This is a genomic window from Acidiphilium sp. 34-64-41, assembly GCF_002282635.1.
In the GTDB taxonomy this organism is placed as follows: domain Bacteria; phylum Pseudomonadota; class Alphaproteobacteria; order Acetobacterales; family Acetobacteraceae; genus Acidiphilium; species Acidiphilium rubrum.
The window spans coordinates 1-43,353 of record NZ_NCJX01000034.1; the positions used below are offsets into that span (position 1 = coordinate 1).

At 65.2% G+C, this 43,353-nt stretch carries 38 protein-coding genes; 26 read left to right on the top strand and 12 right to left on the bottom strand.

What is annotated here, in order from left to right; translation table 11 throughout:
* The first annotated feature begins 559 nt into the window (after positions 1 to 559).
* On the top strand, positions 560 to 1,510 hold the full coding sequence (gene lpxC, locus B7X49_RS09170; RefSeq protein ID WP_286839099.1) for a UDP-3-O-acyl-N-acetylglucosamine deacetylase: 951 nt from the start codon (positions 560 to 562) through the stop codon (positions 1,508 to 1,510).
* 31 nt (positions 1,511 to 1,541) lie between these two features.
* On the opposite strand, the gene B7X49_RS09175 is transcribed toward lpxC, so the two are convergent.
* Both B7X49_RS09175 and crtD read right to left on the bottom strand, forming a co-directional pair.
* A complete protein-coding gene (locus tag B7X49_RS09175) occupies positions 1,542 to 2,477 on the bottom strand; it encodes a carotenoid 1,2-hydratase (RefSeq protein WP_286703219.1) in 936 nt (311 codons plus the stop codon).
* On the bottom strand, positions 2,474 to 4,024 hold the full coding sequence (crtD, locus tag B7X49_RS09180; RefSeq protein ID WP_286703218.1) for a 1-hydroxycarotenoid 3,4-desaturase CrtD: 1,551 nt from the start codon (positions 4,022 to 4,024) through the stop codon (positions 2,474 to 2,476). The genes B7X49_RS09175 and crtD overlap by 4 nt, the downstream gene beginning before the upstream one ends.
* A gap of 113 nt (positions 4,025 to 4,137) precedes the next feature.
* Here crtD and B7X49_RS09185 point away from each other — a divergent pair, with 113 nt between their 5' ends.
* From B7X49_RS09185 to pufC, 11 genes are all read left to right on the top strand, one after another.
* Positions 4,138 to 4,965 carry a polyprenyl synthetase family protein gene (locus tag B7X49_RS09185; RefSeq protein WP_353744416.1) on the top strand — a complete coding sequence of 276 codons (828 nt, stop codon included), beginning with the start codon at positions 4,138 to 4,140 and terminating at the stop codon, positions 4,963 to 4,965.
* Positions 4,962 to 6,083: a methyltransferase gene (locus tag B7X49_RS09190; RefSeq protein WP_286703216.1), complete on the top strand. Its 1,122-nt coding sequence runs from the start codon at positions 4,962 to 4,964 to the stop codon at positions 6,081 to 6,083. The genes B7X49_RS09185 and B7X49_RS09190 overlap by 4 nt, the downstream gene beginning before the upstream one ends.
* 120 nt (positions 6,084 to 6,203) lie before the next feature.
* Positions 6,204 to 7,142, top strand: coding sequence for a chlorophyll synthesis pathway protein BchC (bchC, locus tag B7X49_RS09195; RefSeq protein ID WP_286703215.1), 939 nt, complete (start codon positions 6,204 to 6,206; stop codon positions 7,140 to 7,142).
* Positions 7,139 to 8,107, top strand: coding sequence for a chlorophyllide a reductase iron protein subunit X (locus tag B7X49_RS09200; protein WP_029312393.1), 969 nt, complete (start codon positions 7,139 to 7,141; stop codon positions 8,105 to 8,107). Before bchC ends, B7X49_RS09200 begins: the two co-directional genes overlap by 4 nt.
* A gap of 2 nt (positions 8,108 to 8,109) precedes the next feature.
* Positions 8,110 to 9,537 carry a chlorophyllide a reductase subunit Y gene (gene bchY, locus B7X49_RS09205; RefSeq protein WP_286703214.1) on the top strand — a complete coding sequence of 476 codons (1,428 nt, stop codon included), beginning with the start codon at positions 8,110 to 8,112 and terminating at the stop codon, positions 9,535 to 9,537.
* Positions 9,537 to 10,973 carry a chlorophyllide a reductase subunit Z gene (gene bchZ / locus B7X49_RS09210; protein WP_286703213.1) on the top strand — a complete coding sequence of 479 codons (1,437 nt, stop codon included), beginning with the start codon at positions 9,537 to 9,539 and terminating at the stop codon, positions 10,971 to 10,973. Before bchY ends, bchZ begins: the two co-directional genes overlap by 1 nt.
* A 148-nt stretch (positions 10,974 to 11,121) precedes the next feature.
* Positions 11,122 to 11,358, top strand: a complete 237-nt coding sequence (pufB, locus tag B7X49_RS09215) for a light-harvesting antenna LH1, beta subunit (protein ID WP_029312396.1) — start codon at positions 11,122 to 11,124, stop codon at positions 11,356 to 11,358.
* A gap of 13 nt (positions 11,359 to 11,371) precedes the next feature.
* Positions 11,372 to 11,551, top strand: coding sequence for a light-harvesting antenna LH1, alpha subunit (gene pufA / locus B7X49_RS09220; protein WP_029312397.1), 180 nt, complete (start codon positions 11,372 to 11,374; stop codon positions 11,549 to 11,551).
* A gap of 104 nt (positions 11,552 to 11,655) precedes the next feature.
* Positions 11,656 to 12,492, top strand: a complete 837-nt coding sequence (pufL, locus tag B7X49_RS09225) for a photosynthetic reaction center subunit L (protein ID WP_029312398.1) — start codon at positions 11,656 to 11,658, stop codon at positions 12,490 to 12,492.
* A 55-nt stretch (positions 12,493 to 12,547) separates the two neighbouring features.
* A complete protein-coding gene (gene pufM, locus B7X49_RS09230) occupies positions 12,548 to 13,528 on the top strand; it encodes a photosynthetic reaction center subunit M (protein ID WP_286703212.1) in 981 nt (326 codons plus the stop codon).
* Positions 13,525 to 14,694, top strand: a complete 1,170-nt coding sequence (gene pufC / locus B7X49_RS09235; protein ID WP_286703211.1) for a photosynthetic reaction center cytochrome PufC — start codon at positions 13,525 to 13,527, stop codon at positions 14,692 to 14,694. The genes pufM and pufC overlap by 4 nt, the downstream gene beginning before the upstream one ends.
* Positions 14,695 to 15,046: 352 nt before the next feature.
* Here pufC and rfaE1 read toward each other — a convergent pair whose 3' ends face one another.
* Complete coding sequence (gene rfaE1, locus B7X49_RS09240) at positions 15,047 to 16,453, bottom strand: D-glycero-beta-D-manno-heptose-7-phosphate kinase (RefSeq protein ID WP_286839085.1); 1,407 nt, start codon at positions 16,451 to 16,453, stop codon at positions 15,047 to 15,049.
* A gap of 292 nt (positions 16,454 to 16,745) precedes the next feature.
* Between rfaE1 and B7X49_RS09245 the strand changes: the two genes are divergently transcribed.
* Together B7X49_RS09245 and B7X49_RS09250 are read left to right on the top strand one after the other, a co-directional pair.
* Positions 16,746 to 17,708, top strand: a complete 963-nt coding sequence (locus tag B7X49_RS09245) for an Hsp33 family molecular chaperone HslO (RefSeq protein ID WP_286703210.1) — start codon at positions 16,746 to 16,748, stop codon at positions 17,706 to 17,708.
* A complete protein-coding gene (locus tag B7X49_RS09250; RefSeq protein ID WP_286703209.1) occupies positions 17,705 to 18,442 on the top strand; it encodes a hypothetical protein in 738 nt (245 codons plus the stop codon). Before B7X49_RS09245 ends, B7X49_RS09250 begins: the two co-directional genes overlap by 4 nt.
* A 35-nt stretch (positions 18,443 to 18,477) precedes the next feature.
* Here B7X49_RS09250 and B7X49_RS09255 read toward each other — a convergent pair whose 3' ends face one another.
* From B7X49_RS09255 to B7X49_RS09270, 4 genes are read right to left on the bottom strand one after another with little or no spacing between them, the layout of a single operon-like run.
* Positions 18,478 to 19,359: an ADP-polyphosphate phosphotransferase gene (locus B7X49_RS09255; protein WP_286703208.1), complete on the bottom strand. Its 882-nt coding sequence runs from the start codon at positions 19,357 to 19,359 to the stop codon at positions 18,478 to 18,480.
* A gap of 14 nt (positions 19,360 to 19,373) precedes the next feature.
* Positions 19,374 to 20,189, bottom strand: coding sequence for a phosphate/phosphite/phosphonate ABC transporter substrate-binding protein (locus B7X49_RS09260; protein WP_286703207.1), 816 nt, complete (start codon positions 20,187 to 20,189; stop codon positions 19,374 to 19,376).
* Complete coding sequence (locus B7X49_RS09265) at positions 20,186 to 21,628, bottom strand: aromatic amino acid lyase (protein ID WP_286839087.1); 1,443 nt, start codon at positions 21,626 to 21,628, stop codon at positions 20,186 to 20,188. Before B7X49_RS09265 ends, B7X49_RS09260 begins: the two co-directional genes overlap by 4 nt.
* Positions 21,625 to 22,476 carry a helix-turn-helix domain-containing protein gene (locus B7X49_RS09270; RefSeq protein WP_029312407.1) on the bottom strand — a complete coding sequence of 284 codons (852 nt, stop codon included), beginning with the start codon at positions 22,474 to 22,476 and terminating at the stop codon, positions 21,625 to 21,627. Before B7X49_RS09270 ends, B7X49_RS09265 begins: the two co-directional genes overlap by 4 nt.
* A gap of 102 nt (positions 22,477 to 22,578) precedes the next feature.
* Between B7X49_RS09270 and B7X49_RS09275 the strand changes: the two genes are divergently transcribed.
* Positions 22,579 to 23,529 (top strand): fatty acid desaturase, encoded by a 951-nt coding sequence (locus B7X49_RS09275; protein ID WP_286703205.1) that lies wholly within the window; start codon positions 22,579 to 22,581, stop codon positions 23,527 to 23,529.
* On the opposite strand, the gene B7X49_RS09280 is transcribed toward B7X49_RS09275, so the two are convergent.
* Positions 23,530 to 24,483, bottom strand: coding sequence for an aldo/keto reductase family protein (locus tag B7X49_RS09280; RefSeq protein WP_286703204.1), 954 nt, complete (start codon positions 24,481 to 24,483; stop codon positions 23,530 to 23,532). It abuts the gene before it with no gap.
* A gap of 94 nt (positions 24,484 to 24,577) precedes the next feature.
* Here B7X49_RS09280 and B7X49_RS09285 point away from each other — a divergent pair, with 94 nt between their 5' ends.
* The 4 genes from B7X49_RS09285 to B7X49_RS09300 all read left to right on the top strand — a co-directional run bounded on the left by B7X49_RS09285 (position 24,578) and on the right by B7X49_RS09300 (position 30,573).
* On the top strand, positions 24,578 to 26,011 hold the full coding sequence (locus tag B7X49_RS09285) for a pyridoxal-dependent decarboxylase (RefSeq protein WP_286703221.1): 1,434 nt from the start codon (positions 24,578 to 24,580) through the stop codon (positions 26,009 to 26,011).
* 73 nt (positions 26,012 to 26,084) lie between these two features.
* Positions 26,085 to 28,892 (top strand): molybdopterin oxidoreductase family protein, encoded by a 2,808-nt coding sequence (locus B7X49_RS09290; RefSeq protein WP_286703203.1) that lies wholly within the window; start codon positions 26,085 to 26,087, stop codon positions 28,890 to 28,892.
* Positions 28,889 to 29,638: a 4Fe-4S dicluster domain-containing protein gene (locus tag B7X49_RS09295; protein WP_029312412.1), complete on the top strand. Its 750-nt coding sequence runs from the start codon at positions 28,889 to 28,891 to the stop codon at positions 29,636 to 29,638. Before B7X49_RS09290 ends, B7X49_RS09295 begins: the two co-directional genes overlap by 4 nt.
* Positions 29,635 to 30,573, top strand: coding sequence for a DmsC/YnfH family molybdoenzyme membrane anchor subunit (locus B7X49_RS09300; RefSeq protein ID WP_286703202.1), 939 nt, complete (start codon positions 29,635 to 29,637; stop codon positions 30,571 to 30,573). The genes B7X49_RS09295 and B7X49_RS09300 overlap by 4 nt, the downstream gene beginning before the upstream one ends.
* On the opposite strand, the gene B7X49_RS09305 is transcribed toward B7X49_RS09300, so the two are convergent.
* From B7X49_RS09305 to B7X49_RS09315, 3 genes are read right to left on the bottom strand one after another with little or no spacing between them, the layout of a single operon-like run.
* Positions 30,555 to 31,322 carry a metal-sulfur cluster assembly factor gene (locus tag B7X49_RS09305; protein WP_286703201.1) on the bottom strand — a complete coding sequence of 256 codons (768 nt, stop codon included), beginning with the start codon at positions 31,320 to 31,322 and terminating at the stop codon, positions 30,555 to 30,557. The two genes, B7X49_RS09300 and B7X49_RS09305, sit on opposite strands and share 19 nt — an antisense overlap.
* Complete coding sequence (locus B7X49_RS09310; protein ID WP_286703200.1) at positions 31,319 to 32,335, bottom strand: amidohydrolase family protein; 1,017 nt, start codon at positions 32,333 to 32,335, stop codon at positions 31,319 to 31,321. The genes B7X49_RS09305 and B7X49_RS09310 overlap by 4 nt, the downstream gene beginning before the upstream one ends.
* Positions 32,336 to 32,368: 33 nt before the next feature.
* Entirely contained in the window at positions 32,369 to 33,412 is a 1,044-nt protein-coding gene (locus tag B7X49_RS09315) for an NAD(P)-dependent alcohol dehydrogenase (RefSeq protein ID WP_286703199.1), read from the bottom strand.
* Positions 33,413 to 33,783: 371 nt separating this feature from the next.
* On the opposite strand from B7X49_RS09315, the gene B7X49_RS09320 reads away from it, so the two are divergent.
* The 3 genes from B7X49_RS09320 (at position 33,784) to B7X49_RS09330 (ending at position 38,649) form a co-directional block, all read left to right on the top strand.
* Positions 33,784 to 34,383, top strand: a complete 600-nt coding sequence (locus B7X49_RS09320; RefSeq protein ID WP_286703198.1) for a hypothetical protein — start codon at positions 33,784 to 33,786, stop codon at positions 34,381 to 34,383.
* Between the two features lie 413 nt (positions 34,384 to 34,796).
* The gene (locus tag B7X49_RS09325) at positions 34,797 to 38,231 is read left to right on the top strand and encodes an indolepyruvate ferredoxin oxidoreductase family protein (protein ID WP_286703197.1); all 3,435 of its coding nucleotides are present in this window, start codon (positions 34,797 to 34,799) and stop codon (positions 38,229 to 38,231) included.
* A gap of 112 nt (positions 38,232 to 38,343) precedes the next feature.
* Positions 38,344 to 38,649 (top strand): hypothetical protein, encoded by a 306-nt coding sequence (locus B7X49_RS09330; RefSeq protein ID WP_051657424.1) that lies wholly within the window; start codon positions 38,344 to 38,346, stop codon positions 38,647 to 38,649.
* Here the strand turns inward: B7X49_RS09330 and serB are convergent, their stop codons facing one another.
* A complete protein-coding gene (serB, locus tag B7X49_RS09335) occupies positions 38,650 to 39,522 on the bottom strand; it encodes a phosphoserine phosphatase SerB (RefSeq protein WP_286703196.1) in 873 nt (290 codons plus the stop codon).
* Here serB and miaA point away from each other — a divergent pair.
* The 4 genes from miaA to B7X49_RS09355 form a co-directional block, all read left to right on the top strand.
* Complete coding sequence (gene miaA / locus B7X49_RS09340) at positions 39,521 to 40,513, top strand: tRNA (adenosine(37)-N6)-dimethylallyltransferase MiaA (protein WP_286839094.1); 993 nt, start codon at positions 39,521 to 39,523, stop codon at positions 40,511 to 40,513. The genes serB and miaA overlap by 2 nt on opposite strands.
* A gap of 53 nt (positions 40,514 to 40,566) precedes the next feature.
* Positions 40,567 to 42,348: an acetolactate synthase 3 large subunit gene (locus B7X49_RS09345; protein ID WP_286703194.1), complete on the top strand. Its 1,782-nt coding sequence runs from the start codon at positions 40,567 to 40,569 to the stop codon at positions 42,346 to 42,348.
* Between the two features lie 152 nt (positions 42,349 to 42,500).
* The gene (ilvN, locus tag B7X49_RS09350; RefSeq protein WP_286703193.1) at positions 42,501 to 43,019 is read left to right on the top strand and encodes an acetolactate synthase small subunit; all 519 of its coding nucleotides are present in this window, start codon (positions 42,501 to 42,503) and stop codon (positions 43,017 to 43,019) included.
* Positions 43,016 to 43,353, top strand: a 338-nt coding sequence (locus B7X49_RS09355; RefSeq protein ID WP_286703192.1) for a hypothetical protein, incomplete at its 3' end; no start/stop codon positions are given. The genes ilvN and B7X49_RS09355, both read left to right, overlap by 4 nt.

Consider the following 43,353-nt stretch of genomic DNA (forward strand, 5'->3'; position numbering starts at 1 on the left):
AGCGCCAGCCCAGCTTCATGGACCAATACAAAATCAACCCCGACGGCAGCATCGACTTCACGCAAGAACAACTCCGCGATATCCTCGGCCCACCCCCACCGCCCGTGCCACCCTGGCACCAACCCTTCGTCCCCTCCTTCAACGTCAAAAAACTCTGGCGGAAGGGGCCATGATTTCGCACGCCTAAATCGTTACGATAACGCAACAACAATACCGAAAAGCCAGGGAAGTCCCTCTTTTTTAAAAAAGAACGGTGTCTTTCTTGGCTTATTTGGTGACGGCATCGGATGCGCTTGCGTCCAATCGGGCTGCTTCGAGGCTGCATGCGCGCACCTTCGCTCACGGGATATCGGCGTGTTACGGAGCGATACATAAAAATGCCGCAATTCCAGTTGGTTATGGCGAAACAATCAGAAATATTGATTGATTTCTTAACCAAAGCTTCACGGTATAGTGTGCGCTGCAACGAAAGATAGGTTTGGGCTCGGGTTTATGCGGGTCGGTGGTTGGTTTGGCATTTTTTGGAAGCTGGTTGGGTATGGATGGTGGTTTGAGCGGCATGATGGGGCGGTCGGCTGGTCCGTGGGATGGCGGGGCGGCTTGGTCCGGGCGGGGGGTGCGGCGCGGGTTGCGTTCGGCGATCGCTTGTCATGGCGTGGGGCTGCATAGCGGGGCGGCGGTGAGTTTGCGGCTGGTGCCGGTGGCGCCGGGCGCGGGGATTGCGGTGCGGCGGGTCGATTTGCCTGGGGCGCCGGTGGTGCCGGCCTTGTGGAATCATGTCGCGGATACGCGGATGTGTACGGTGCTGGCCGATCCGGCGCGGCCGGAGGTGCGGGTTGGCACGGTCGAGCATGTGATGGCGGCGCTGGCGGGGCTGGGCATCGATGATGCGATGATCGAGGTGGATGGGCCGGAGTGCCCGATTCTCGATGGGTCGGCGGCGGAGTTTGCGTTTCTGATCGGGTGTGCGGGGATTGCGGAGAGCGCGGTGGCGCGCGAGGCAATCGAAATTCTGCGGCCGGTGCGGGTGGTGGATGGTGCGGCGTATGCGGCGCTGGAGCCGGCGGGGCCGCGCGCGGGGGCGTTTGCGATGGCGCTGGAGATCGAGTTCGCCGCCGCGGCGATCGGGCGGCAGCGTTATGCGTGCGATCTGACGCCGGGCGGGTTTATCGCGGAATTGTCGCGGGCGCGGACGTTCACGTTTGCCGATGAGGTCGAGGCGTTGCAGGCGGCCGGGCTGGCGCGGGGCGGGAGCCTGGCGAATGCGGTGGTGGTGGATGGCGCGCGGGTGATGAACCCGGAGGGTCTGCGGTTCGGCGATGAATTCGTGCGCCACAAGCTGCTCGATGTGGTGGGTGATCTGGCGTTGGCCGGGGCGCCGATGCTGGGGCGGTTCGAGGGCGCGCGGACGGGGCACCGGATCAATAACATGGTGCTGCGGGCGTTGTTCGCCGATGCGGCGAATTATCGGATGGTCGGGGCGGTGAGTGAGCTGGCGGCGGTGGCTTAGGCGTTTGCGCCGGGTCAGATGAACCGCGGGGTCAGATAAATCGCCGGGGCATGCGGAAGGGTAGCATCGCCTGGACGACTGGCATTGTGAAACGATCGAGATCGAGGGTTTCGTGCACGCCATCGAGGCGTTCGCCGTCGATGGTCGTGGCGATGCGGGCGCGGGCGTAGAAGGGCGTATCCTCGAAGGCGCGCAGCAGGCGGGGTTCGGCATCGGCGTCGCAGCGGGTTTCGCGGGTGATGCGCCACCAGGTGATGGGCAGCGGGGCTTCGGGCGGGGCGTGCAGCGGTGCGGCGCCGCCGGCGGCGGTGAAGCCGAGGGAGAGTGCGGTGGTGCCGCCATCGCGGCGGTTGGCGTGGTAGAACACGCGCGCACCCTGGCGGCTTGGCGCGCGGGACCAGTTCCAGGTGGAGAACGCGGTGTGCATCGGGGCGTCGCCCTCGTTGCGGTCGAAATAGGCGTCGCCTTCCCAGGACAGCGCGGGTTTTTCGAAGGTGACGCTGATGCGCGCGCAGGGCGCGATCGGCTGCCAGCGGTGGGCGGCTGCGGCATCGAGTGGGTAGATGGTGGGTTCCAGCGCCTTGGGGTGCAGGGTGATGGTGCCGCGCATGGGTTGCGGGATGGGGGTGGTGAGTTCGGTGATGCGGGCGGTGAGGCGGTTGCCGTTCCAATCGAGCCGGCTGGGGCCGATGCCGAGCGTGCCGGGTTCGCGGATCAGGCTGCGGCGGCGGCGTTCGGTCATCGCCCAGAGGGTGCGGCGCGGGGCGTAGAGGGCGAGGTTGATCGCGACGTAATCCTCGGGGTCGGCGCCGCCCGGGGTGCGGCGGTTGGCGGCGGCGTAATAGGGCGAGAAGACCGAGCCGATGAAGGCGATCAGGGTGAGGGCGTGCAGGCCGTCATCGCTCAGGGCATCGACGTACCACCACGCGTAGCCGCCGCGGGGGATGGGGTGGTCGAACCGGATCATCGGCGGTCCGCGGCGAGGGCGGCGGCGGCGAAATGGCCCGATAGGGCGGCCATCGGCAGGCCGGGTCCGGGATGGGCGGAGCCGCCGGCGAGATAGAGGCCGGGCAGGGATGTGCGGGCGGCGGGGCGTTGGAACGGGTCACGCCAGCCCGCGAGGTCGCGGCCGTAGAGCGCGCCGCCGGCGCCGGGGAATTTTTCGTGGAACTCGACCGGGCCGGTCACGGCGGCATCGACCTCGGTGAGGGTGAGGCCGGCGGCGGCGAGGCGGGCGGTGACGCGCTGCCAGAGGGCAGCGATGGCGGCGGCATCCGGCGTGCCGCGATCGCCGGTGGCGGGGGCGTTGACCAGGATGAGCAGGCGTTCGGGCGTGGTGGGCGGCGATTCGGTGAGCGCGCCGGTGCGGTCTTGCGCGCAGAGATAGATGGTGGGGTCGGTGGGCAGGCGGGCGCGGGCGATTTCGGCGAATTCGGCGGCGTAGTCGGTCGAGAAGAAGACGTTGTGATGGCTGAGCGGAAAGCCGCTGACCCGGGCGGTGACCTGCCAGGTGACGGCGGAGAGCGACCGTTTGCCGTCGCGCAGCCTGGGCGGGATGGCGGCGCGTGCGGCAGCGCCGAGGGCGCCTGCGCTGATCGCGCCGAGTTCGGTGTTCGCGATGACGGCGGAGGCGGCGAGGGTGGTGCCGTCTTGCAGGCGGATGCCGCTGGCGCGGCTGTGTTCGACCAGAATTTCAGCCACCTTGGTGTTGTAGTGGAAGACCGCGCCAAGGCTGGTGGCGCGGCCGGTGATCGCCTCGGCGAGGCGGCGCATACCGCCCGCGATGCGCCAGACGCCGGCCTGTTCGGCATGGGCGATCAGCATGAGCGTGGCCGGGGCGGCGAAGGGTGAGGCGCCGGAATAGGTGGCGTAGCGGGCGAAGAGCTGGCGCAGATGGGGGTCGGCAAAGCAGGTGCCGAGGGCATCCCACAGCGAGGCGAAGGGCGAGGCCGCGCGGAAGGCGGCGAGGCCGGTGAGGCCGGCATTGCGCGTCACGCCGATCAGGCTGGGGGTGGGGTTGTGCATGAAACTGGCATCGAGCGTGCGGTAGATGGCTTCGCTGCGGGCGCGGAAACGGCGGAATGCGGCAGCGGCGGGCGCGCCGATGGCGTGGCTGATGGCGGCTTCGCTCGCGGCGGGATCGGCCAGCAGATCGAGTTGTGTGCCATCGCGCCAGTGATGCCGGGCGAGGATGGCGAGCGGGATGAGGGTGACGTGATCGTCGAGCCTGGTGCCGGCGCGGGTGAACAGAGCGTCGAAGATTTCGCGCATGGTGATGACGGTGGGCCCGGCGTCGATCTCGGCGGCACCGATGCTGACGGTGCGCAATTTGCCGCCGGGGGCGGCGGCTTGTTCCAGCACGACGACGCGATGGCCGGAGGCGGCGAGTTCAAGCGCGGCGGCGAGGCCGCCGATGCCGGCGCCGATGATGATGACCGGGTGGTTTGGGGTGGTGGGAATCGGGCGCGGCCTTCTGCGGGGGATCGGGAGCGAAATTGCTTGACGAACTGTCAATCAAATAGCACAGTCACGAGTGACAATCAAAGTTGACACATGCGGCTCGGTCCGCATGAGCGCCGGGAGGCTTCTGATGGATGCCGTAGCACTAATCGAGTCTTACCACCGCGATGCTCCGCGCTGAAGCGGGTGACGCGCCGCCGAAACTGGCGGCCGCGATGCGCCATGCGGTGTTTCCGCGCGGGGCGCGGGTGCGGCCGCGGCTGTGCCTGGCGGTGGCTTCGGCATGCGGGGCGCGGGATTTCGATGCGGCGGCGGCGGCGGGTGCGGCGCTCGAATTTCTGCACTGTGCTTCGCTGGTGCACGATGATCTGCCCTGTTTCGATGATGCGCCGATCCGGCGTGGTAAAGCCTCGGTCCATGCCGCGTTCGGCGCGCCGCTGGCGGTGCTGGCGGGTGATGCGTTGATCGTGCTGGCGTTTCAGACCCTGGCGCTCGGCTGTGCTGGGCAGCCGGAGGCGCTGGCCGGGTTGGTCGGGATTGTCGCGCAATCGGTCGGCATGCCGGGCGGCATTGTCGCCGGGCAGGCGTGGGAGAGCGAGGACGATGTCGATCTGGCGCGGTATCAGCGCGCCAAGACCAGCGCCTTGTTTGCTGCTGCCGCGATGGCGGGGGCGGTGAGTGCCGGTTACGCGCCGGCGGCGTGGCGGGCGCTGGGCGAGAATTTGGGCGATGCGTATCAGATTGCGGATGATCTGTGCGATGCGGCCGGTGATGCGGCGGTGTGCGGCAAGCCGATCGGCCAGGACAATGCGTTGCACCGGCCCAGCGCGGTCGCGCAATACGGGATCGACGGGGCGCTCGATCGGCTCGATGCGATCGCCGAGGCGGCGGCGGCATCGATTCCGGATTGTCCCGGAGCGGTGCCGTTGCGCGCGTTGATCGTGCAGGAAGCCAAGCGCCTGGTGCCGAAGGCGCTGGTGCGCGTGGCGGCATGACCGTCGCCGCCGTGGTCGGTGCGGCCCCGCTGGGTTGGCGCGACCGGTTGCACGCGATGCGTAACCGGCTGTTGGCGAGCCCGCGCTTTCAGCACTGGGCGGCGGCGTTTCCGCTGACCCGGCCGATCGCGCGGCGCGAGGCGGCGGCGCTGTTCGATCTGTGCGCCGGATTTGTCTATGCGCAGACGCTGTCGGCCTGCGTGAGCCTCGATCTGTTCGAACGACTCGCGGCGGCACCGGTGATGATCGGCACGCTGGCGGGTGAGGCCGGCATGGCGCCGGAAGCGATGCTGCGGCTGGTTCGCGCGGGCGCGGCGCTGCGCCTGCTCGAGACCGATGGCAGCAGCGCGCAGCTGGGGCCGCTGGGCGCGGCGCTGCGGGGCAACCCCGGCGTTGCCGCCATGGTGCGGCATCATGCGCTGTTGTATCGAGACCTTGCCGATCCGGTGGCGCTGCTGCGCGGCGAAGCGAGCGCGAGTCTTGCCGCGTTCTGGCCGTATGAACAGGCGAACGACGAGCGCGCGCTTGCGTATTCGGCGTTGATGGCGGCGACGCAGCCGATGATCGCCGGCGAGATTCTGGCGGCCTATGATTTCCGGCGGCACCGGCGGCTGCTCGATCTGGGTGGCGGCGACGGTAGTTTTATCGGCGCGGTCGCCAAGGCGGCGCCGTTGCTGGATGTAATGTTGTTCGACGTGCCGGCGGTTGCCGCACTGGCGGAGCAGCGACTCGCGGCGGCGGGGTTGGCGGCGCGCAGCCGGGTGCTGGCGGGCGACATGCGTTGTGATGTTTTGCCGCGCGATGCCGATATCATCACGCTGGTGCGCGTGCTGCACGATCATGACGACGCGCAGGCGATGGCGATTTTGCGCAATGCGCGGGCGAGTCTGGCATCGGGTGCGACCGTGATGGTTGCTGAGCCGATGGCCGGGACCAAGGGCGCGCAATCGATGGGCGATGCCTATTTCGGCCTGTATCTGTTCGCGATGGGCAGCGGCCGGCCGCGCCGCCCGGCCGAGCTGGTTGCGATGTTTGAAGCTGCCGGCTTCATCGGTACGAAACTGCACGCCACCCGCCAGCCGATGCTGGCGAGCGTGATGACGGCGGTGGTGCCGTGATGCCGCGTGGTTTCTTTGCGGACGAGTGTAAGTTTAGGTTGACAATCGAGACTGTCACGGTATTCTTACACTTGTGTCCCGGCAATCCTCGGGCACAGCACTCCACTGGGAGGACGTGCATTGCTCGATAGTCTCGCCGTCATCATCGAAGAACCGAAACATGTCGCTGTCCGCCGCATCGCGCTCGATGCACCGGGAGCGGGCGATGTGCTGGTCGAGATCGATTACAGCGGTGTGAGCTCCGGTACCGAGAAACTCATCTGGTCGGGCGCGATGCCGCATTTTCCAGGCATGGGCTATCCGCTGGTGCCGGGCTACGAGGCGGTGGGCCGGATCATCGATGCTGGGGCTGAGGCGTCATCGCGGATCGGCGAGCACGTGTTCGTGCCCGGTGCGCGCTGTTTTGGTGAGGTGCGCGGCTTGTTCGGCGCCAATGCGAAGCATCTGGTGGTCGGCGCCGATCGGGTTGTGACGGTAGCACGGGATCTGGGTGATCGCGGCGCGCTGATCGCGCTGGCGGCGACTGCGCAACACGCGCTGGCGGTGGCAGGCGGGGCGCCTGAACTGATCATCGGGCATGGCGTGCTCGGCCGGTTGATCGCGCGGCTCGCGGTGATCGCGGGTGGTGAACCCACCGTGTGGGAGACCAACCCGAATCGGATGGACGCTGGTAATGGCTACAGAATTTGCCATGCGGACGATGATGCGCGGCGCGATTATCGCAAGGTGATCGATGTCAGCGGCGATGCTGCGATTCTCGATACGCTGATCTCGCGCCTGGCACCGCAGGGTTTGATCACGCTGGCGGGGTTCTATGCCGCACCGATGCAATTTTCCTTCGCACCGGCCTTCATGCGGGAAGCCCGCATCGCCATCGCCGCGCAATGGCAGAAGGCCGACCTTGCCCATGTGACCGATCTGATCGCGACGCGGCGGCTCGACCTCGATGGTCTGATCACGCATCGGGTGCCGGCGCATGAGGCGGGTGGTGCTTATCATACCGCTTTCGGAACGGATACTTGCTTGAAACTGCTCATCGATTGGAGAGACGCATCATGAATGCAACCACTGGCCGCATCGCCCCCGATATCGAGGTGGGTGCCAGCGTGGCATCGCCCAAAAAGACCCAGATCATCGCGATCTATGGCAAGGGCGGCATCGGCAAGAGTTTCACGCTTGCCAATCTTTCATACATGATGTCGCAACTTGGCAAGCGGGTGCTGCTGATCGGGTGTGATCCGAAGAGCGACACCACCTCGCTGCTGTTCGGCGGGCGGTCCTGCCCGACCATTATCGAGACCTCGTCGCGCAAGAAGGCAGCGGGTGAGCCCGTACTGATCGGTGATGTGTGCTTCAAGCGCGACGGCGTGTTCGCGATGGAACTCGGCGGACCGGAGGTCGGTCGCGGCTGCGGCGGGCGGGGCATCATTCACGGGTTTGAACTGCTCGACAAGCTCGGCTTTCATCAATGGGATTTCGACTACGTGCTGCTCGATTTCCTGGGCGATGTGGTGTGCGGCGGGTTCGGTCTGCCGATCGCGCGTGACCTGTGTCAGAAAGTCATCGTGGTCGGTTCGAACGATCTGCAATCGCTCTACGTTGCCAACAACGTTTGCTCAGCGGTCGATTACTTCCGGAATCTGGGTGGTAATGTCGGCGTCGCGGGTCTGGTGATCAACAAGGACGATGGCACCGGTGAGGCGCAGGCGTTTGCCGAAGCCGTCGGTATTCCGGTGCTCGCCGCGATCCCGGCCGATGAGGACATCCGGCGCAAATCGGCGAATTATGAAATCGTCGGCCAGTTGGGCGGCCAATGGGCACCGCTGTTCGAGGCGCTCGGCGTGCAGGTGGCCGAGGCGCCGCCGATCCGTCCGAAGCCGTTGAGCCATGATGCTCTGCTCGGCCTGTTCAAGGGCGATGCGGTCGGCCGCGGCGTGACGCTCAACCCCGCCAGCCTTGAGGATATGTGCGGCTCGACCGTGTTGAACAAACCTTCGCTCGAAATCGTCTACGAGGGCGCTTGAGCATGAGCCCGCCCGATGGCATCGCAATGCCTGCCAAGCCTGCTGCAACCGGCTGTCACGGTGGTGCGGAAACCATGCAGGATGCGGCGCGTGCGGCCGGGAAATCGGCAATGCTCGATCGGCTTGCGGCCGATTATCCGAAAGGGCCGCATGATCAGCCGCAATCGATGTGTCCGGCGTTCGGCAGCCTGCGCGTTGGCCTGCGGATGCGCCGGGTGGCGACGATTCTGTCAGGCTCGGCCTGCTGCGTTTATGGCTTGACCTTCACCTCGCATTTCTACGGCGCGCGCCGCAGCGTGGGCTATGTGCCGTTCGATTCGGAAACGCTGGTGACCGGGCAGTTGTTCGAGGACATCCGCAAGGCGGTGCGCGAGACCGCGCGCCCGGCCGAGTATGATGCTGTGGTGGTCATCAATCTTTGCGTGCCCACCGCCTCCGGTGTGCCGCTGGATTTGTTGCCGAAAGAGATCGATGGCGTGCGCATCATCGGCATCGATGTGCCTGGATTCGGCGTGCCGACCCATGCCGAGGCGAAGGATGTGTTGGCCGGCGCGATGCTGCGCTACGCCCGCAACGAAGCCGAGGCCGGGGCGGTGGCCAGCCCGCGCACCAAACTCGCCGATGGTCAACGCGTGACCCTGATCGGCGAGTTGTTTCCGGCCGATCCGCCGGTCGTTGCGGCGATGCTGGCGCCGATGGGACTGGCGATCGGGCCGCAGATTCCCGCGCGTGAATGGCGTGATCTGTATGGCGCGCTCGATTGCAGTATCGCGGCCGCGGTGCACCCGTTCTATACCGCCAGCATTCGCGAATTCGCCGCAGCCGGACGGGCCATCGTCGGCTCGGCACCGGTGGGTGAGTCCGCCACCGCCGACTGGCTCGATGCGATCGGCAAGGCGGCCAATATCAGTGCAAAAACCATCGATATCGCCAAGGCGCAGGCGCTCGCGCCGATCCGCGCGGCGATGGCGGCGAACCCGACGACCGCGCGACTGATCGTGTCCGGCTACGAAGGTTCGGAATTGCTGGTGGCGCGCTTGTTGATGGAAGCCGGTGCGACGGTGCCTTATGTCGGCACCGCGCTGCCGCGCACGGAATGGAGCGAGCCTGATCGCGCCTGGCTCGAAGCGCAGGGAACGCATGTGCAGTACCGCGCCTCGCTCGAACAGGATATTGCCGCGATGCGTGATGTGAAGCCGGATCTGGCGATCGGCACCACGCCGCTGGTACAGGCGGCGAAGGAGCAGGGCACGCCGGCGGTGTATTTCACCAACATGGTCTCGGCCCGGCCGGTGTTCGGCACCGCGGGGGCTGCGGCCTTGCCGGGGATCGTAGCGACGCAATGCAAGGGCCGCGAACGGTTCAGCCGGATGGTCGGGTTTTTCGAAGCGCCGGGTTCGACGAAACCCGCCAAGGCGGAGGTCGTCTGATGCTGGTGCAGGACCACGACCGGGCGGGCGGCTACTGGGGTGCGGTTTACGTGTTCTCGGCGATCAAGGGATTGCGCGTCGTGATCGACGGGCCGGTGGGCTGCGAGAATCTGCCGGTGACCGCGGTGTTGCACTATACCGATGCGCTGCCACCGCATGAATTGCCAATTGTGGTGACCGGGCTTGATGAAGATTCGCTCTCGATGACCGGCACCGAAGGGCCGATGAAGCGCGCCGCCGCGATCGGGGACCAGAAAATTCCGGCCGTGGTGGTGACCGGCAGTATTGCCGAGATGATCGGCGGCGGCGTGACACCCGAGGGCTCGAACCTGCGCCGGTTTCTGCCGCGCACGATCGATGAGGATCAGTGGCAGAGTGCCGATCGTGCGCTGGTCTGGCTGCATAGCGAATTCGGTAATCTCAAGGCGAAGCGCCCTGAGGTGAAGGCTGAAAAACCGCGCGTCAATCTCATCGGGGCGATTTACGGTACGTTCAACATGCCGTCCGATCTGGCGGAAGTGCGGCGCCTGGTCGAAGGGATTGGCTGCGAGGTCAATCTGTCGTTTCCGCTCGGGTCGCATTTGAAGGATACACCGAGACTCGCCGATGCCAGCGTCAATATCTGTCTGTATCGCGAATTCGGCCGTAAATTATGTGAGGAACTCGGCAAGCCGTACTTGATGGCGCCGTTCGGCATTCACGCCACCACAAATTTCCTGCGAAAGCTCGGCGAACTCACCGGGCTCGATCCGGAACCGTTCATCGCGCGCGAGAAGGAGACCACGATCAAGCCGATCTGGGATCTGTGGCGCAGCGTGACGCAGGATTTTTTCGCGACCGCGAGTTTTGCGGTGGTCGCAACGGAAACCTACACCCGCGGGCTGAAGCGGCTGCTTGAGGAAGATTTAGGCATACCCTGCACATTTTCCTTCGCGCGCAAGCCGGGCGTGAAGCCCGACAACGATGCGGTTCGCGCGGCGATCGCCAAGACGCCGCCGCTGGTTTTGTTCGGCTCGTTCAACGAACGGATGTACGCCGCCGAGCGCGGTGGCCGTTCGATGTATATTCCGGCCTCGTTTCCGGGTGCGATCATCAGGCGCGCCACCGGCACGCCATTCATGGGATATGCAGGGGCAACCTACGTTGTTCAGGAATATTGCAACGCCTTGTTCGACGCGCTGTTCACCATTTTGCCGCTGGGCACCGAGCTCGACAAGATCGATGCGACGCCGGCGAAAGCGGATACCGCCGATCTGTGGGATGCCGGCGCGCTCGCCGCACTCGATCGTCATCTGGCGGATGAGCCTTATCTGATCCGCATTTCTGCGGCCAAGCGCCTGCGCGATCGTGCCGAGCGCTGCGCGCAGCATGATGGATCGCCGCGGGTGACCGAAGCCCATGTTGCCACCGCCTTGCGTGAGAGGGAGCTCGCATGAGCCCCGCGCGCCAACCGATGCCCGCCGTTCTGGCCGGGCCACCCCATCGTTCGCAGTCCCATGGGCTGCGGCCGTCCCCCCGCGCGGGGTCCGCGCGGAACTGGTCTGACCCGGCAACGTGCCAGTCCATATCGAGGATACCTCTATCATGTCCATGACCACACAAGATCGGGAGGGCTCGCTATCGGGTCTGACCGAGCGCGAAGCCAAGGAGTTTCACTCCATCTTCGTGATGAGTTTTATCGGCTTCGTTATCATCGCTGTGATCGCCCACTTCCTGGTATGGCAGTGGCGCCCGTGGATCCCGGGTCCGCATGGCTATGTCACCGGGTTCCTTACCAACGCTCACATCGGGGTGAAAATGCTCACCTCGCATATCGGTTGAGGGAGGACATACCATGTGGCGCATGTGGCTTCTGTTCGATCCGCGCAGGGTTCTCACCGCACTCGGGGTTTTCCTGTTTGCGCTGGCCATCCTGATTCACTTCATCCTGCTCAGCACGCCACGGTTCGACTGGCTCGGCGGAGCACCGGCGATGACGATGCAACAGCAATCGTCGATGCCTGCAAACAAGTAACGGGGGCGACAGCCCTTCGCCAACCCCGGTGACCGCCAGACGATCGGGCGGCACCGGGGGAAGGGCCCCCAACTGCGAGTTCAAGAGCGACAAGGAACAGCCCGATGGCAATGCTCAGTTTTGAAAGAAAATACCGCGTCCGCGGCGGCACACTGCTCGGCGGCGATCTGTTCGATTTCTGGGTAGGGCCGTTCTACGTCGGTTTCTTCGGGGTCATCGGCGGATTCTTTACCCTGCTCGGGACCGCCCTGATCATCTGGGGTGCCGCGATCGGCCCCACCTGGAATATCTGGCAGATCAATATCGCCCCGCCCGATCTCTCCTACGGGCTCGGCTTCGCCCCGCTCGCCCACGGTGGCCTCTGGCAGATCATCACCATCTGCGCGGTCGGCTCCTTTAGCTCCTGGGCGCTGCGCGAGGTCGAGATATCGCGCAAGCTCGGCATCGGTCTGCACGTGCCGGCCGCGTTCAGCGTTGCCATTTTCGCCTATGTCACGCTCGAAGTCATCCGCCCGCTGCTGATGGGCGCCTGGGGTGTCGGGTTTCCCTACGGCATCATGTCGCATCTCGATTGGGTGTCGAACACCGGCTACAACTACATCAATTTCGAATACAACCCGATGCACATGGTCGCGGTGACGCTGTTTTTCACCACCACCTTCGCGCTCGCGCTGCACGGTTCGCTCGTGCTGGCCGCAATCAACCCGGCCAAGGGCGAAGTGGTGAAATTCACCGAACATGAAGACACGTTTTTCCGCGATTTCATCGGCTATTCCATCGGCACGCTGGGCATCCACCGGCTCGGCCTGTTCCTGGCCCTCGGCGCGGGGTTTGCCAGCGCCGCCTGCATCCTGATTTCCGGACCGTTCTGGACCCAGGGCTGGCCTTCATGGTGGGGTTGGTGGTTGCATCTGCCGATCTGGCAATTTGGCGGTCACTGAGCACCGTGATGAAAACGCCGTCATCCAATAACATCCCGTCAGTAGGGAGGCTGTAATGCCCGAATACCAGAACATCTTCACCCGGGTGCAAATCCGTGGACCTCTGCACGATGGCGTGCCCGCCCCCAGCGGCATCTGGGGCCGGCAGGGCAAGCCGTTCTTCAGCTACTTCATGGGCCAGATCGGCAATGCCCAGATCGGGCCGATCTACCTCGGAACCCTCGGCATCGCCTCGATCGCGACGTTCGTGATCGCGTTCGAGATCATCGGCCTCAACATGCTGGCCTCGGTGAACTGGAACCCGATCCGCTTCGTGCGCGATCTGCCGTGGCTTGCGCTCGAACCGCCGGCACCCTCCTACGGGCTGCGCCTGCCGCCGCTGCAGCATGGCGGCTGGTGGCTGATGGCCGGGTTTTTCCTGACCACCTCGCTCATCCTCTGGTGGGCGCGCATCTATCGCCGCTCCCGCCAGCTTGGCATTGGCACGCACACGGCCTGGGCGTTCGCCTCCGCGATCTGGCTCTATCTGGTGCTCGGCTTCATCCGCCCGCTGTTGATGGGCAGCTGGGGCGAGGCACCGCCGTTCGGCATCTTTCCGCACCTGGACTGGACGGTTTCGTTCTCGCTGCGCTACGGCAATCTGTACTACGACCCGTTCCATATGCTCTCGATCGTGTTTCTGTACGGTTCGGTCCTGCTGTTCGCGATGCACGGCGCGACCATTCTGGCGGTCAGCCGGTTCGGCGGTGAACGCGAAGTGGAACAGACGGTCGATCGTGGTACCGCCGCGGAGCGCGCCGCTCTGTTCTGGCGCTGGACGATGGGGTTCAACGCCACGATGGAATCGATCCATCGCTGGGCCTGGTGGTTCGCGGTGCTGACCACGCTGACCGGCGGCATCGGCATTCTGCTCACCGGCACGGTGGTCGATAACTGGTTCCTCTGGGCCGTGAAGCATCACGTCGCACCGCCCTATCCGCATGTTTACGGCCATGTCGCCAATCCGATCACCTCGGGCACGGGAGCGCAACAATGAGACTGACAATCCCGCTCGTCGCCCTGATCGGCGGCCTGGCGCTCGCCGTCCTCGCGGTGCTCACCCTGCAACGCCCGCCGGTTCATGTCGAACAGGATGGCTACCGCGGCACCGGCATCCAGTTGATCTCGAACCCGGCCGCAACGGCGGCCGCCTTCGCCATCAACCAGGCGCCGGCCACCCTGCCGCAGAACAACGCCGGCCCGCCGGCCGGCAGCATCTACAAGAACGTGCAGGTGCTGAAAAACGTGCCCGCCGGCGCCTTTGCCCGCATCATGGTGTCGATGACGCAATGGGTCGCCCCGAAGCAGGGCTGCGGCTACTGCCACGTCAGCGGCAACTTCGCCTCCGATGCGAAATATACCAAGCGCGTCGCCCGCCGCATGATCCAGATGACGATCTATACCAACGCCGTCTGGAAATCCCACGTCAAGAACGTGGGCGTGACCTGCTACACCTGCCATCGCGGTAACAACAACCCGCAATATGTCTGGTTCAAATCGGTCGAGCCGCCGCACGCGACCGGGCTGATGGCGACCGAAACCGGCGAGGCGCGGCCCTCGCTCGCGGCCGATGGCTCGGCGCTGCCCTATGATCCGTTCACGCCCTTCCTGGTCGGCAAGCCCAAGGGCGGCGTGAATGCCATGATCAACACCGCCGGGACCACCGCCCTGCCGGATGGCAACCGCATGTCGATCCAGCAGACCAACTGGACCTACGCGCTGATGATGAACTTCGCCACCTCGCTGGGGGTCAATTGCGAATTCTGCCACGAATCACGCAACTTCGGCTCGTGGTCGGAAAGTACGCCGAAACGCGTGACGGCCTATTACGGGCTGCACATGGTGCGCGGGCTGAACAACAACTACATGGTTCCGCTGACGGCCACCTTCGCGCACAATCTTCTCGGTCCGTCCGGCGATGTCGCCAAGGTGGATTGCTCGACCTGCCACCAGGGGCTCGCCAAGCCGCTGTATGGCGCACAGATGGCCAAAGCCTTCCCCTACCTGCAAGGCCCGGCCACGCTTGCCGATGCCTCGCCGACCTCGCCGGCTGCCAGCGGTGAAGCTGACCCGGCCATGATCACCATGACGAGCGCACCGGCCGCCGCAGCGCCGGCCAGCGCTGCTCCCGCACCGGCTCCCGCGGGGCAAGCGGGCAAATAACGCCCAACGCATGGTGTCGAAAAGGCGCGGGCCGCTGGGTCCGCGCCTTTTTTTGTGGCTGATGCCGGGGGGGTGGGGAAAGTAAGCAAGGCCAGGGGCTCTCCCTCCGGAGCCATTCCAGCGATGAAGAGCATCGCTGGAACCTTCGGCTCCTCCGCCCCTGGACCCCGTTAAAGGCGGAGCCTTTAAAATCCATTCGTTTTAGGCAAGGGGAGGGCGCTGCCTCGGTGGTTCAACTGATCTGGCCTGGGTCGCCCTCCCCTCGCCTAAAACTAGCGGGTTCTAAGGGCTAAGCCCTTAGTGGGGGTCGAGGGGGCAGAGCCCCCCGCCTTGCTTAGTTTCCCCCCCGGCATCAGCCGCGTAAGCGCTGCACCGTGGCTGTGGTTGAGTGGCCGGCCAGCAGGTTGGCGAGCATGACTTTGCCGCCCCAGGATTCGACTTCGCGCGCGCCGACCACGGTGTCGTGTGTGTAGTCGGCGCCTTTTACCAGCACGTCTGGCCGGATGACATCCAGGACTTCCAGCGGCGTATCTTCCTCGTAGATGACCACGAGATCGACGCTGGCGAGCGAGGCGAGCACTGCGGCGCGGGCGGCTTCGGGCTGCACCGGGCGGCTTGCCCCTTTGAGGCGGCGCACCGAGTTGTCGGCGTTGATCCCGACGATCAACCGGTCGCACGCGGCGCGGCATTGTTCGAGCAGATGGATATGGCCGGGATGCAGTTCCGCGGCTTCGGCCGCCACCTGGCGCGTCACCACCTTGCGCAGCGCGCCGGATGCTGGCTTGACCGCATCGATCAGATCGTTCGGCCGTGCGACCGCGGTGCCGACCTTGCCGACCACCAGCCCGCCCGCGATGTTCGACAGCCGGGCCGCGACTTCGAGCGACAGGCCTGCCGCCAGCCCGGCGGCGAGCACGGCGACCACCGTGTCCCCCGCGCCGGAGACGTCGTACACTTCGGACGCCTCGGCCGGATAATGCCGCTCGGTGGTTGCGGTGATCAGGCTCATGCCATCTTCGGCACGGGTGCACAGCACCGCGCCGAACCCGAATTTCGCGATCAGCCCGCGCGCCGCCGCGACGATCGAGGGTTCGTCATCGAGATCGAGGCCGGTGGCCGCGGCCAGTTCCCGCCGGTTCGGGGTGATCACATCCGCACCGGCGTAATGCGACCAGTCCGATCCCTTGGGATCGACCACCACTTTTCGCCCGATCGCGGCGGCATTGGCGATCAGCGCGCGTGCCAAATCGGGTGCCAGCACCCCTTTGCGATAATCCGACAGCACCGTGACCGAGGTGGCCGCCATCGCATCCGAGGCGATTTTCAGCAGCCGCTCGCCGAGCTTGGCCGGCAGGGCGGTGATCAGTTCACGATCGGCGCGGATCAGATGCTGGCCAGCGGCGATATAGCGGGTCTTGACCGTGGTGGCGCGGCCGTTTTCCACCAGCAGCCACGGCTCGACATTGGGTTGCCCGCCGATCAGCGCGGTCAGATCGGAGCCTTCCTGATCATCGCCCACCACCGAGACGAAGGCGGTGGCCGCTTCCAGCGCTGTCAGGTTGCGCACGACATTGCCCGCGCCGCCGGGCATCGAAATTTCGCGCGTCACCGAGAGAATCGGCACCGGCGCCTCCGGGCTGACCCGCTCGACCCGGCCATAAACATAACGATCCAGCATCAGATCACCGACCACCAGCACGCTCGCGCGCGCTAGAGAGTGAATCGCCGCGATCAGATCGCCATCGTCATGCTCCGTCATGGCGCATCGCTACCGTGCAGCGGCACGCGGGGCAAGCGGTTTGATCAATGGTTGGGCGCGCGGGTGGTTTTGGGCTTGGGGGGTGGGCGCGAAGGGTCGTTGAGGGCATGAAGCACTTCTTTTTTTGTAAAAAAAGAAGCAAAAAAACTTTTTTGATCTGGGACTGGGATGGTGACATGGCTCGTGCCTTGAGTCGGAAAGTTTTTTGCTTCTTTTTTTCAAAAAAGAAGACCTTTCTTCCTGCTCGACGCGGGCAATGGCAAAATGCCGCGCGTGCCTCTATCTATGGGCCATGAGCACGCTGCCCCATTTTCTCGACCGTAACCGCCCCGATGTGCCCGACCTTGCGGTGCCGCGCGGTGTCACGCCGTTTTTCCTGCCGAAACAACCGGTTCGCGGCCGGCTGGTCCGGCTTGGACCGCTGGCGGATGCGCTGCTGACCCGGCACGACCATCCGGACGCGTTGCGCACCATGCTGGGCGAAGCCTTGGCGCTGGTCGCCGGGTTGGCTACCGCGCTGAAATTCAGCGGCACGTTTTCGCTCCAAGCAAAGGGCGACGGACCGGTGCCGATGCTCCTGGCCGATTGTACCGATGCCGGCGCCCTGCGCGGCTACGCCCGCCTTGGCGAGGATGCCGCCATGCCCGAAGCGCCCACCGCGCGCGCGTTGATGGGGGATGGCTACCTCGCCTTCACCGTCGATCAGGGGCCGGACACCGAACGTCACCAGGGCATCGTCAGCCTTGAAGGCGATACGCTGGCCGACATGGCGCTGCATTATTTCGCAACCTCCGAACAGCTCGCCTGCGCCATCCATCTCGCCTGCGCCGAAACACCGGCCGGGTGGCGGGCTTCCGCGCTGATCATTGAACGCATCGCGGGCGCCGGCGGCATCGACCCGGAATTGTCGGAAGAGGCGCAGGAGGAATCCTGGCGCACCGCCAAAATCCTCGCCGCGACCATCACCGAGGCGGAATTGCTCGACGATGCGCTGCCGCCCGACCGCCTGCTGTACCGCCTGTTTCATGGTGAGGGTGTCGCGGTCGATCGCCCCCGCCCGCTCGCCTATGGCTGCCGCTGCTCGCGCGCCCGGCTTTCCGACGTGCTGCACGGGTTTTCCGAAGACGACCTCGATCACATGACGATCGATGGCGACATCACCATGACATGCGAATTCTGCAACGTCGATTTCCGCTTCCCGCGGGCCGATATCGCGCCCGCCGAACCAGCCGAACGCCGGGAGGACCAACCATGAAACCGATCAGTCTCGCCGTATTCCTTGCCTTGGCAGCCCCACTCGGCCTGGCTGCATGTTCGAGCGGTCCACCGGTGCAGACCAGTTTTCCCGAACTGCAATACACCTATTTGCCGCAGATCACCCTGAAGGTTGCCAGCGTTTCGGTGCGCGATGAATATCTGCCGGGCCCCAACGCCGCGCAGATGATCGCGGATGCGCCCGAGGCGCCGGCCGCCGTGCTCGAGCGCATGGCCCGCGAACGATTGATCGGCGATGGCAGCCCGGGTGCGGCGACGTTCACCATCAAGCGCGCGGCGCTCGAACAGGTGGGCGATAATCTTGAAGGCACCATGACGGTGGAACTCAGCGTCAATACCAGCAACGGCCAGCGGGTCGGCTATGCCGATGCCACGGTGTCGCGCAGCGAAACCGCGCCCTCCAACGAAACGCCCGATCGGATGCGCGCCGCCCTGTATGCGCTGACCAAGCGCATGATGGCGGATATGAACGTCGAACTCCAATACCAGATCCAGAAGAGCCTGCCCGACTGGCTCGCCTATAGCCCCACGCCCGGCATGGCCCCCGCCGCGTCCACCCTGCCGCCCACCTACAACGCCAATAACGGTATCGTGGCACAACCGCTCGGCGGCTCGGCCCCGGCCACCGGCGCCAGCCCCGCGCTGGTCGGCCCACCGGCCGTGCCCGGCCAGACCCTTGGCACCATGCCACTGCCCAGCCCGCAGGTGCAGTGATGCTGGCGTGGATGCCCCCCCATCCATCGACAGCGTCAGGCGAGCAATTGTTTGCGGATATCGAGCAGGGCGGCGCGCCGTGCGTGGTCGGTGCGCGGGTAGTTCATATCGAGCGCGGTCAGCGTATCGAGAATGATCTGTGACACGATGAGACGGGCGTTGTGTTTGTCATCGGCCGGCACGACGTACCAGGGCGCCTCGGCGGTGCTGGTCGCATCGAGGCAGGCTTCGTAGGCGGCCTGATACTGGTCCCAGAAGCCGCGTTCCTCGATGTCGGCGGTGCTGAATTTCCAGTTCTTTGCCGGATCGTCGATCCGTGCGAGTAAGCGCTTGCGCTGTTCATCTTTGGACAGGTGCAGGAAGAATTTGATGATTCTGGTGCCGTTCAGCGTCAGGTGATGCTCCAGATCGTTGATCGAGCGATAGCGGGTATCCCAGAACGCGCCCATGTCGTGCGGATTGTCCGGCGGCGGGTCGGGCAGGGCCTCGCTGGTCAGAATGTCAGGATGCACCCGGGTGATCAGCACTTCCTCGTAATAGGAGCGGTTGAATATGCCAATCCGGCCGCGTTCGGGCAGGTTGCGGGTGGTGCGCCACAGAAAATCATGCTGCTGTTCCAGCGCGCTCGGGTGCTTGAAGCTGAACACCTGGCAGCCCTGCGGATTGACGCCCGACATCACGTGCTTGATCACGCCGTCCTTGCCGGCCGCGTCCATCGCCTGAAAGATCAGCAGGATCGCGTGGCGGTTCGAGGCGTAGAGGAGCTGTTGCAAGGCGCTCAGCTGATCGACATGGTCGGACAGCAGTTTTTTGTAGCTCTTCTTCGAATCGAAAAACGGCTCGATTTCGGTTGGCAGCTTGTGCAGCCGGACGGTGTCGCCGGGTTTGATGCGGAATCGGTGCGGATCGATTTTCAAACCAGTCTCCTCGCTCAGCGGAGTAAAGGGTAGACCAGCGCCGCGGCGGCTTCGCCCATCGTGCGGATCGGCGCGTAATCGGCGGCGGTAAGCCGCGCGATCCCTTTGATATGCAGGATCGCGCGGACACTGGCCAGTGACGGATCGTCCATCACCGAATCCAGCGCCGCGATCATGCGCTGCACCACCTCATCTTGCGTCGCGGCGGCGGTGACCAGGGGCAGACCGGGCGTGGTGGGGGAGCGGCACAGGACGCGGATGCCGGCGCATTCGCCGGGTGCGTGATCAGCCAAAAGCCCGTGCGTCACGCAATCGATCGCGGCGATATCGGCCGCACCGGTGCGGACCGCGCGCAGGCTGTCGCGATGCGCGCCGGTCACCAGCACGCGCCGGAAAAACGATGGGCCACCGGCGATCGGTGCCACCACCGCGCGCAACGCGCTCATGCCGGATTGGCTGTTCCAGCCGTTGATCGCGGCGATGCCGCCGCGCAGATCGGCAATGCGCTGGGCCGGATGATCGGACCGCACGATGATGAGGCTGCAATAATCCGCCCCATCGCAGCCGGGCAGATCGTAGCACGGGGTTGCCACCAGACGGACGGTTTCGCGCAGCGTGGTCATGAACGGCAGGCCGCAGGTCTGCGCCAGTACCAGGGCCGGATCACGCCAGATCGTCTCCAGCGGTCGGTCATGCGCCAGCGCGTCCGGCACCGGTGCGATGCCGTCTGCCCGCATCCGGTCGCGGATCGCCTGCCACAGCCGATCGATCGCCGGGCGCAATTGCGGCAGATCGTACATCGCAAGGCTGGCAACCGGCGCGGCGCTCATGACGCGGCGATAACAATGGCGCGCGCCGCACTCAGGTCGAAAATCGCCTCGCCTTCCACGCCGATCGGCAGCAGCGGCCGCAGGGCGGTGAACAGCGGTCCGGTGCGGGCACCCAGCGTCGCGGGAGCGATGCCGCGCCGCGCGATCGCCCAGGCGGCACAGACCGCCTCGATCGTGGCGAGGTTCCACGCCGGTGCGAGCATCTGTTCGAGCTGATCGACCGCGACCGGCGCGTTGCCCGCGACATCCTCGACCCCGTCGCCCAGCTGGCCGCGAAAATTCAGCACCGCCGGGTTCGCCGCCTGCCGTACCGATGCGAGGCAGTCGTGCCCGGCCAGCCCGGTCGGCAAGCCGCTGAACTGCGCCCATTGGATTTTATGGATGCGCTCGCCCGCGGCATCGCACAGCCTAGCCAAAGCGAGCCGCAGCGTATCGAGCGTCAAGGCCAGCAGCGTGGTGTCCATGTTGCCGTGCGAGATGAACGGGGCCGGCGCGTCATCGCCCCACAGCACCAGCGGATTATCGGGGATCGCGTTCAACTCCCGCTCCCAGGCGTCCCACGCGAAATCGAGCGCCGCCGCCGCCGCGCCGTGGATTTGCGGCACGCAGCGAAAGCTCAACGGGTCCTGCAGCAAGCGGTTCACCCCGCCGGCCAGCAGCGCGCCACCGGCCAGCGCCGCGCGCAGGCGCTGACCCACCGCACTCTGCCCCGGCTGGCCGCGCGCCTGATCGACCGCCTCGCTCCAGGACGCCGCATTACCTTGAAACCCTTCGAGCGACAGACAAGCCACGAGGTTTTGCACCGCGAACAGCCGCCGCGCCTCGGCCAGCGCCAGGCTGCCGAGGCCGAGGGTGAGGGCGTTGCTGTTGAGCAGCGACAGCGCCTCCTTCGCGGCCAGCCCATCGAGCGATGCCGCACCGCGCCCGCCGGCGCCGACGCCGGCGCGGCCGATGATGCCGAGCGATAATTGGCTCATCGCAACGATATCCGACATGCCCGACGATGAGCCGAGTACCGCATCCGGCAGGTCATCGGCCTGCAACCGCGCCAGCAGCGCATCGACCAGGACCGGCCGCACGCCGGTACGCCCTGACGCCATGATGTGCAGCTGGATCGCCAGGGCCGCCCGCACCCCGGCGCGGCTGGCGCGCGGAGCCGGCGCGATCGTGGCATGGGCGGTGATCAACCGGTCGTTGAAGGCGGCGATGGTGGCGGGATCGACCGCGAAATCCTTCTGGCTGCCCACCCCCGTCGTCACGCCATAGGCGGGGATGCCGGCGGCGACGATGCGCTCGACCACCGCGCGTCCGGCGGCGATGCGGGGCACGGCGGGCGATGCGAGCGCGGGCGTGGCACCGCCGTGGGCGAGCGCTTTGAGGTCATCGATGCTGAGGCGCGCGCCGAGCTCGACGATCGGCGCCTTGGCGGTCTGGCTCAATCCGGGGGTACTTTCAGGTTGGAGAAAAACGCCGCGATGTCGGGCGGTTGCACCACCGCGCCGCGCACCAGCTGGTCGAACCGGCGGATCAGGGCGCGGATATGCTCGGTCCAGGTGAACACGAAATAAAATCCGCCGACGAACACGGCCGCGCGCGTGGTGCCGAACACGGTGAACGGCACGGAATACAAATCGCGCCGGTCGAACAGGAACAGCCGGAAACTCGGGTACAGCTCGCGGCTGAGGGTCTGGATGCGCGCGATCTGCTCGGCCCGGTCAACCGCCGCCAGACCGGCCCAGACACCCCGGCCGGCGGCGAATTCCTCGATCGCCTGGACCGCGGCGCAGGCTTCGATTTCGGTTTCCGGGCGTTGCAGATATTCCAGCCGGCTGGTCACGCTGTCCCAGCGGGGCGGCGCATCGCCGCTCGCGTGACGATATTCATGCATCAGCACGGCCTCGGTCTTCAACAGATCGGGGAAGCCGACCGGCACGGTGCGGATCTTGTTGCCGGCGGTCTCGACCATCCATTGAAACATCCGGTCATCGATCGGCAGACCCTCATGCGGTTCGATCTGCATGATTTCGCCGAAACTCGCCTGGGTCACCTGTTCGCGCAGATTGAGGCCGAGCAGCCAGTCGGTCGAGACGCCGCAGGCGGTGGCGATCGCCACCAGCGTTTCCGCGCGCGGCAGGCGAGGGGTCTGGTCGCTGAGCAATTGCGTCAAGGTCGATCGATCGAGCCCGGTGGCGCGGGCAAACGCCGCCTGCGTCATGCCGCGCTGGGCAATCACGTCGAGCAGGCGGTCGCGAAACGCGGGCGCGGCGATCCGGCGATCAGGAACCATGGTGGATCATCATCATCGTGCTGTGTGAATTATCATCACATGACGCGTTCTGTCTACAACTCGCACGTTTCCATCAGTTCATTCTGATTTTAAACCGACCCCATGCTCCCAATCGATTTGAAACCGCATGAACAACCCCACGCAACCCAGATCGTTCCGGCCATCGAATGGCCGACGCTGGGACTGACGATCGTGATTTACGGGCTCTGGCTCGGCCTGACCTGGTTTCATGGGGCGATTCCCTGGCCGCTGCTGCTGATCGGTGGGGCGTGGATCATCGCCTGGCATGGCTCGTTGCAGCATGAGTTGATCCACGGTCATCCGACCCGCGTCGCCGCGGTCAATCGGGCGCTCGGCCTGCCCGCGCTCGCGCTGTTCCTGCCGTTCGATCGGTACCGCACCCTGCACATCGCGCATCATCGCAACGAATATCTGACCGATCCGCTGGAAGATCCCGAAACCTACTACTGGACGGCGATCGATTGGCACCGCCTGCATCCGGCGGCGCGGATCATCGTGCACGGATCGGCACGGCTGGCCGGGCGGCTGCTGATCGGGCCGCCCTGGATGATCACGCGGTTCTTATGGCATGAGTCTGGTCGCCTGTGGCGCAATGAGCCCGGCGTGCGCGCCGCCTGGGCGGTGCATCTGCCGATCGCAGCGCTCATCGTGGTCTGGCTCGTCGCGGTGTGCGGCATCAGCCCGCTGCACTACGCGCTGCTGTTCATTCTGCCCGGCACCGCGCTGCTGCTGATCCGCTCCTTCGCTGAGCACCGCGCCGCACCCGATGCGGCGCACCGGACCGCCGTGGTCGAAAACGCCCGGCTGCTCGGCTGGCTGTTCCTGTTCAACAATCTGCACAGCGCGCATCACGAGCGGCCCGGCCTGCCTTGGTACCGGCTGCCGCGCTGGTATCGCCAGGAGCGCAGCCGGCTGCTGCGCGATAACGGCGGGCTGGTCTACCAGGGCTATGGCGATGTCATCCGCCGCTACCTGATCCGCCCGCACGATCAGCCGGTTCACCCGTTCGATCGCGAGGTGAACCGGCCCTAATCAGGCCGCTTGCAGCGCGGGCATCATCAGCGCTTCGGCGCGGGTGAACAGCGCCGGATCGACCTTCGCGTCCGACGCCTTGATGTTCTCGTCGATCTGCGCGGGGCGCGATGCCCCGATGATCGCGGCGGCGACATTGGGCTCGCGCAGCACCCAGGCGAGGGCGAATTGCGCGAGCGTCAGCCCCGCCTGCTGGGCCAGCGGCTGCATGGCCTGCACCGCTTCGAGCACCGCGCGCCGCTCGGTCAAATCCTGCAGGAAATGGCCCATGCTGGCGCTGGTTGCGCGCGACCCGGCCGGCGGCTTGGCGCCGGGGTGGTATTTTCCGGTCAGAATACCCTGGCCGAGCGGGGACCAGACGATCTGCGAAATGCCGTGGGCGGCGCAATAGGGGATCACCGCGTCTTCCGGCTTGCGCCAGATCATCGAATATTGCGGCTGGCTGGAGACGAATTTCGTAACCCCCATCATCTCGGTCGCTTCGCGGATTTTCTCGACCGGCCATTCGGAAAACCCGATATAGCGGGTCTTGCCGGATTTCACCGCTGCGGTCAGCGCTTCCATGGTTTCATGCAGCGGTGTTTCGGGGTCGTAGCGGTGGCATTGGTAGAGATCGACATGATCGACGCGGAGCCGTTTGAGCGACGCATCGAGCTGTTTTTCGATCTGCGCGCGCGACAGGCCCTTGTCGGTCTCGGTCATCGGAAAGAACAGCTTGGTCGCCAGCACGTAGCTATCACGCCGCACCCCGGCGAGCGCCTCGCCCAGCACGGTTTCGGCGGCACCCTTGCCGTAGATATTGGCGGTGTCGATCAGCGTGATGCCAAGTTCCAGCGCGCGTTTGACGCAGGCGATCGATTGGTCCTTTTCGACGCCGCCGGAATAGGTCAGCCACGAGCCGAGCGCGATGTCCGATACGGTCAGATCGCTGTCGCCGAGTTTACGGTATTGCATGAATGTCTCCTCAAATGTCCGCACATCAGATTGCGTCGCAACCGGCCGGGCGCAACCCTTTACCGCCGCACCGCCGCTCGATAAGCACGCGGGCATGACCACACTCGACCCTGACGATTGGAGCGGCCTGCGCGCGCTCGGCCATCGGATGATGGACGACATGATCGACCGGCTGGCGGGATTATCGGCCTCTCCGGTCTGGCGCCCGATGCCGCCATCGATCCGGTCGGGCTTCACCGCCGCACTGCCGGTCGCAGGCACCGGGCCGGAGGCGGCCTACGCGCGGTTCACCGAAACCATCGCACCCTATGCATCGGGCAACACCCATCCCCGCTTTATGGGCTGGGTGCAGGGCGGCGGCAATCCGGTCGGGATGCTGGCGGAATTGCTCGCGGCCGGGCTGAACGAGAATTGCGGCGGGCGCGATCACGTCGGCCTCGCGGTCGAACGCCAGGTGATCGCCTGGTCCGCCGCCATGCTCGGCCTGCCGGAGACCACCGGCGGTCTGATGGTGACCGGATCATCGATCGCCAATTTCATCGCGTTGCTCTGCGCGCGGCGGCGCTTCTGCGGCCCCGCTGTACGGCGCGACGGCGTGGAAGGTGCCGCGCTGGTGGGCTACGCACAGGAGGGCGTGCACCGCTGCGTGCCCGGGGCGTTCGACATGGCGGGGTTGGGCAGCGCCGCGCTGCGCCGGATCGACACGGATGATGCGGGGCGGATCGACCTCGCAGCACTGGAGGCGCGGATTATCGCCGATCGCGCGGCCGGGTGCGCGCCGTTTCTGCTGGTCGGCACGGCCGGCAGCGTCGATATCGGCGCGATCGATGATCTGGCCGCACTGGCCGCGGTCGCTGCGCGGCACGGGCTGTGGTTTCATGTCGATGCCGCGTTCGGCGCGCTGCTCGCGTTGTCACCCAGCCGCGCGGCACTGCTCGATGGCATCGGGCAGGCGGATTCGGTCGCGTTCGATTTTCATAAATGGGCGCAGGTGCAATATGATTCCGGCTGCATCCTGGTGCGCGAGCAACAATGGATGCTCGATAGTTTCGCGCAATCCGCCTCGTATTTGACCACTACCGCGCGCGGCCTCGCGGGCGGCGCGCCCTGGCCGTGCGACCTCGGGCCCGATCTGTCGCGCGGGTTTCGCGCCCTGAAAGTGTGGATGACGCTCGAGGCCTATGGCACCGCGCGGCTGGGTGCCATCGTCGATCATGGCTGCGACCTCGCGCAACGCCTCGCGGCAACGCTTGCGGCGAGCCCGCTGCTGGTCCTCGCCGCCCCGGTCGCACTGAACATCGTGTGTTTTCGTTATGACGACGGCGGGCCGGACCTCGATGGGCTGAACAGCGATCTCGCGGCCGATCTGCAGGAGGCGGGGCAATTCGTCGTCTCGACCACGCTGATCGGTGGCAAGCGTGTGCTGCGCGCCGCCATCGTCAATCACCGCACTACCGAAACCGATGTCGATGCCCTGGTCGCGGCGATCTGCGAAGCCGCGCAAAACCGGCGGCATCGATCGGCCTGACCGATCGGTTCGATCACGCCGGACGGATGGTTGAGCCCGATCATCCCCGCCATAAAGGGGCCAGAGGTGTCCCATGCCCAAAGACAATATCGACTATTCAGCACCGGTCGGCGATGCGGTTGCCTATACCACGTGCTATATGTGCGCCTGCCGCTGCGGCATCAAAGTCCATCTGAAGGACGGCAAGCTCCGCTATATCGAGGGTAACCGCGATCATCCGGTGAACCGCGGCGTGCTGTGCGGCAAGGGCTCGGCCGGCATCATGACGGCGATTTCGCCATCGCGGCTGCGCAAGCCGCTCAAGCGCGCGGGGCCGCGCGGGGCGGGCGAATTCGTCGAAATCGAGTGGGACGAGGCCATGGCCATCGCGACCGACCGGCTCGCGCACATCCGCGCCGATGATCCGCATAAACTCGCCCTGTTCACCGGGCGCGATCAGTCGCAGGCGCTCACCGGCCTGTTCGCGCGCATGTTCGGCACGCGCAATTTCGCGGCCCATGGCGGGTTCTGCTCGGTCAACATGGCGGCCGGCGGGCTATATTCGGTCGGCGGCGCGTTCTGGGAATTCGGCGAGCCGGACTGGGAGCACGCCAAATTGTTCCTGCTGTTCGGCGTCGCGGAGGACCATGATTCCAACCCGATCAAGCTGGGTCTGGCCAAGCTCAAGGAGCGCGGCGCCAAGATCGTTTCGATCAACCCGATCCGCACCGGCTATTCGGCGATCGCCGATGAATTCATCGCGATCACGCCGGGCACCGATGGCCTGTTCGTGCTGGCGCTGATCCATTGCCTGCTCGAAACCGGGTCGATCGATACCGAATTTCTGATCCGCTACACCAATGCGCATTATCTGGTGATCGATGATCCCGGCGCACCCGATCACGGCCTGTTCCTGCGCGATGCGGCGGGCAAGCCGCTCGCCTTCGATCGTGCGACGCAGAGCGTGACGGATGCGATGGCCACCGCCACCGACCCCGCCCTGCTCGGCCGCTTCACAACGAGCGATGGCCGCAGCGCCCGCCCGGCGTTCGACATTCTGGCGGCGCGCTACACCGCGCCCGATTACACACCGGAAGCGGTCGCCGTGCGCTGCGGCATCGATGCGGCCGATATCCGCCGCATCGCCGCCGAAATCGCCGAAATCGCGTTCAACCAGGCGATCAGCCTCGATCAGCCCTGGACCGATACCGAAGGGCGCACCCATCCGACCATGACGGGGCGGCCCGTCGCGATGCACGCCATGCGCGGTATTTCCGCCCATTCCAACGGGTTTCATTCATGCCGCGCGATCCACGTGTTGCAAATGCTGATCGGCGCGGTCGATACGCCGGGTTCATGGCGCTATAAATCGCCCTATCCGAAACCGATCCCCGGCGGCCCGGCACCGGGCGGTGACCGGCACGATCCGGATGGCGCGCTGAGCGCCGCGGTGCTGGGCTTCCCGTCTAGTCCCGCGGATCTGCTGGTCGATGACGAGGGCGAAGCGCTGCGGCTGGACCGGGCGTTTTCGTGGGAGGCGCCGCTCGGCATTCATGGCCTGATGCACATGGCGATCGCCGAGGCCCATGCCGGCGGCGGCGATAAAATCGATACCCTGTTCCTGTACATGTCAAACATGGCCTGGAACTCGGCGATGAATCCCGGCGAGACGATGCGCATGCTGACCGACCATGATCAGGACGGCAATTACCGCATCCCCTTCGTGATCTACGCCGACGCCTTCGCCTCGGAAACCGTCGCCTACGCCGATCTGGTCCTGCCCGACACCACCTATCTCGAACGCTACGACTGTATTTCCCTGCTCGACCGGCCGATCGGCTCGGCGCACGGACCGGCCGATGCCATCCGGGTGCCGGTGCTCAAGCCGGACCGCGATGTGCGGCCGTTTCAGGATGTGCTGATCGATCTGGCCGGCCGGCTCGGCCTGCCGCAATTCGTCGATGAACAGGGCGAAAAACGCTACCAATCCTACGCCGACTACATGGTCCGCCACGAGCGCAAACCCGGCGTCGGCCCGCTCGCCGGGTTTCGCGGCGCCGATGGCACCGCGATCGGCAAGGGCGCGGTCAACCCGGACCAGCTGCGCCGCTATGTCGAGAATCACGGCTTCTGGCAGCACCATCTGCCGGCCGAGCAGCTCTACTACAAACATGCGAATCGCGCCTATCTGAGCGGGGCGAAAGCGATGGGGCTGATCGAGACCGATGATCAGATCGTTCTGCATCTCTACAGCGAAATCCTCCAGACGTTCCGCCTCGCCGCCGAAGGTCACGGCAGCCGCATCCCGCCCGCCCGGCTGCGCGCGCGGATCGCCAGCATGATGGACCCCTTGCCGATCTGGTATCCGCCGATCGAGCAGAGCATGACCGACCCCGATCGCTTTCCCCTGCACGCGATCACCCAGCGGCCGATGGCGATGTATCATTCATGGGGCTCGCAGAACGCGTGGCTCCGCCAGATATTATCGGAAAACCGGCTCTACCTGCACCGCGATCTGGCCGCAGCGCATGATCTGGCCGATGACGACTGGATCGAGCTTGTCTCGCGCAACGGCCGGGTGAAATGCCAGGTGCGGATCATGGACGGCGTGAACCCGAACACGGTATGGACCTGGAACGCCATCGGCAAGCGCACCGGCGCCTGGGCGCTCGCCAAGGAGGCACCGGAATCCCGCCGCGCCTTCCTGCTCAACCACATCATCTCCGAATATCTGCCCGAGGATGGTGCGGGTCACCGCGCCTCGAACTCCGACCCGGTCACCGGTCAGGCGGCCTGGTTCGACGTGACGGTGCGGATCGAAAAATGCGCGCCCGACACGCAGGAAGCCATAGAACCGATGTTCGCGCCATTCGCCTACACGCCACGGAGGGCCGCGGAATGACCTCGCTCCCGCAACCGATCGAGGGTGCCAAAAAACTCGGCCTGGTGATCGACCTCGATACCTGCGTCGGCTGCCATGCCTGCGCGGTGAACTGCAAGGAATGGAACACCGGCGGCCATTCCGCACCGCTGCCCGATTACGACAAATACGGCGCCGACCCCGATGGCGTGTGGTTCAACCGCATCCACTCCTACGAGGCCACCGGCAAAGACGATGGCTGCGGCGGCCGCACCGTCAATTTTCCCCGCTCCTGCCTGCATTGCGAGACGCCGCAATGCGTCACCGTCTGCCCCACCGGGGCCTCGTACAAACGCGCCGAAGACGGCATCGTGCTGGTCAACACCGATATCTGCATCGGCTGCAAACTCTGCTCCTGGGCCTGCCCTTACGGGGCGCGCGAGTTCGATGAGGATGCGGGCGTGATGAAAAAATGCACGCTCTGCATCGACCGGATCTACAACACCAGCCTGCCGGAGGCCGAGCGTGAACCGGCCTGCGTCGCAACCTGCCCCTCGCGCGCGCGGCATTTCGGCGATCTGGGCGATCCTTCGAGCGATGTCTCGAAACTGGTCGCAGCCCGCGGCGGTGTCGATCTGATGCCCGAGCTCGGCTACAACCCGGTCAATAAATACCTGCCGCCGCGCCGCGCCATGATCCCGACCCGCGCAACCGAAACGCCGGTGCGCAGCGGCACCGGGCTCGGCGCTGCCCTGCTCACCCTGGTCGACCGCGTGTTGTCGCGATGACCCCGGCAAGCTCCGTTCTCCTGCTGACCACCCTGACCGGCTTCGGCTACGGTCTGCTCGCCTGGCTCGGGCTGTTCTGCGCGCTCGGACTGTTGCCGCACGCGCCCTGGTTTGTGCCGGTCGCCGTCATGATCGCGCTGGCTTTCGCGAGCGGCGGCCTGCTCGCCTCGACGCTGCATCTCGGCCGGCCGGAACGGGCGTGGCGCGCGTTCAGCCAATGGCGATCGTCATGGCTGTCGCGTGAAGGTGTCGCCTCCATCCTGACCTATCCGCCGGCGCTCGGCTTCGCGGCGCTGTGGTATTTTGCCGGCGCCGGCGCGCCGGCCACCCGCGCGCTCGGCCTGCTGGCGGCGTTCATGGCGCTCGCAACGGTGTATTGCACCGCCATGATCTATGCCAGCCTCAAGCCGATCCGGCAGTGGCACAACCGGCATACCGCGCCGGATTACCTGATCTTCGCCGCGTTGTCCGGCGCCACGCTGCTCGCCGCCCTCACCGGCATCTGGACCGGCCATGCGCGCCTCACCGGCGCGCTGGCCGCCCTCGCCGCCCTGGTCGCGGCGGTCGCCAAACTCGGATACTGGCGCTGCATCGACCGGCAGGCACCGCTCACCACCCTCGCATCCGCGACCGGCCTCGCCGCGTTCGGCAGCGTGACACCGCTCGATCAGCCGCATTTCACCGAAAACTATATCCTGCGCGAAATGGGCTATCAGATCGCGCGCAAGCACGCGGCCAAGCTACGCCGGATCGCCCTGGTCGTCGCCTTCGGCCTGCCCTTCCTGTTCGCGCTACTGGCGGCGATCGGCATCGCACCAATGATCGCCGCCCCGCTCGCAGCAATTTGCACCGGCGCCGGCCTGTTCATCGAGCGCTGGCTCTTCTTCGCCGAGGCCACCCATGTCGCCGCGATCTATTACGGTCGCGCCGTCTGAGCGATGCCCTGGCGCATGAAATCGGCCAGTTCCGGTTCCGCCGGCAATGGTGCCGGGGGGGCATAACGCACCGCCAGCAACCCGCGGCACAGCGCGCCGTTGAACTCCGCATTCAACCCGACCCGGCTGATATGGCGCAGATAGACCGGCAAGGTTTCGTGCATGATCGGCTCACCCGCGCTGGTCACCAGCGCGCGCGGCAAGCCCCCGGCCAGGTCGCGCCGTTCGAGATAGCGCCGCCTGAGCGCCGCACCCGCGCCATCGAGCGCCAGCGCCTCCAACCCCGCGATATCGAGCGACAGAAAGGCGACCGGATCATGCCCGGCCGCCAGCAGATGCCGCAGCAACGCCTCCTGCCGCCGCTCCATCGCCTTCAGGCCGAATTGCAGACGGATGCTGGCCAGATCATTGCCGGCCTCGGTTGGAAACGCATCGACGAAATCCTTGTCCTGCGCGATACCGTCGTTGATCGCATCGATGAACATATGCTCATCGAGCGTCACCGCGACCGATGCGACCCACGGAAGTGCCCGCACCGCATCGCGCATGTCCGCCGCCATCAGATACGAAAAATTCGCGGCACACCAATAGGTCGGCAGCCGGAACCTGATGTCGACGGCACCGGTTCCGGCAATGTCGATGCCGGTGATGAAGCCGAGTTCGACCACGCTCTCATCGAGTTCCGGATCGGTCACCTGATCGAGAGCGGCGCGCACCGCACGGGTGCGCGCCTCAAGGCTGAGGCTCACGCCGCGACCTGTTCCATCCGGTCGAGCTTGGCCCGCTGGCTCGCGATATCGACGCCATAGATCCGGGCCGCATTTTCGCCGAGAATCTTGCGCTTCGCCGTCATCGTCAGCTCCTTGCCGGTCTCCTTCATCACCTCGTCCGGCAGGTCGAAATTCATGAATTTCTCGACCAGCCATTGCGGCGTCCAGATGCCGTAATCCGAACCGAACAGGATCTTGTCCTCGCCGATCCAGAACAGCAATTCCGAAATCACCTTCGCGAAATACCCCGGCCGCGTGTGAATGAACGGCAACACCACGGCGAGCCCGCCATAGACGTTGGATTCCTGCGTCGCGATCCAGCAGAAATCATCGAGGCGCGGCAGACCGCAATGCTCGACGATGAAGTTCAGGTTCGGAAAATCGGTGGCGCAATGATCGATATCGGCGACATCGAACGCATCGCGGTCGAGCGGCAGAATCGTCGGGCCCTTGTGGACATGAATGTTCTTGATGCCGAGTTTCTCGCATTTCTCCAAATATTTATAGGCCGCCGGATCAGAGAGTTTGTACCCGCGGCTGTCGCCGTTCCACTCGGCGGTGTAGAGCTTCACGCCCCTGAGCTTGTAGGTTTCCGCCTGCGCCTCCAGCGCCTCGAGCCCGCCCTCGCCATCCCGGGGATCGAACGCACCGTTCAGGATGAAGCGATTGGGGTAGCGCTTGCCCAGAATGGCGTTCTGCTCGAGCGTGTTGAAGCCGTTCTTGTAGAAATCCTTGAGATAGGTCGGCTGAAAGATCGCCATGTCGTCCGGCCCGTCGATGAACAGATCCTTGACCATCTGCTCGGCGCCATATTTGGCGAATTTTTCCGCGGTCCACAGCTGTTCCGGCGGCGACAGCGACGCATGATAACCGTAGAAACAGTCGATGAACTGCTTGCCGTGAATATTGCGGATGTTCTCCGGGCTCGCATCCCACAGATGCACATGCCCATCGATGATGAAAATCTCCGATCCGTCTTTTGCCTTGTACATATCTTGTCCGTTTCCTTTTTGTTGAATGGAGCTTCAGGGAACCAACACGGCGCGGCCACGGACTTTGCCGTGGTGCAGGTCATGCAGCGCAGTATTGGCGTCTTCAAGCCGGTATTCGCGCGTCGCAAGGGTGACTTTGCCCTGGTCGGCCAGCGCCATCAGTTCGATCAACTCGGGATAGGTGCCCACCAGATTGCCGACGATGGTCTTCTCCGAAGTGATCATGTCGATCGTGGGAATATCGATCTTACCGCCATACCCCACGATATAGTAAAACCCGGCGTTGCGGGTCATTGCAAGACCTTTCGCAACCGCATCGCCCTCGCCCACGAAGTCGATCACCGCCTCCGCACCCTTGCCCTTGGTCAGGCGCAGAACCTCGTCCACCTCCGACCCGTCCGCCTTCACCGCGAAATCGGCACCGCACTCCTGCGCCAGTTTCAGCGCCATGTCCGCCCGATCAACAATAATGATCTGCGCCGCGCACAACGCCCGCAACACCTGGATGCCGATATGGCCAAGCCCACCCGCGCCGATCACCACGGCGAACTCGCCCGGCAGCAGATGCCGCGAGGCCTTCTTCGCCGCGCGATACGCGGTCAATCCCGCGTCGGTGTGCGGCGCGACATCCTTGGGCGACAGGGTCTCCGGCAGCTTGATGATCGACCGCGCGCCCGTTCGCAAATACTGCGCATAGCCGCCATTGACGTTGATGCCCGGAAACTCGCTCTCATCGGCATGCATGTCCTCGCCCCGCCGGCACGCCAGGCAATGACCCGAGGTGATCAACGGATGACATATCACCGGGTCCCCCACCTTCAGATGCGTGACACCCTTGCCCAGCGCCTCGATCCAGCCGGCATTCTCGTGACCCAGAATATGCGGCAGTGCCAGGTCAACCTTGCTGCGCCAGATCCCCTCGATCACATGCAGATCCGTCCGGCACACACCCGCGCCGCCAATCCGCACGATCACGTCGTTCGGCCCCTTGATCGCCGGATCGGGGACATCCTCATAGGTGACGAACACCGGATTGCTCAGCGCTTCGTCATATTCATGCAGCACGGCTGCTTTCATTGTCGTTTCCTCGTTTGGTCGATCCGCCCGCAATCCTTGCATCCTTCGTGCCAAACCGGCCCGATCCCGCAAACCCAACGCTGCCACCCCGCCCAACCCGCGCGGGCTGTTCCACTTCGCAACAGAAATCCGCAACACCTGTTGCGTTGCGGGTCGCCATGGCATCGGCGGATGGTGCTGGGAGTCCAGAACGCAGGCCCCATCGGGGGCGCATCGATCAGGGCGCGTCGATCAGGGCGCGTCCGGCAAGCGTCGTCTCGCCCGGGTCAGGCAGAACCACGCGGCAACCCGCTCCGATCAACGGAGCCCGCTCTGCTCTCGATGCAAATTCCGCTTTCGCACCCCCCACCCTCCGGCCCTATGATGCCTGCGTGTCAGAAACGCGCGCGCACCCCCCTTTCACGATCGTCTGCTTCGCCACCGTGATGGACGCGCTCTGCACCGTCGTCGCCGAAAAAGGCCGTGCCGCCTATATCCCGGCCCCCATGGTCCATCTGATCTGGGCCCGCCTGCGCAACCTCACCGCCCGCTTCCTCGCCGCCCTCGCGCGCGGCCCCCAACCACCAGGCAAGCAGCGCCCCGCGCCCAAACCCCAAACCATGGCGATCGCCGAACCGGACATCGCGCAGCCCCCCAAACCGCACCGCAAACGCCTCACCCTGCCGCGCCGCGAAGCCTGGCTCTACCGTATGCTCCCCGAAACCGGCTTCGCCCGCTTCAGCCTGCAACATCTCTTGTCCGACCCCGAATTCGCGGGATTCCTGGAAGCCAACCCCAGACTCATCCGCATCCTGACCCCGCTCTACAACGCCATGGGCATCGATCTACCCACCGAACCCCCCTTCGGCCCCGACCCACCGCCAGACTCTCGCCGCCACATCATCTTCGGCGCACCAGAACCCGATGCAGCCGAACCGGATGCACCCCAACCCCAGCCCGCAGACCCGGATTTCAAAAATCGACCTGCCTGACACCGGCACTTCAGCACGATCATTTCATTACGATATCGAAACAATCAGGGCGTTCCGTGTCTCGTCACCTCGCCCACCCCCACGGCAACCCAGCCCCCAGCCACGCCCCGTATATCACAATCGCGTGATAATCCGCCGTCGATGACGCGCCCGCCGCCGTTATTTGCCCTACCGATCATGTGTGACGAAATATTATTTCGCGAAAAACCCACGTCCCCAGCCCCTCCCGATCCCGTGTCGCCACGCGCGAGCAGCAAACCAAAACATCCGCCCCCGCCGCCGCCGCCCGCCGCAAACCGCTGATTTATCTCGCCAATCGCCCCGGTTCTGCACATACTCACATCAGGGAAGACACGCCGTTCACGGTAGTCGCACTTCGAACGCACCGCTCAGGTGCAGGAGCGAACCGCGCTATGAAGACCGCCGAACACGCGCGCGACGCGCGCTACACCGCCGCCGCCGGCCCGATGATCCTCACCGGCACCCAGGCGCTGATCCGCCTGCTGATCACCCAGCGCCGGCGCGACCGTGCTTCCGGCCTCAACACCGCCGGTTTCCTCTCCGGCTATCGCGGCTCGCCGCTCGGCGGCCTCGATATCCAGGCCTTCGCCGCCAAAAAAGCGCTCGAAGCCGAAGACATCGTCTTCAAACCCGGCCTCAACGAAGACCTCGCCATGACCGCGGTCTGGGGCTCGCAAATGACCCCGCTGTTCCCGGGCCACACCGCCGATGGCGTCTTCGCCATGTGGTACGGCAAAGGCCCCGGCGTCGATCGCTCGGGTGATGCCATGAAGCACGCCAACTACGCCGGCACCACCCGCCTCGGCGGTGTGCTGGTCGTCACCGGCGACGACCACGCCGCCAAATCATCCTCAATCGCCAACCAATCCGAACAGGCGTTGATCGCCGCCGGAATCCCCGTCCTCGCCCCAAGCTCGATCGCCGACATCCTCACCCTCGGCCTCTACGGCTGGGCCGCCTCGCGCCACGCCGGCCTCTATCTCGGCTTCAAGACGGTCGAGGAAATCATCGACTGCACCGCCTCGATCATCGCCGACCCCGATGTCCCGATCGTGATGCCGGATAGCGATCCCGCAACCGTCGCGATGCGGCTGCACGAACCGATCCTGGCGCAGGAAGCCAGGATGTTCCGCATCCGCCACCCCGCCCTGCTCGAATTCGTCCAGGCGAACCCGATCAACCGCATAATCGATCGAGCACCAGGTGCCCGCATCGGCATCGTCACCGCCGGCAAATCCTTCCTCGATGTCCAACAATCCCGCACCGACCTCGCCCTCGCCGGCATCCGCGTGCTCAAACTCGGCATGACCTGGCCGCTCGAACCCGACATCATCCGCGCCTTCGCCCACGGCCTCGAAGAAATCATCGTCGTCGAGGAAAAACAGCCCCTGATCGAAACCCAGATCAAGACCATCCTCTACGGCACCGCCAACGCCCCAAGGGTCCTCGGCAAGACCGACGACCAGGGCCGCACCCTCCTGAAACCCGAATCCGATCTCTCCGCCGCCGAAATCACCCTGGCCCTGGGTGACCGCGTCCAACGCATCCACCCCACCGAAGCCCGCGCGACCAGCCTAGCCAATCTCCGCGCCAATATCGACATCGCGCAGAAACTCGATTTCGGCGCCCACCGCACCCCGCATTTCTGCTCCGGCTGCCCCCATTCCACCTCGACCGTGGTGCCCGAGGGCTCACGCGCCATGGCCGGCATCGGCTGCCACTACATGGTCACCTGGATGGACCGCGAAACCGACGTGTTCAGCCAGATGGGCGGCGAAGGCGTCGCCTGGATCGGCCAGGCCCCCTTCACCACCGAACAACACGTCTTCGCCAATCTGGGCGACGGCACCTACCACCATTCCGGCAGTCTCGCGATCCGCGCCGCCATCGCCGCCAAAGCCAACATCACCTACCGCATCCTGTTCAACGACGCCGTGGCGATGACCGGCGGCCAACACGTCGACGGCCCGCTCAGCGTCCCCCAAATCACCCGCCAAATGCACGCCGAAGGCGCCGCCAGAATCGACATCGTCACCGACGAGCCGGAAAAATACCACGGCGTCACCGACCTCGCCCCCGGCGTCACCATCCACCACCGCCGCACGCTCGACGCGCTCCAGCGCACCCTGCGCGAAACCCAAGGTGTCACGATCCTGATCTACGATCAGACCTGTGCCACCGAAAAACGCCGCCGCCGCAAACGCGGCACCATGGTCGACCCCGCCAAACGCGCCTTCATCAACGAGCGCGTCTGCGAAGGCTGCGGCGATTGCTCGAAAACCTCCAACTGCGTCTCAGTCGTCCCCGTGGAAACCGAATTCGGCCGCAAACGCGCGATCGACCAATCCTCCTGCAACAAGGATTTCTCCTGCGTCGAAGGCTTCTGCCCCAGCTTCGTCACGGTGCATGACGCCGGCCTGAAAAAACCCGAAATCACCCTGGCCCACGCCCCCGAAAACCTCCCCGAACCCACGCTCCCCAGCCTCGATCGCCCCTGGAACGTCGTCATCGCCGGCATTGGCGGCACCGGCGTCGTCACCATCGGCGCCCTGCTCGGCATGGCCGCCCATCTCGACGGCAACCAGGTCTCGGTGCTCGATGTGCTCGGCCTCGCCCAGAAAGGCGGTGCGGTGGTCTCGCACGTCCGCTTCGGCGGCGCCGCCGGCACCGGCCAGTCGCTGCGCATCCCGCAAGGCCAGGCCGATCTGCTGCTCGGCTGCGACGCCCTGGTCGCCGCCGAACACGAAACGCTCGACTGCCTGGGTGAGACCACCACGGCCGTGGTCAATCTGCACGAAACCATCACCGGCGATTTCACCCGCGACCCCGATTTTTCCCTGCCGATGCGCCGCCTGCGCACCACCATCGCGCAGCGCATCGGCGAATCGAACCTGGCCACCATCGAAGCCACCAAAATCGCGACCGCCCTGATGGGCGACGCCATTGCCACCAACCTCTTCGTCCTCGGCTACGCCTGGCAGGCCGGCAAAATCCCCGTCGCCCGCACCTCGATCGAGCAGGCCATCAACCTCAACAACCAGGCGGTCGCCCTCAACCTCGCCGCCTTCGCCTGGGGCCGCGCCGCAGCACTCGATCTCGAAGCGGTCACCGCCAAACTGCCCGGCCGCACCAGCAACGCCGCCCCGGCCGATCTCGACAGCGTGATCGCCCGCTTCCGCGACGAGCTGATCGACTACCAGAACACCGCCTACGCCGGGCGCTACATGGCCCTACTGGCTGAAGTGCGCCACGCCGAGCAGCGCATCCGCCCGGGCTCGACCGCATTGACCGAAGCCGTCGCCCGCAATTTCTACAAACTGATGGCCTACAAGGACGAATACGAAGTCGCCCGCCTCTACGTCGCCCCCGCCTTCCGCGCCGCGATCGCCGCACAATTCGAAGACGGCGCAACGATCAAATTCAACCTCGCCCCGCCGTTGCTAGCCAAGCGCGACAAGCGCACCGGCCATCAGCAAAAGCGCGAGTACGGCGCCTGGATGCTGCGCGTGTTCGGCGTGCTGCATCATTTCAAAATCCTGCGCGGCACCGCCCTCGATCCGTTCGGCCATACTGCGGAACGCCGCAGCGAACGCGCCCTGATCGCGCGCTACGAAACCTCGCTACGCGCGGTGCTGCCCCGGTTGAGCCAGGCCAATTTCGGCCGCGCCGTCGAACTCGCAGGCCTGCCGGCACAGATTCGCGGCTACGGCCATATCAAGGCGCGCAATCTCGCCGCGGCCGAACCGCTCTGGGCCAGCCTCGATGCAGCATTCACCCCAACGGCCCCGGCCCAAGCCCCGCAACCGTTCGGCATCGCCGCCGAGTAGCGCCATAGGCCCGGACTTGAGTCACAAAATGCATCGGTTCGTTACACAGCATCGACCTATATACCATGCATCGGCATCGCATCATCGGTGCCCCATTGAATGGAGAACGCTCATGCTATCCCGCGTTTTGCCTGCGAAGTTCAACCGCACGATGCTCGCCGCGGCGACTGCCGCGCTCGTCGGAGCCACCATGGCGATTCCGCAATCCGCCTACGCCTGGTGGGGCGGGCCGCGCTTCGGCATCGGCATCTCGATCCCGCTGGTGGTGCCGGCACCGCGCGTTTATTACCCGCCGCCGCCGGCCTATGCCTATTACGGCCCGCCGCCGGCCTATTACCGCCCGCCCCCGCGCGTCTGGATTCCGCCGCATCGCAACTGGGCCGGTGCCTGGGTGCCGGGCCACTGGGTCTGGCGCTAACTAGGCGCGAAACACCGAAGCGGGATACCCCTGCACGAACAGCAGGGCCCGCAGATCGGCGTGATCGACATGCAACCTGGCCTGTTGCCGCAGCACCGGCCTGGCATGATAGGCGATCCCCATGCCCGCATCGGTGATCATCGCCAGATCATTGGCCCCGTCGCCCACCGCCATCGTCGCCCCGAGTTTGACGCCGCGCAGCGCCGCAATTTCGTGCAGCGCGGCGCGCTTGGCGTCGCGATCCAGGATCGACTCGCCCACCGCCCCGGTCAGGCGCGAGCCATCGTCGAGCAGGTTATTGGCCCGATGAGATTCGAATCCCAATTCAGCCGCCACGCGGCCAGTAAAATACGTGAACCCGCCCGAAACCAGCGCGGTCGCCGCGCCATGCGCGCGCATGGTGGCAACCAGTTCGCGCGCGCCCGGCATCAGTTCGGTTTTGCGCCAGGTGCGTTCCAGGGCCGTGATATCCAGGCCGCGCAGCAGTGCTACCCGCTCACGCAAAGCTTCGGCGAAATCGATCTCGCCGGCCATCGACCGCTGGGTGATCGCCGCGACCCGTGCGCCGACCCCGGCTTCGCCGGACAGTTCATCGAGCGTTTCGGAGGTAACGATCGTGCTGTCCATATCCGCGATCAGCACCGCCTTGCGCCGGCCGCGCGCCTTGACGCACAGCGCATCGATCGGCGCGCCTTCCAGCGCCTCGGCAATGATGTCGCGCTCAGGCTCCATCATGCAGGGAATTTCCGCCGCCTCGCCCGGCGAAAGCCACGCCGCCTCGCCGCCCGCGATCGATCGGCGCACGCGCTCGACCATGGCATCGGTGAGCGAAACCTTGCCGCGCGGAGCGACCAGCACCAGAACGAATTTCATGGAGACATCGCCTAAAGCAATCGGCCCCGGTTCGACAAGCGCGCCAAACGCCCGGCCGATGATCGTCATCGCCGGGCCAACCGCCTCGGGCAAGTCCGCGCTGGCGCTCCAAGTCGCGACCAGGTTCGGCGGCACCATCATCAATGCCGACGCGATGCAGTGCTACGCCGATTGGCGGATCATCACCGCGCGGCCGAGTGCGGCCGATGAAGCGGCCGCACCCCACGCGCTCTACGGCGTGCGCGCGCTCGATCAACCGGTCGATGCGGCGTGGTGGCGCGCGGCGGCGCTGCGCGTGCTGGAAACCGTATCCCTGCCGATCCTGTGCGGCGGCACCGGGATGTATCTCAGCGCGCTGATCAACGGCATCTCCGCCATCCCCGACCCCCGCAGCGCGGCGCGCGCCGAGGCACGCGCCCTGCTCGACCGGCACGGCCCTGCCTGGCTGCACGATTGGCTCACGGCACGCGACCCGGCGACGGCGAGCCGGCTCCGCCCGTCCGACCCGCAGCGCCTGACCCGCGCGGCGGAGGTCTGGCTCGGCACCGGCCATGGGCTCGCGCATTGGCACGCACTGCCGCGCGCACGCCTGATCGGCTACCGGTTGGGCGTGGTGTTGCTCGATCCGCCGCGCGATGAACTGCGCGGCGCGATCACCGCGCGCTTCGCCGCCATGCTCGATGCCGGCGCGCTCGATGAAGTGCAGCGAGTGCACGCGCGCAACCCCGATCCCGCGCTGCCGGGGCTGCGGGCGCATGGCGTGCCGGAGTTGCGCGCGCATCTCGCCGGCGAAATCACGCTCGCGGCGGCGGCAGACCGCGCGATTGCCGCGACGCTTGCCTATACCAAGCGCCAGGGCACCTGGTTTCGCCACCAGAGGTTGGCCGACGCGGACGCAACGCAGATGATCCATGCGCGATTCAGCCATGCAACGCAATATTCGGAAAGTCTCGACTGTTATTTTATTTCATTTATTAACGATAACGGTTGACGCATAGGGTCACCCCGCGCTACCCGTAAGCCTTGCTGATACAGGACCAATTGATGAACGCGCTCAACACCACTGCCGTCTCCGGCGCCGAAACCTTGCTCCGCGCCCTGCGCGCCCAGGGCGTCGAAGTTATTTTCGGCTACCCCGGCGGCGCCGTGCTGCCGATCTATGATGCGCTGTTCCAGCAGAACGCCATTCGTCACATCCTGGTCCGCCACGAACAGGCCGCGGTCCACGCCGCGGAAGGCTACGCCCGCTCGACCGGCAAGACCGGCGTGGTGCTGGTTACCTCCGGCCCCGGTGCGACCAACGCGGTCACCGGCCTGCTCGATGCGCTGATGGACAGTATTCCGGTGGTCTGCCTGACCGGCCAGGTCCCCACCCATCTGATCGGCAACGACGCATTCCAGGAAGCCGACACCACCGGCATCACCCGCCAGGCGACCAAGCATAACTACCTGGTCAAACGCTCGGAAGACCTCTCGCGCATCGTGCACGAAGCCTTCTACGTCGCCCGCACCGGCCGGCCCGGCCCCGTGCTGGTCGATCTGCCCAAGGACATTCTGATCAACCCCGCCCCCTACGACGAACCCGCGACCGGACCACACCGCAGCTATCGGCCGCAGACCGAACCCGACCCCGCCCGCATCGCCGAAGCGATCCGCCTGATCAAGGCAGCACGCCGGCCCATTCTCTACACCGGCGGCGGCATCATCAACGCCGGCCCCGAAGCCTCCGAACTCCTGCGCGAATTCGCCCGCCTCACCGGCGCGCCCGTCACCTCGACCCTGATGGGCCTCGGCGCCTTCCCCGCTGCCAACCCCGCCTTCCTCGGCATGCTCGGCATGCATGGCACCTACGAGGCCAACCTCGCGATGCACGGGTGCGACGTGATGGTGAACCTCGGCGCACGGTTCGACGATCGGGTGACCGGCCGGCTCAACGCGTTCTCGCCGGGCTCGAAAAAAATCCATGTCGATATCGATCCCGCCAACATCAACAAGAACGTCGTGGTCGACGTGCCGATCATCGCGGACGCCACCCAGGCCCTGCGCGCGCTGATCGACGCCTGGAAATCCGACGCCACCCGCCAGGACCGCGGTGCACTCGCCGATTGGTGGGCCCGCATCGAAACCTGGCGCGCCAAGGACTGCCTGAAATTCACCCAGAGCTTCGAACCCGGCGCCACCATCAAACCCCAGCACGCGATCCAGCGCCTGTGGGAACTTACGCGCGACCGTGAAACCTACATCACCACCGAAGTCGGCCAGCACCAGATGTGGGCCGCCCAACACTACCGCTTCGAACACCCCAACCGCTGGATGACCTCCGGCGGCCTCGGCACCATGGGCTACGGCCTGCCCGCCGCCATGGGAACCCAGCTTGCCCACCCCGACGCGCTGGTGATAGATATCGCCGGTGAGGCCAGCATCCTGATGAACATCCAGGAAATGGGCACCCTCGCCCAATACCGCCTGCCGGTGAAAATCTTCATCCTCAACAACGAATACATGGGCATGGTCCGCCAATGGCAGGAACTCCTGCACGGTAGCCGCTACTCCGAAAGCTACTCGGCAGCATTGCCCGATTTCGTCAAACTCGCCGAAAGCTTCCACGCCGTCGGCCTCCGCGCCAACACAATCGATGACCTCGACCGCGTGATCATGGACATGATCGCCTCGGACCAACCCGTCATCGCCGATATCCACGTCGACCGCTTCGAAAACTGCTTCCCGATGATCCCCTCCGGCGCCGCGCATAACGACATGATCCTCGGGCCGGAACACGAACAGGAAGCGCGCGATATCACCGATGAGGGGTTGGTGCTCGTTTAGGCAAAAGTAAAAGCAAGCACTGCTTTTTTGTAAAAAAGCAGCAAAAAACTTTTAGTCACTTGGGTCCTCGCCTCTGAGTACTGCAGCACCTCACTCGTCATGCGAGCGAAGCGAAGCAATCCAACCACCCAACCTTGAGTAAAGCCCCGCCCATGAACGCCATCGTCGAACAAAACCTCCGCTCCGCCACCATCTCCGTCCTCGTCGAAAACGAATCCGGCGTCCTCGCCCGCGTCATCGGCCTCTTCTCCGGCCGCGGCTATAATATCGACAGCCTGACAGTCGCCCCCGTAGAAGACGACCGCCGCAAAAGCCGCATCACCATCGTCACCACCGGCACCGAACTCGTCATCGACCAGATCAAAGCCCAACTCGACCGCCTCGTCCCCGTCTACCGCGTCTCGGACCTCTCCCGCGAAGGCCCGCATTTGGCCCGCGAACTCGCCCTCATCAAAGTCATCGGCCAAAATCAAAACCGCGCCGAAGCCCTCCGTCTAGCCGACGCCTTCCGCGCACGCGTAATTGATGCAACCACCGAAAGTTTCGTGTTTGAATTAACCGGCGCTACGGATAAGTTGGACGCGTTTCTGGACCTGATGCGGCCGTTGGGGTTGGCAGAGGTATCACGGACGGGTGTAGCGGCAATCGCACGGGGAACTCGAACAATATGAATATCGAGGAACAATTAAAAGAAAAAGAAAAAAGCACGATTGATTTTCTGAAAATATTGCATGACGAGTTAAGACATTTAGAAACAATATTTATAAGAACTATTTCGTTCTTTGCTCTTATTTTAGCCGCAATTAACATTATTATTCGTCATTTTGTCGGTTATAAATTAGCTCTGATTCTTTCAACATACTTTTCATTTGGCTTATTCTTTATATCTCTGCAATTTTATGATAGAATAAACCGTGCCTATCCGGTTAAGTCAGACACCCACTACATGTGGGGTGGACCCATGCTCCCGAATAAAGCTGGGCATAGGTTGGCGCCTCGGCGCCG

Coding starts and splice junctions, on each gene's coding strand:
- lpxC (WP_286839099.1), top strand. CDS start 560: ATGATGGGGCGGTCGGCTGGTCCGTGGGATGGCGGGGCGGCTTGGTCC.
- B7X49_RS09175 (WP_286703219.1), bottom strand. CDS start 2,477: ATGATCCGGTTCGACCACCCCATCCCCCGCGGCGGCTACGCGTGGTGG.
- B7X49_RS09185 (WP_353744416.1), top strand. CDS start 4,138: ATGCTCCGCGCTGAAGCGGGTGACGCGCCGCCGAAACTGGCGGCCGCG.
- B7X49_RS09190 (WP_286703216.1), top strand. CDS start 4,962: ATGACCGTCGCCGCCGTGGTCGGTGCGGCCCCGCTGGGTTGGCGCGAC.
- B7X49_RS09200 (WP_029312393.1), top strand. CDS start 7,139: ATGAATGCAACCACTGGCCGCATCGCCCCCGATATCGAGGTGGGTGCC.
- bchY (WP_286703214.1), top strand. CDS start 8,110: ATGAGCCCGCCCGATGGCATCGCAATGCCTGCCAAGCCTGCTGCAACC.
- bchZ (WP_286703213.1), top strand. CDS start 9,537: ATGCTGGTGCAGGACCACGACCGGGCGGGCGGCTACTGGGGTGCGGTT.
- pufB (WP_029312396.1), top strand. CDS start 11,122: ATGTCCATGACCACACAAGATCGGGAGGGCTCGCTATCGGGTCTGACC.
- pufA (WP_029312397.1), top strand. CDS start 11,372: ATGTGGCGCATGTGGCTTCTGTTCGATCCGCGCAGGGTTCTCACCGCA.
- pufL (WP_029312398.1), top strand. CDS start 11,656: ATGGCAATGCTCAGTTTTGAAAGAAAATACCGCGTCCGCGGCGGCACA.
- pufM (WP_286703212.1), top strand. CDS start 12,548: ATGCCCGAATACCAGAACATCTTCACCCGGGTGCAAATCCGTGGACCT.
- pufC (WP_286703211.1), top strand. CDS start 13,525: ATGAGACTGACAATCCCGCTCGTCGCCCTGATCGGCGGCCTGGCGCTC.
- rfaE1 (WP_286839085.1), bottom strand. CDS start 16,453: ATGACGGAGCATGACGATGGCGATCTGATCGCGGCGATTCACTCTCTA.
- B7X49_RS09245 (WP_286703210.1), top strand. CDS start 16,746: ATGAGCACGCTGCCCCATTTTCTCGACCGTAACCGCCCCGATGTGCCC.
- B7X49_RS09250 (WP_286703209.1), top strand. CDS start 17,705: ATGAAACCGATCAGTCTCGCCGTATTCCTTGCCTTGGCAGCCCCACTC.
- B7X49_RS09260 (WP_286703207.1), bottom strand. CDS start 20,189: ATGAGCGCCGCGCCGGTTGCCAGCCTTGCGATGTACGATCTGCCGCAA.
- B7X49_RS09270 (WP_029312407.1), bottom strand. CDS start 22,476: ATGGTTCCTGATCGCCGGATCGCCGCGCCCGCGTTTCGCGACCGCCTG.
- B7X49_RS09275 (WP_286703205.1), top strand. CDS start 22,579: ATGCTCCCAATCGATTTGAAACCGCATGAACAACCCCACGCAACCCAG.
- B7X49_RS09280 (WP_286703204.1), bottom strand. CDS start 24,483: ATGCAATACCGTAAACTCGGCGACAGCGATCTGACCGTATCGGACATC.
- B7X49_RS09285 (WP_286703221.1), top strand. CDS start 24,578: ATGACCACACTCGACCCTGACGATTGGAGCGGCCTGCGCGCGCTCGGC.
- B7X49_RS09290 (WP_286703203.1), top strand. CDS start 26,085: ATGCCCAAAGACAATATCGACTATTCAGCACCGGTCGGCGATGCGGTT.
- B7X49_RS09295 (WP_029312412.1), top strand. CDS start 28,889: ATGACCTCGCTCCCGCAACCGATCGAGGGTGCCAAAAAACTCGGCCTG.
- B7X49_RS09300 (WP_286703202.1), top strand. CDS start 29,635: ATGACCCCGGCAAGCTCCGTTCTCCTGCTGACCACCCTGACCGGCTTC.
- B7X49_RS09310 (WP_286703200.1), bottom strand. CDS start 32,335: ATGTACAAGGCAAAAGACGGATCGGAGATTTTCATCATCGATGGGCAT.
- B7X49_RS09315 (WP_286703199.1), bottom strand. CDS start 33,412: ATGAAAGCAGCCGTGCTGCATGAATATGACGAAGCGCTGAGCAATCCG.
- B7X49_RS09325 (WP_286703197.1), top strand. CDS start 34,797: ATGAAGACCGCCGAACACGCGCGCGACGCGCGCTACACCGCCGCCGCC.
- B7X49_RS09330 (WP_051657424.1), top strand. CDS start 38,344: ATGCTATCCCGCGTTTTGCCTGCGAAGTTCAACCGCACGATGCTCGCC.
- miaA (WP_286839094.1), top strand. CDS start 39,521: ATGGAGACATCGCCTAAAGCAATCGGCCCCGGTTCGACAAGCGCGCCA.
- serB (WP_286703196.1), bottom strand. CDS start 39,522: ATGAAATTCGTTCTGGTGCTGGTCGCTCCGCGCGGCAAGGTTTCGCTC.
- B7X49_RS09345 (WP_286703194.1), top strand. CDS start 40,567: ATGAACGCGCTCAACACCACTGCCGTCTCCGGCGCCGAAACCTTGCTC.
- ilvN (WP_286703193.1), top strand. CDS start 42,501: ATGAACGCCATCGTCGAACAAAACCTCCGCTCCGCCACCATCTCCGTC.